Source organism: Streptococcus sp. 27098_8_186 (assembly GCF_041432055.1).
In the GTDB taxonomy this organism is placed as follows: domain Bacteria; phylum Bacillota; class Bacilli; order Lactobacillales; family Streptococcaceae; genus Streptococcus; species Streptococcus dentalis.
Genome location: NZ_JAPVYV010000012.1, coordinates 1 through 49328, shown reverse-complemented (window position 1 = coordinate 49328; position 49328 = coordinate 1). Strand labels below are relative to the sequence as shown.

At 44.0% G+C, this 49328-nt stretch carries 60 protein-coding genes and 1 pseudogene; 5 read left to right on the top strand and 56 right to left on the bottom strand.

Annotation, left to right across the window (positions count from 1 at the left end; all coding sequences use genetic code 11):
* A partial coding sequence (locus O3602_RS09470; RefSeq protein WP_371611581.1) for an accessory Sec-dependent serine-rich glycoprotein adhesin occupies positions 1–707 on the bottom strand: 707 nt, incomplete at its 3' end.
* 220 nt (positions 708–927) lie between these two features.
* On the opposite strand from O3602_RS09470, the pseudogene O3602_RS09465 reads away from it, so the two are divergent.
* Positions 928–1140: pseudogene (locus O3602_RS09465) on the top strand (IS3 family transposase); the annotation flags it as partial.
* 32 nt (positions 1141–1172) lie between these two features.
* On the opposite strand, the gene gltX reads toward O3602_RS09465, so the two are convergent.
* From gltX to O3602_RS09195, 54 genes are all read right to left on the bottom strand, one after another.
* On the bottom strand, positions 1173–2630 hold the full coding sequence (gene gltX / locus O3602_RS09460; RefSeq protein ID WP_003012457.1) for a glutamate--tRNA ligase: 1458 nt from the start codon (positions 2628–2630) through the stop codon (positions 1173–1175).
* Between the two features lie 171 nt (positions 2631–2801).
* Positions 2802–3584, bottom strand: a complete 783-nt coding sequence (locus tag O3602_RS09455) for an alpha/beta hydrolase family protein (RefSeq protein WP_003012423.1) — start codon at positions 3582–3584, stop codon at positions 2802–2804.
* A 70-nt stretch (positions 3585–3654) separates the two neighbouring features.
* Positions 3655–5316, bottom strand: coding sequence for a ribonuclease J (locus tag O3602_RS09450; protein WP_003012479.1), 1662 nt, complete (start codon positions 5314–5316; stop codon positions 3655–3657).
* 203 nt (positions 5317–5519) lie between these two features.
* The gene (locus O3602_RS09445) at positions 5520–6062 is read right to left on the bottom strand and encodes a hypothetical protein (protein WP_371611580.1); all 543 of its coding nucleotides are present in this window, start codon (positions 6060–6062) and stop codon (positions 5520–5522) included.
* Positions 6063–6722: 660 nt separating this feature from the next.
* Complete coding sequence (locus tag O3602_RS09440; RefSeq protein WP_003012490.1) at positions 6723–7487, bottom strand: ABC transporter ATP-binding protein; 765 nt, start codon at positions 7485–7487, stop codon at positions 6723–6725.
* Positions 7484–8350, bottom strand: a complete 867-nt coding sequence (locus O3602_RS09435) for an ABC transporter permease (RefSeq protein ID WP_003012448.1) — start codon at positions 8348–8350, stop codon at positions 7484–7486. The genes O3602_RS09440 and O3602_RS09435 overlap by 4 nt, the downstream gene beginning before the upstream one ends.
* Positions 8351–8786: 436 nt before the next feature.
* Positions 8787–9548, bottom strand: coding sequence for a hypothetical protein (locus tag O3602_RS09430; protein WP_371611579.1), 762 nt, complete (start codon positions 9546–9548; stop codon positions 8787–8789).
* Positions 9549–9551: 3 nt separating this feature from the next.
* The gene (locus O3602_RS09425; RefSeq protein ID WP_371611578.1) at positions 9552–9905 is read right to left on the bottom strand and encodes a hypothetical protein; all 354 of its coding nucleotides are present in this window, start codon (positions 9903–9905) and stop codon (positions 9552–9554) included.
* 9 nt (positions 9906–9914) lie between these two features.
* The gene (locus O3602_RS09420; RefSeq protein WP_371611577.1) at positions 9915–10379 is read right to left on the bottom strand and encodes a hypothetical protein; all 465 of its coding nucleotides are present in this window, start codon (positions 10377–10379) and stop codon (positions 9915–9917) included.
* A 12-nt stretch (positions 10380–10391) separates the two neighbouring features.
* The gene (locus O3602_RS09415; RefSeq protein WP_371611576.1) at positions 10392–11237 is read right to left on the bottom strand and encodes a lytic exoenzyme target recognition domain-containing protein; all 846 of its coding nucleotides are present in this window, start codon (positions 11235–11237) and stop codon (positions 10392–10394) included.
* A gap of 10 nt (positions 11238–11247) precedes the next feature.
* Positions 11248–11577, bottom strand: a complete 330-nt coding sequence (locus tag O3602_RS09410) for a phage holin (RefSeq protein WP_371611575.1) — start codon at positions 11575–11577, stop codon at positions 11248–11250.
* A gap of 1 nt (position 11578) precedes the next feature.
* On the bottom strand, positions 11579–11980 hold the full coding sequence (locus O3602_RS09405) for a hypothetical protein (protein ID WP_371611574.1): 402 nt from the start codon (positions 11978–11980) through the stop codon (positions 11579–11581).
* A gap of 30 nt (positions 11981–12010) precedes the next feature.
* Positions 12011–12622: a hypothetical protein gene (locus O3602_RS09400; RefSeq protein ID WP_371611573.1), complete on the bottom strand. Its 612-nt coding sequence runs from the start codon at positions 12620–12622 to the stop codon at positions 12011–12013.
* A gap of 6 nt (positions 12623–12628) precedes the next feature.
* Positions 12629–12841 (bottom strand): hypothetical protein, encoded by a 213-nt coding sequence (locus tag O3602_RS09395; RefSeq protein WP_371611572.1) that lies wholly within the window; start codon positions 12839–12841, stop codon positions 12629–12631.
* Between the two features lie 10 nt (positions 12842–12851).
* Entirely contained in the window at positions 12852–16154 is a 3303-nt protein-coding gene (locus O3602_RS09390) for a phage tail protein (RefSeq protein ID WP_371611571.1), read from the bottom strand.
* A 15-nt stretch (positions 16155–16169) separates the two neighbouring features.
* On the bottom strand, positions 16170–17033 hold the full coding sequence (locus O3602_RS09385) for a phage tail domain-containing protein (RefSeq protein ID WP_371611570.1): 864 nt from the start codon (positions 17031–17033) through the stop codon (positions 16170–16172).
* 9 nt (positions 17034–17042) lie between these two features.
* Positions 17043–21743, bottom strand: coding sequence for a phage tail tape measure protein (locus O3602_RS09380; RefSeq protein ID WP_371611569.1), 4701 nt, complete (start codon positions 21741–21743; stop codon positions 17043–17045).
* Between the two features lie 317 nt (positions 21744–22060).
* Positions 22061–22537 carry a tail assembly chaperone gene (locus O3602_RS09375; protein ID WP_371611568.1) on the bottom strand — a complete coding sequence of 159 codons (477 nt, stop codon included), beginning with the start codon at positions 22535–22537 and terminating at the stop codon, positions 22061–22063.
* 67 nt (positions 22538–22604) lie between these two features.
* Positions 22605–23186 (bottom strand): phage major tail protein, TP901-1 family, encoded by a 582-nt coding sequence (locus tag O3602_RS09370; protein WP_371611567.1) that lies wholly within the window; start codon positions 23184–23186, stop codon positions 22605–22607.
* 16 nt (positions 23187–23202) lie between these two features.
* A complete protein-coding gene (locus O3602_RS09365) occupies positions 23203–23568 on the bottom strand; it encodes a hypothetical protein (protein ID WP_049483494.1) in 366 nt (121 codons plus the stop codon).
* Between the two features lie 3 nt (positions 23569–23571).
* A complete protein-coding gene (locus O3602_RS09360) occupies positions 23572–23916 on the bottom strand; it encodes an HK97-gp10 family putative phage morphogenesis protein (RefSeq protein ID WP_371611566.1) in 345 nt (114 codons plus the stop codon).
* A complete protein-coding gene (locus O3602_RS09355; protein ID WP_371611565.1) occupies positions 23913–24191 on the bottom strand; it encodes a hypothetical protein in 279 nt (92 codons plus the stop codon). Before O3602_RS09355 ends, O3602_RS09360 begins: the two co-directional genes overlap by 4 nt.
* A gap of 13 nt (positions 24192–24204) precedes the next feature.
* Entirely contained in the window at positions 24205–24570 is a 366-nt protein-coding gene (locus tag O3602_RS09350) for a phage head-tail connector protein (protein WP_003017849.1), read from the bottom strand.
* Positions 24571–24588: 18 nt separating this feature from the next.
* A complete protein-coding gene (locus O3602_RS09345; protein ID WP_371611564.1) occupies positions 24589–25473 on the bottom strand; it encodes a phage capsid protein in 885 nt (294 codons plus the stop codon).
* Positions 25474–25489: 16 nt separating this feature from the next.
* Complete coding sequence (locus tag O3602_RS09340) at positions 25490–26083, bottom strand: DUF4355 domain-containing protein (protein WP_371611563.1); 594 nt, start codon at positions 26081–26083, stop codon at positions 25490–25492.
* Between the two features lie 341 nt (positions 26084–26424).
* A complete protein-coding gene (locus tag O3602_RS09335; RefSeq protein ID WP_371611562.1) occupies positions 26425–26838 on the bottom strand; it encodes a GTP pyrophosphokinase in 414 nt (137 codons plus the stop codon).
* Positions 26835–27044 carry a hypothetical protein gene (locus tag O3602_RS09330; RefSeq protein ID WP_371611561.1) on the bottom strand — a complete coding sequence of 70 codons (210 nt, stop codon included), beginning with the start codon at positions 27042–27044 and terminating at the stop codon, positions 26835–26837. The genes O3602_RS09335 and O3602_RS09330 overlap by 4 nt, the downstream gene beginning before the upstream one ends.
* A 1-nt stretch (position 27045) precedes the next feature.
* Entirely contained in the window at positions 27046–28575 is a 1530-nt protein-coding gene (locus O3602_RS09325) for a minor capsid protein (protein WP_371611560.1), read from the bottom strand.
* A complete protein-coding gene (locus O3602_RS09320; RefSeq protein ID WP_371611583.1) occupies positions 28547–30022 on the bottom strand; it encodes a phage portal protein in 1476 nt (491 codons plus the stop codon). Before O3602_RS09320 ends, O3602_RS09325 begins: the two co-directional genes overlap by 29 nt.
* Before the next feature lie 69 nt (positions 30023–30091).
* On the bottom strand, positions 30092–31327 hold the full coding sequence (locus O3602_RS09315) for a PBSX family phage terminase large subunit (RefSeq protein WP_371611559.1): 1236 nt from the start codon (positions 31325–31327) through the stop codon (positions 30092–30094).
* Positions 31317–31778: a stress-induced protein gene (locus O3602_RS09310; protein ID WP_371611558.1), complete on the bottom strand. Its 462-nt coding sequence runs from the start codon at positions 31776–31778 to the stop codon at positions 31317–31319. Before O3602_RS09310 ends, O3602_RS09315 begins: the two co-directional genes overlap by 11 nt.
* Before the next feature lie 372 nt (positions 31779–32150).
* Positions 32151–32576 (bottom strand): hypothetical protein, encoded by a 426-nt coding sequence (locus O3602_RS09305; protein ID WP_371611557.1) that lies wholly within the window; start codon positions 32574–32576, stop codon positions 32151–32153.
* 30 nt (positions 32577–32606) lie between these two features.
* Positions 32607–32768: a hypothetical protein gene (locus O3602_RS09300; RefSeq protein ID WP_160312955.1), complete on the bottom strand. Its 162-nt coding sequence runs from the start codon at positions 32766–32768 to the stop codon at positions 32607–32609.
* 1 nt (position 32769) lies between these two features.
* The gene (locus O3602_RS09295) at positions 32770–33027 is read right to left on the bottom strand and encodes a hypothetical protein (RefSeq protein WP_371611556.1); all 258 of its coding nucleotides are present in this window, start codon (positions 33025–33027) and stop codon (positions 32770–32772) included.
* A 348-nt stretch (positions 33028–33375) separates the two neighbouring features.
* A complete protein-coding gene (locus O3602_RS09290) occupies positions 33376–33714 on the bottom strand; it encodes a hypothetical protein (protein ID WP_371611555.1) in 339 nt (112 codons plus the stop codon).
* Positions 33711–34088, bottom strand: coding sequence for a YopX family protein (locus tag O3602_RS09285; protein ID WP_371611554.1), 378 nt, complete (start codon positions 34086–34088; stop codon positions 33711–33713). The genes O3602_RS09290 and O3602_RS09285 overlap by 4 nt, the downstream gene beginning before the upstream one ends.
* A complete protein-coding gene (locus O3602_RS09280) occupies positions 34085–34594 on the bottom strand; it encodes a DUF1642 domain-containing protein (RefSeq protein WP_371611553.1) in 510 nt (169 codons plus the stop codon). Before O3602_RS09280 ends, O3602_RS09285 begins: the two co-directional genes overlap by 4 nt.
* Entirely contained in the window at positions 34587–34817 is a 231-nt protein-coding gene (locus O3602_RS09275) for a hypothetical protein (RefSeq protein WP_371611552.1), read from the bottom strand. The genes O3602_RS09280 and O3602_RS09275 overlap by 8 nt, the downstream gene beginning before the upstream one ends.
* Before the next feature lie 260 nt (positions 34818–35077).
* Complete coding sequence (locus O3602_RS09270; protein WP_371611551.1) at positions 35078–35389, bottom strand: hypothetical protein; 312 nt, start codon at positions 35387–35389, stop codon at positions 35078–35080.
* On the bottom strand, positions 35386–35901 hold the full coding sequence (locus O3602_RS09265; RefSeq protein WP_371611550.1) for a helix-turn-helix domain-containing protein: 516 nt from the start codon (positions 35899–35901) through the stop codon (positions 35386–35388). Before O3602_RS09265 ends, O3602_RS09270 begins: the two co-directional genes overlap by 4 nt.
* Complete coding sequence (locus tag O3602_RS09260; RefSeq protein ID WP_371611549.1) at positions 35882–36112, bottom strand: hypothetical protein; 231 nt, start codon at positions 36110–36112, stop codon at positions 35882–35884. The genes O3602_RS09265 and O3602_RS09260 overlap by 20 nt, the downstream gene beginning before the upstream one ends.
* Positions 36109–36330 carry a hypothetical protein gene (locus O3602_RS09255; protein WP_150905586.1) on the bottom strand — a complete coding sequence of 74 codons (222 nt, stop codon included), beginning with the start codon at positions 36328–36330 and terminating at the stop codon, positions 36109–36111. Before O3602_RS09255 ends, O3602_RS09260 begins: the two co-directional genes overlap by 4 nt.
* The gene (locus tag O3602_RS09250) at positions 36308–36727 is read right to left on the bottom strand and encodes a RusA family crossover junction endodeoxyribonuclease (protein WP_371611548.1); all 420 of its coding nucleotides are present in this window, start codon (positions 36725–36727) and stop codon (positions 36308–36310) included. The genes O3602_RS09255 and O3602_RS09250 overlap by 23 nt, the downstream gene beginning before the upstream one ends.
* Complete coding sequence (locus O3602_RS09245) at positions 36724–36921, bottom strand: hypothetical protein (RefSeq protein ID WP_371611547.1); 198 nt, start codon at positions 36919–36921, stop codon at positions 36724–36726. Before O3602_RS09245 ends, O3602_RS09250 begins: the two co-directional genes overlap by 4 nt.
* A gap of 253 nt (positions 36922–37174) precedes the next feature.
* Positions 37175–39451 carry an AAA family ATPase gene (locus O3602_RS09240; protein ID WP_371611546.1) on the bottom strand — a complete coding sequence of 759 codons (2277 nt, stop codon included), beginning with the start codon at positions 39449–39451 and terminating at the stop codon, positions 37175–37177.
* An 11-nt stretch (positions 39452–39462) separates the two neighbouring features.
* Positions 39463–41046 (bottom strand): DEAD/DEAH box helicase, encoded by a 1584-nt coding sequence (locus O3602_RS09235; protein ID WP_371611545.1) that lies wholly within the window; start codon positions 41044–41046, stop codon positions 39463–39465.
* 17 nt (positions 41047–41063) lie between these two features.
* Positions 41064–41615 (bottom strand): hypothetical protein, encoded by a 552-nt coding sequence (locus O3602_RS09230; protein WP_371611543.1) that lies wholly within the window; start codon positions 41613–41615, stop codon positions 41064–41066.
* A 20-nt stretch (positions 41616–41635) separates the two neighbouring features.
* A complete protein-coding gene (locus tag O3602_RS09225) occupies positions 41636–42733 on the bottom strand; it encodes an ATP-binding protein (RefSeq protein WP_371611542.1) in 1098 nt (365 codons plus the stop codon).
* 4 nt (positions 42734–42737) lie between these two features.
* Complete coding sequence (locus O3602_RS09220) at positions 42738–43085, bottom strand: hypothetical protein (protein WP_371611541.1); 348 nt, start codon at positions 43083–43085, stop codon at positions 42738–42740.
* Between the two features lie 18 nt (positions 43086–43103).
* Positions 43104–44426 (bottom strand): AAA family ATPase, encoded by a 1323-nt coding sequence (locus O3602_RS09215; RefSeq protein WP_371611540.1) that lies wholly within the window; start codon positions 44424–44426, stop codon positions 43104–43106.
* Entirely contained in the window at positions 44410–44583 is a 174-nt protein-coding gene (locus O3602_RS09210; protein WP_371611539.1) for a hypothetical protein, read from the bottom strand. Before O3602_RS09210 ends, O3602_RS09215 begins: the two co-directional genes overlap by 17 nt.
* On the bottom strand, positions 44573–44836 hold the full coding sequence (locus tag O3602_RS09205; RefSeq protein ID WP_371611538.1) for a hypothetical protein: 264 nt from the start codon (positions 44834–44836) through the stop codon (positions 44573–44575). The genes O3602_RS09210 and O3602_RS09205 overlap by 11 nt, the downstream gene beginning before the upstream one ends.
* A complete protein-coding gene (locus O3602_RS09200; RefSeq protein ID WP_371611537.1) occupies positions 44833–45114 on the bottom strand; it encodes a hypothetical protein in 282 nt (93 codons plus the stop codon). Before O3602_RS09200 ends, O3602_RS09205 begins: the two co-directional genes overlap by 4 nt.
* Before the next feature lie 94 nt (positions 45115–45208).
* Positions 45209–45400, bottom strand: coding sequence for a hypothetical protein (locus tag O3602_RS09195; RefSeq protein WP_371611536.1), 192 nt, complete (start codon positions 45398–45400; stop codon positions 45209–45211).
* A gap of 704 nt (positions 45401–46104) precedes the next feature.
* On the opposite strand from O3602_RS09195, the gene O3602_RS09190 reads away from it, so the two are divergent.
* The 4 genes from O3602_RS09190 (at position 46105) to O3602_RS09175 (ending at position 48605) form a co-directional block, all read left to right on the top strand.
* Entirely contained in the window at positions 46105–46458 is a 354-nt protein-coding gene (locus O3602_RS09190; RefSeq protein WP_371611535.1) for a helix-turn-helix domain-containing protein, read from the top strand.
* 3 nt (positions 46459–46461) lie between these two features.
* Positions 46462–46839: an ImmA/IrrE family metallo-endopeptidase gene (locus tag O3602_RS09185; protein WP_371611534.1), complete on the top strand. Its 378-nt coding sequence runs from the start codon at positions 46462–46464 to the stop codon at positions 46837–46839.
* A gap of 14 nt (positions 46840–46853) precedes the next feature.
* On the top strand, positions 46854–47375 hold the full coding sequence (locus O3602_RS09180) for a hypothetical protein (RefSeq protein WP_371611533.1): 522 nt from the start codon (positions 46854–46856) through the stop codon (positions 47373–47375).
* 105 nt (positions 47376–47480) lie between these two features.
* The gene (locus O3602_RS09175; protein ID WP_371611532.1) at positions 47481–48605 is read left to right on the top strand and encodes a tyrosine-type recombinase/integrase; all 1125 of its coding nucleotides are present in this window, start codon (positions 47481–47483) and stop codon (positions 48603–48605) included.
* A 594-nt stretch (positions 48606–49199) separates the two neighbouring features.
* Here O3602_RS09175 and O3602_RS09170 read toward each other — a convergent pair.
* The coding region (locus tag O3602_RS09170) for an LPXTG cell wall anchor domain-containing protein (RefSeq protein WP_371611582.1) at positions 49200–49328 on the bottom strand (129 nt) is incomplete at its 5' end.

Below are 49328 nucleotides of genomic sequence, written 5' to 3'. Positions count from 1 at the left end.
CTCAATGAAATAGATGCTTCTTCCGACTCTGAGGTGCTCACGGATTGGGATTCTGAAACCGACTCACTCAAAGATGTAGAAGCCTCTTCCGACTCTGAGGTGCTCACGGATTGGGATTCTGAAACGGACTCTGAGGCGGACTCACTGAGTGAAGTCGATGCTTCTTCTGATTCTGAGGCGCTCATAGATTGGGAGTCAGATACTGAAACCGACTCACTCAAAGATGTAGAAGCTTCTTCAGACTCTGATGTGCTCACTGATTGGGTTTCTGACACAGACTCTGAGGCGGACTCACTGAGTGAAATAGATGCTTCTTCCGACTCTGATGCGCTCATAGATTGGGAGTCAGATACTGAAATCGTCCCAAGAACTACGCTATCTGCTTCAGCAAGAGCATCTTTGCCGAGTTCAGATGTTGTTGCCGTTTTAGCATCTGCTTCATCAGCTTGTGCTGCTGTCGTCACTACTGCACCCCCAAGAATAGCACCAGTTGCTAAGATCCCCTTCAACAAAGTCCGACTTGGAGTTGCTGTCGTTTCCTCAGAGACTTCTGCTACAACCAGTTCTTCAACCTGACCACGGACAACTTTAAAGAGGCCCAAATTGGAAGTTGCTGCACGAAGCCAGTTTTTTCCAGATTTGATTAATTTAAATCGAGTCACACGATCGGTTTCACGAAATGACCCATTAGAACGTTTAAAAAACATTTGTTCTCCTTATTATTCAGTTTAACATTAACATTATACATCATTATACCCTAGTTTTAAAATAATTTAATTTTAAAAATTCGAATTTATTAGTCAATTAGTTTTCATCTTTGATATGATTTATATTGATATTCTTATACTTGATGATTTTTCCATTAAAAAGATAAAATGGAACACCTGCTTGAACCACACTGTAAAAGTTAATTAATATGTCTCATGTAACTGCATGATTAGATCTTTCTTTTGTATTTTGAAAACAGAAATATTTTATGACTATGAAAAGACAGTCTATTACCTTAACCACTTGCTAAAAGCCGTTATGGGCTTTATTGGCTATTACGACAAAAAACAAATTAAGGTCAAGCTAAAAGGACTTAGTCCTGTACAACACAGAACTAAATCCTTTCCTAAAATTATTTGTCTAACTGTTTGAGCCCAGTACATTATTATGGAATTTTCTGATAATTATCTGATTTTTTCCAACATACTTTCAATATGTTGGATGGATTTTTCGCGTCCAAGCAAGTAGATGGTATCTGGCAATTCAGGACCATGCATTTCACCTGAAACGGCAATACGGATTGGCATAAAGAGGTTCTTACCTTTGATACCAGTTTCTTTTTGAACCGCTTTGATTTGTGGGAAGATATTTTCAGCCACAAACTCATCGTCTGACATGGCTTCAAGTTTTGCCTTGAAGGCTTCAAGAACAGTTGGAACGGTTTCACCAGCCATGACTTCTCGCTCAGCTTCCGTCAATTCTGGGAAGTCTGAGAAGAAGAGGTCCGTCAATGGAACGATTTCATCCACTGACTTCATTTGTGGTTTGTAGAGTTCCACCAATTTCTCAGCCTTGTCTGTCAAACGTCCTGCTGCTTCGAGGAATGGTTTTGCCATTTCAAAAATGGTCTCAAGATCTGCATTCTTGATATACTCATTGCTCATCCAGTCCATTTTCTTTTGGTCGAAGGCTGCTGGAGACTTGCTGAGACGGTTTTCATCAAAGAGTTTAATCAGTTCTTCGCGAGAGAAGATTTCGTCTTCCCCACCAGGGTTCCAACCAAGAAGAGCGATAAAGTTAAAGACTGCTTCTGGAAGGTAGCCTTTCTTCCGGTAATCTTCAATAAATTGAAGGGTATTAGTGTCGCGTTTAGACAACTTCTTACCAGTTTCAGAGTTGATGATTAAGGTCATGTGACCAAACTCTGGCGCTTCCCAACCAAGAGCTTCATAGACCATGAGCTGTTTTGGGGTGTTAGCAATGTGGTCGTCTCCACGGATGACGTGAGAGATTTGCATATCGTGGTCATCAATTACAACGGCAAAGTTGTAAGTTGGGTAACCATCTTTCTTTTGGATGACCCAATCCCCACCGATATTACCACCTTCAAACTCGATATCGCCTTTGACCATATCATGCCATTTGTAAATACCAGACTCATTGACTGCCAAACGAACCGTTGGAATCACACCTGCTGCTTCACGTTCTGCGATATAAGCTGCTTTTTCTTCTTCGCTCATGCCGAGGTATTCGTTGATGTAGCGAGGTGTTTCACCAGCTGCTTCTTGACGTTCACGCTCTGCTGCCAACTCTTCTTCTGTAACATAAGATTTGTAGGCTTTTCCTTCGGCTAGCAATTGGTCAATGTATTTTTGATAGAGTTCCAAGCGCTCTGATTGGCGGTAGTTTTCATGCGTCTCTGGACTTTCGTCCCAGTCCATGCCCAACCAACGAAGGTTTTCAAGCTGTGAACGTTCTCCGTCTTCGACGTGACGCTTGCGGTCAGTATCTTCGATACGGATAATAAAAGTTCCACCATGGTGGCGTGCATACAAGTAGTTAAACAATGCTGTACGGGCATTTCCGATGTGTAGTAGTCCTGTTGGACTTGGTGCATAACGCACACGAATATCTTTTGCCATATTTCTCTCCTCTTATCTTGTTCGCTATTTCTAGCTCATTTTTCAATCGTTCCTATTATACCACAAAGAGAGCAGGACTGAAATGAATAAGTGACCTTTCTAGTTTTTCTTCCTATATACATGAAAAAAGCCAGAACAAATACTCTGACTGATATCCAATCTATTTGTATCTTAGCTTAATCTTTCTTCTAATTCAAAGTCGATTGGCAGAGTTTGTAAAAAGTGCTCCAACTCACGTTCCCAGTAGAACCATTCGTGCTTGCCTGGGCTGTGGGTATAGGTGACATCCAAACCTAACTTTTCTAGTTCCTTGACTTCAAAATTATTGGCCTCATAGAGGAAATCCTGCTCCCCACACCAGATCCAGAGTTTGGTCTTCTTATCTGAGAACTTCTTGGAAACAGTCTCTAGCGAATAGGGACTGGTTGTCCAATCCTCAATCTCTCCAAAGATCCCCTTCCAAAAAGCTGGTTGTTCCAAGTCATTGTTTTCAAAGTCCCGATCGTGGAAACTCAGAGCACCGGAAAAACTAGCCGCATGGGAGAAACGATTTGTCTTGAGAGCCAAGAGCATTGATCCATAGCCGCCCATGGATAGACCCGCAATAAAGGTCTTCTCCCGTTTCTTGGTCATATTAGGGAAGAAGCGAGAAAGAGTCTCTGGCAATTCCTCCGCAATGGCCGTGTAGTAGTTGTAGCCATACTGGGTATCTGTGTAAAAGCCATTATTGGTATTTGGTAGGACCACGATCAGATTGGTATTGCGCAAAATGCGCTCCACATTAGTCCGCTTCAACCAGGAGTGGTGGTTGCCATTCATCCCGTGTAAGAGATAAAGGACTGGAATATCCGTATCCGCTGGATCTTCCACGCGCGATGCATCGGGATAAAGGACGGACACGCCCCACTCCATCTTCAAGGCTTCTGAATAATACTCAATCTGCATAACTGCCATTTGCTTCCCTCTTTCTACTGTTAAAAACACTCGGCAAGCCTCGGGCCGCCAAGCGTTTCCATTTCTTCTATTATTTCACTTCCATCACGACTGGTAAGATAGCTGGACGACGTTTGGTTTGTTCAAATAAGAACTTAGACAAGTTGTCGCGTACCAAACCTTTTAACTCACCCCAGTCAAAGCTGTCTTGTGTCAAATAGTCTTCAACGCTTTGGTTGACCAATTCGCAACTTTCACGAAGAATATCCCGACTCTTCTTGACATAGACAAAACCACGGGTGTGCACGCGCGCTTTGGAAATAATCTTCTTCTCTTTGCGATTCACCGTGATCGCCACGATAAAGATCCCGTCTTCTGACAAGACCTTGCGGTCACGAAGGACGATATTGCCCACATCACCAATGGCATTCCCATCGATCATGACATCTCCAGCTGAGACGCTACCGGCAGGGACGAAGTCCCCCTTTTCGTATTCCATCACAGTCCCGCGTTTTGGAATAAAGATATTTTCAGGCAAGATACCAACTTCCATCGCTACCCGCGCATGGGCATCCAATTCGCGGTATTCCCCTTGGATCGGGAAGAGATATTTAGGACGAAGAAGGTTGATCATCAACTGCAAGTCCCGTGCGTTTCCGTGCCCAGACACGCGCAAGCTTGACGTGATCAATTTGACAATGCCACCTGCTTGGTAGACCATGTTTTCCACACGAGCCACCACAGCTTCTTTGGCAATAGATGGCGTTGTGACAATATAGACCAAGTCCCCATCTTTGATTTCCACATAGCGGTGACGGCCAATAGACATCTTGCGCAAACCGTTGATCGGCTCACCCATCCGGCCTGTTTCCAAGATGATCAATTCATGATCCTCGAAACGGCTCATTTCTTTGGGCTTGATCAAGAGTTTTTCGTTGGCAAGAGACAATTTGTTCAAGCGAATAGCTGTGCGGACGATGTTTTCCACATCAAACCCTGTCAAGACCACTCGACGGCCAGTCTCAGCCGCAGCATCAAAGACCTGCTGGATCCGAGAGAGGTTGCTGGCTACCGCCGCTACGATGACACGACCATCCCAGTCTGCGATCGTATCTAAGATGGCATCGCCTACTTCTTGCTCACTGGCAACTTGAATATTACTATCCGCATTAGCCGAATCACTCAAGAGAGCAAGCACACCTTCACGTCCAATCTCAGCTAGACGAGCAAAGTCTGTCGCGTAGGACTCGCTGGCAGTTTGGTCAAATTTAAAGTCTCCTGTGTAGACGATATTGCCCTCAGGAGTGCCAATCACAATCCCGATACTTTCAGGGATGGAGTGGGTTGTTTGAAAGAAAGAGACGACGGCATCCCCAAAATCAATCTCAGAATTCTGATCGATGACATGAAAGTCGTTGAATTTCTTCACACTGTCATTGCTTTTTACAAAGAGTTTAGCCAACTCAATGGTCAACTCTGTCCCGAATACAGGGACTTTCGCTTCCGCCAAAAGATAAGGCAAGGCCCCAATCGCATCTGCGTGACCGTGGGTCAAGAAAACACCCGCAATGCGGTCCTTGTTTTCAAATAGATAATCCATGTTGGGGATAACGACATCCACCCCAAGTTGCTCATTTTCTGGATACTTCAAACCTGCATCCAAGACAAAAATTGAATCGTTCACTTCGGCAACGTAGAGATTTTTCCCATTTTCTCGAACACCGCCAAGAGTGACTAATTTAATACTACTCACTGTTGTCTCCTTTAGTGTGATTATTTTAATACTTACGGTCCTTGGTCGCCCAAGTCGAATTACAGTTTTGCAAATACTTGCATATCCACTCTATTATACAATTTTTTTCTCTTTTTTTCAAAAAGCTTTCCACAGCAAAAAAGTCCTCTCATCTGAAGTAGATGAGAGGACTTCTAGGCGCCTGTTTTTAGGGGGAAAAGCCCCTAAAGATGGTAATCTCCCCGTTTATTTTCAATGATCCGCATGGCTGCCTTGATCACATGAAACTTGCCTAACAATTCCTCTAGGCGCTTACTATTTCGCTCGCTCAATTGGCCGTTCTTGACCGCTTGGGACAGGCTATAAAAGTCATCCAAGTCCTCCCCAATGTTTTCAAACAGCTCTTTAGCTTCCTTGAGTCGGTAGCGATTGACTAGGTGGTTCACATCTTTTTTGAAGGAAGCGACATTGTTTTCGTGAATGTCCGTATAAGCTTCCTCTTCTTCCCTAGACTCTTGATAATTAACCGCCTTAAAGCAAGTGATGAACTCCCGACTTTTGATATTGCAGACAAAGATGACGCCATCACTAGCTACATAGGCTTCTGTGTTGGCGGGTTGAACCACATTACTATCATAAGGAGAGAGGGAGGGGAGGTGTTGGTTGATCCACCTGTTCAGGTGCTGATCATCTACGCCAAAGCGCTCAAAAGCTCTTTGCCGGAAATGGTCCCGACAACTATATTCTTGCGCATACGACAATCCCATACTCTCACCTCCTCCTGAGTATCTTATAAAAATGGCCTCCAGTCTTACGGGACTAGAGGCCTGGTCTGCTTCACTGACTTGGTGCAATTAACCTTTTGGCTAACAAAACAATGTTTATGATGTTGATTTCATTTAATAGTATTTGTGTAAAATACCAGAGGTTTTCTTTGCTATCCCAAATCCAAATGATTAGTTTTCGACTGGACGCATTGAAGTTTGAAAACCTTTACAAAAAGCTTCTACCTACTATTTCCACGTTTTCTTATGTCTCCGGACAAACTAAGCAGGTTTGCCCGACCGTCCAACCGATCCGACACACACGACATGACTGCTCTTTTACGATAAGAGCATGAACAGATATCAGCAAAACAGGCCTAAAACGAAGTAACCTAAATTTTAACTCGATAAGGCATTGGTATCAATCCCTTCTTCATCTTTCTAACTATATTATACTCAGCTACCTAAGTAATTGCAAGCGATTTCAGCTGAAACTAGTTCCTATTTTTATGCGGTTTTATAGATGATTTAAGGAAAAGAAAAAGCTAGAGAGCAAGTCTCTAGCTTAGCATGCAGACAAACTACTTCTACATCAAACAACCTAAGTGATGTCGCTTCTGTCCTACTCCCTATTTTCACTTTGCATTTTACGGGCTTTGTATCTTAGTCTTTCTCAAACAATTGATAATAGTCTGCGATGGTCATTTGGGCTTTTTCTTCTTGATTGAGGTCTTGGACGATGTGTCCGTCTTTCATGACAATCAAACGATTTCCATATTTCAAAGCATCTTCCATATGGTGGGTGATCATAAGAGCTGTGAGGGCATCTTGTTTCACAAACTCATCCGTTAAGGTCATGAGCGCCTGACTGGTTTTTGGATCCAAGGCAGCAGTGTGTTCATCTAAAAGCAAGAGTTCTGGACGTTTCAGTGTCGCCATCAACAGGCTCAAGGCTTGTCGTTGCCCCCCTGATAGAAACTCAACTGCTGTATCGATATGATTTTCCAAGCCATTGCCGATCTTAGCAAGAACTGTCTGAAACTCTTCTTTATAGCTTGCCAAGTGACGCGGAATCAAACCACGTTTTTCTCCGCGAAACTTCGCTACCAAGAGGTTTTCCGCTACTGTCATGCGAGGCGCTGTTCCCATTTTAGGATCTTGAAAGACACGAGATAGGTACTTGGCTCTCTTCTCAGGAGAGTAGTTGGTCACATCTTCACCTAGAATATAGATCTTCCCGCTACTAACTGGAAGTGTCCCAGCAATGGTATTAAAGAGGGTTGATTTCCCAGCTCCATTGCCCCCTAAAATCGTGATAAAATCATGCTCTCGAATTTCCAAGGAGACATCATCCAGAATGACTTTTTCTTCATTCATCCCATTGCTCACAGCTTTGGTTACATTTTTTAATTCTACAATTGCTGTCATTTACTGAGTTTCGCTCCTTTCATGATTTTTCCCTTAAAGGTTGGAATCATCAGACAGATAGCCAAGATCAAGGCACTGAAGATTCGGATATAGCTGGTATTGATACCAAGCGCAATCACGGCCCAAATCAAAAATTGGTAGGCGATTGAACCGATTGCAATACTGAGCAAGCGCTCTGTCAAGGTGACATTTGAAAAGAGAACCTCTCCAATAATGAGGCTGGCAAGCCCGATAACGATGACACCAATCCCACGTGAAGCGTCTGCATAGCCTTCTTGTTGGGCCATCAGTGCACCAGAAAGAGCAATAATCCCATTTGAAATGACCAAACCCATCAATTCCATCCGGTCGGTGTTGATCCCAAAACTTTTTGCCATGTCTGGATTATCCCCTGTCGCAATATAGGCTTGACCCAAGCGTGTATCCAAGAAGAAGATCAAACCAAGGATCACAAGCGTTACGAAAATTAAACCAATCAGGATCTCATTGAACCCACTGGCGAAAGGAAGAAATTCCTGAATTTTTTTATAGCCCAAAAGTCCCAGATTAGCCCGCTGCATCACAAAAAGAATGACTGAGTTACAGGACGTCATCACAAGAATTCCTGACAAGAGCGTCGGAATTTTCCCTTTTGTGTAGAGAAGGCCCGTCGCGAGTCCTGCTAAGCATCCTGCACCAATAGCAGCCAGGGTCGCTATAAGCGGATTGACCCCTTTTGTGATCAAGGTCACCGCCACCGCTCCTCCAAGCGGGAAGGACCCTTCTGTCGTCATATCTGGAAAATCTAGAATTCGGAAGGTCATAAAGATTCCTAACCCTAAAATGGCCCAAATTAAACCTTGTGAAACAATTGAATTAATCATAGTTTCTCCCTTCGATAATAGTAATTTAATTGTAACATAAATCAAAAATGACTTCTATCAATTTTTGTCAATAGCTGAAACGTTGAGAAATAGCCACTATTGATCTAAAATAATTTCAGTTGATTAACATCAATTTAAAAAAATCGTATTCAAAATCGTATTCATTGCCCGCATAATTGAGAGAACGAGCCCGAGGGCTTTTTTATTTTGTCCGTTATAATAGACAATCTCGATAATTGCCGTTATAACATAAAACCACTCTGTATTGAGTGGTTTTAAAATATACTGCTATCTCGTTTCATTTATTCGAACGATCGTCACGCGAAAAAGATCCTTGATTTCATCGTATTTCTATGGCTTTATCTTAAACAATCACGCGAAAATCACGCGAAAGGCAACAAAAAAGCCCTCCCGATTGGGGAGGGTGTGTGTCTTATTATAGATTCTCTGGCCACGGATCGTCTGTGGTGTACGTCATGTTAGTAAATCTGATATCTGTGATATCTTGATCGGTTGGTACTGGATCATCGAACTGTAAGCGAACATGATTCTTATCACTACTGCCACCCACGTACCACGTACCATAGCGCTTCCCTTTATCGTCCATCATGATCCCGATCTTCGACCCTGTGGGACGGAAACCAAGCGGTAGAGCGCCTATCGGTAGAATTGTGACGTTTCTCTCTTTGTCTGAGCTTTGAGGGAAAAATCCTTCAGATCCTCTACGTTCGATCCCAAACCAGCCCCATTTTAGCCCACCGAAAGTAATCTCCACGGTAGAGTTAATTCGTCTAAGCTCGATATATGCGTTATCCAAATTTGATTGAATATTATTGGGTCGTACTGAGCCTGTATCACCAGCTAAAATCGACCATGTCCGCCACCCAGTGCCAGGACTTTTCTTGATCCACTTATAAGCTCCGTTTTTAGCTGTGGTATCGACATAAGTTGTACCAATATCAGCTTTTAAATCATATGGAAAGCCTTCACCTTTTAGGTCAGTGTCGTTCGCTTCAACATTGCGTTTCAACTCCTCAAGATCGTTTTTGCTTGCAAGACGGCTTATTTGGTTTTGGAGACCAGAGAAAGTCGGAAATAAGCTGTATGCTTTGTTCAATGACAAAAAGTTTTTTTGACTGTTGTTGAGATTATAAATATCTTTCCCGATTAGTTTGATAGTTTCTTTTAATTTATCCATGTGTCACCCCTTAGAGGCTATTTTTTGGCCGAAGTAAATCTGTACAAAGTCAGTATTTTCAAGGTCAGTGAATTTCTGACCAAGCTCGGTCATTTTAGACACGATCGCGCTGTCTGGGTTTTCGCCAGCCTTGATCTTATCTGCGATCTCTTTAAGAGTGTCCAGCTCTTCTGGTACACCTTCACCTAAAATTGCCGTCTTGACACCTTGGATAGCTGTATCCAGTTGTTGCTGTGTGATTCCACCTTGGCCAATTTCAGATTTATCAGCCTTGCTTGCAAGCGTGGTCTTGATCTCTTTGATATCTGTACCTACTGCTTGTGCAAATCGAGTTAGTTTTTCGGTATTTAAAGTCATATTTTTCTCCTAAATTTTAGCTAGATTGTATAGTACGGTAAGGTCTGGAAGTTCTTCAGCCTGTGGCCCGTTTGGGTGCGCTGAGATATACTTGTCGATTTCTGTCTTGACATCATTTTTCACCAAATCTAAAACCTGCTCGCTTGTGTATTCGTCTGCAGACTGAACCACGTCAACTCGGACGTTTTGATCACTTGGAAATACGTATCCACCGCAAACTACTTCGACCAGATAACTTTCGACTGGGAGGACTTTAGGAATTTTAAACGTCACTTTTGACCCTTGGACGGTCGTACTAAACGACGCTTTGCCCTGTCTACTAGTAAAGTGAACTGTAGCTTCCTGCCCGTCAAGATCGATCGGAGTCCATCTCTCATCGTATAATTCAAACCCAAAAAGGGAAGCCGAGTCGCCTTGCTTGACAACTCGACCGCCCTCAAACTGCTTTAAATTGGTACAGTTTGAGCGATTCATTCAATCACCCCTTTACTCGTAATAGTTCACTAGGTCGTCTTTGTCCCAGCAAGATAACCAGATAGGGCCGAATTGCCCGAACTCAAACAAACGCCAGTAATAACCGCCGTAGTAGCCACCTTTGCCCGTATCTGTGATATTAACTTCATCGAGCTCAAAACTAAAGTACATTCCAGCTTTAAAGTCTTGATCCGCACCGTCTGGCAAGTTGTTTCCGTCCTTATCAACCCAGTTTACCAAAGAAACAGGAATACCGTTCTCAGTCCAATCAAAACCGACGGGTGCGAGATAGTCGCACTTGATTTGATAGATACCGTTAACGTATTTGACCTCATTCGCTTGATAAAAGGCCTTATCTTTTGGTTGTACTGCCGTGTTAGCTTGGTTGTTGGTCTGAGGTGCCGTGTTAGCGTATCGCCAAACTTCGATATAAGCTGGTTTATTCCAGCCATAATAATCATTCCAAGGATAGGTATTAATAGCTTGTCCGGGTGCTCCCTGCGTTGAATAGTCGCACGAAATGAAGTATGTATCGTCGATCATAACTCCGACGTGGCCACCAGCACCACCAGATGAGGACATATCAGCGCCCCATGACATAAGAATAATATCGGCCGGTTGTGCGTCCCAGCTTTGGTTAATGCTTACGCGGTAGAAGCCATTGTTTGCGAGTTGCTGGCCAAGCGTAACTGTTGACGGCAAGCCGATGATATTGATACCGGCTTCTTTTAGCACTTGCGACATGATACCGGAGCAATCCCCGGTACCATCTGCACCGTTACGGCTTCCGAGCATTGAATAGGTAATCAGTCCACGACGACTAATAAAACCGTTAACAATAGATTGTTGTACACTCATTGTCTATCTCCTATTTCTTCCATTCATCGTTGGCTGTTTTTACTGCTGATTCAATGAATGTATTTAACTGATCATTGGTTAAATAGATATTGTGTGCTTCAAGCACTTCGATAAGGCTTGTTTTTGCGTGTTCTCGCTTAGCAGAACCGTGAATATCCAACTTGTCCGCAACTTGTTCTGTAGCGTTGACTGCGTTCTTAGCCAAGATCTCAACGATCTCGATTGTTTTCTTTCCACCGCGCATAAGCAAGTATTTTTTGATTGCTTGAACCACGATACCAGTCAATACTACTAAAATGCTCATCGCTGATGATGTAATAATGCTTGTAATTTGATCCATGTTATTTTTCCTCTTTAATTTCTAGCTCTAAGAAGCGCTCAAAGAGCACTCTTATAGCACCGTTACCGCCTAGTTCGACGTAACTTTCATATAGTTTAGACAACTCCTCTAGCTCGTGCTGGTTCGTGTGTCCACGCTTGAGCGCGTTCTTCAAATTCTCCTGCAATCGAAAACGTTGAAGTCGTTGTAAGCCTTTCCCAATGATAGTCAGATTCTTCTGGTTATCTTTTCCGATTTCTTCCACGGTTGATACTGACTTCTCGAGGGTGTCTATCTTATTAGATAGACCCTCAAGACGTTTGTCAGCTTCTTTCGTTGTTTTGGTACTCTTAAAGGAAAAGTAACTTGGGATAATCACGACTAAAACGGGTGTCAGCTTGTCCACTAGTGCCAATAGGTCCAATTAAACCACCCCCTATTAAAAGTCACTAGCTTACTGGACGGGTTGAGTTTCTAAATCAGTATTAGATGGTTTTGGTTCTGTCCACTTCCAAACTGCCAGCTTGCCGTTTTGTGAGAGTGATCCCTCAAGATCAGTCACGGTCTCGTTGTTGTAAGTAAAATCTTGATTTACTTGGACTAACACACGTTGGCCCTCGCCATATTTTGGAGTATAGTTCGGGTTATTAACCGTGAAGATTTCGTAAGGTTTGTAAGTCTTACCAGCTTGACCAGCTTCGACCAATTCCAAACCACGCGCATAAAGTGTTGGATCAAGTGGGCTTTCCGTGTTGGTTACCGCTGCCAAAACTGCCCAGTCTGCTACTGACTTAACTTCTGAGATTTTAGTATCTTTCTCAGCGAGTTTAGTCTCGTACTCTTGCGCTTGTGTATGCAAGTCCTCTTGCAATTTCTTCACACCATCGGCTGGGTTTAATTCGGTCGCTACTTGACCGAGTACGGCTTGGATCAGCACTTCATCTGATTCGTTCGTGCGGTCACCAATCAAAACACGCTCAAAGGCTGTGTAAGGGTTAGCCGAACGGATTGAAACGAAAGTGCGTCCTTCTTCTTGCATGTATTTGTTAATAAGTTTAAATTCCATGTTTTATTATTCCTTTTCTAGTTTTTGAGAGGCCTCATCAAAGAGGTCTTTGAGTGCTGTGTCGCTGTCTAAAACGCTGTTAACACGCGCTATTTGTTTCTGTGCTTGTTCGAGTTGCGCTTGAGCTTCTTCAAAATACGCTTTGTAATTCGCATTTTCGATAGCTTCGTTAGCAAATTTAATAGCGAGATTGTTGATGATTTTATCTGTTGTGTTCATGGTGTCCTTTCTATCTCCAATATTTATAATACCCACCTCTTGTATAATTTCTGCCATCGTCCAAATTTCGGAAGTTATCAAAGATGTTATCTAGTATTTTCACAAGATTTTTATTTTTAATGATAATATCCTCGATATTATGGATTGTATTATCGACTGTGTTTATTGCAATTGATTTTGGGTCATTTGCGTTGTACATAAACTCAACTAAGTCGCCGTAGATATTGACTGCTGTTGTATTGTCGTTCGCATTCCAGATCTGGATCCCAGCCGACCCGTCGTCCATTTTGATGTGTTTCCGTGAGTTAGACATGAGCGCTGTGTACGATCCATCTTTTCCTGAGATTCTACCAGATCCAAAAACCAAGTATTGTAATGGACGGTTTGCGAATTGATTTTTAATTCCTACGCCTTCCTTGTTCATTTCAATCCAACCAGTCTGTAAGTTGAAGTCGGTAATACCATTCAATGATGATAACGTGCCACCCTTGATAATGTTTGCGGTCAGCCCGTCTGCTACGATATTCTTTGCCGATACATTGATAAGCCTTGCTTGACTAGCGTCGATCTCGGAGATATGTGCTGTCCCGATCTGAGCATTGCCAATCATGGATTTTTTAATCACACCATTTTTGATAATGGTTTTTTCACCAACCGAAAGCAAGCCCTCGTTGATCCTGATTGAGCCGTCTGGGTTGAGGTTTAACTGTCCCAGCACGTCCCCCGCGCTGTTTAGGTTACGGACCGACCAAGACCCCGCAAGCTGTGTGACTTGAGTCCGTGTAGCTTCCGCCGTTTCTTTGGCCTGTTTGGCCTGTTCTGCAACTTGGATTGCTTTTGCTTGTGCGTCGCTAGCAAGTTCTTTCGCTCTATTGCTAGCCTTATAAGCATCATCAAACTGACTTGGCTTGTATGGTCCGGTATTCGATCCGCGGACCAAAATAGGTTCCTTAAATTCTACCCAGCCATTCTTGGCCAAATAGATATAAAATGGGTAGTTCACGTCTTCTCCGAAGGCAAAGTCTTCTTGAACTGTGAAAGTTTTTTGGAACTCTTGCCACTCGTTTAGAGGGGGTCTATTTTTTCCAATGTCAGACGATAAAAGGATTTTATTTAATCCGTGGTTCTTGACATTAAAAGCAAAAGAACTGTCTGGATATTCCCTAATACGGTACTTAAACCCTAACGTGTAAGTTTCACCGTGGTATATTTTTTTAACGTAAATTGGAAGAGAGAACCCTGTCCAGTTATAGCCTGTTAAACCTTGCGCCTTAATTGTAAAAATACCATCACTCACAGATACGTTTGCATTTGGATTGTTGTTTCCGACAAGCGTATTAGTGGACATGGTCATTGAGTTTACAATCAGATTATTATCATCTGTGACATATTTTCCAACCTCGGTCTGGAAAATCTCACTACTCATTACAAGCCGTGATAGCTTATCGGGTGCGTCTGTTTCGGACGTACCGATAATACGCTCATAGAGTAGAGATGTTTCTTTAACTTTTTGGAAGTCTGTTTCATTGACTTTTCCAGCAATCTGACTAGATAATGTGGTCAACTGGCCATCAATACCTTGTTTAAACTCAGCTAGTTTAGCTTCGTTATCTCTAGTTAGAGCTTCAAAACGTTGTCTTGTACCTTCAGCATTTTCTGTAAAGGTACTCTTTGCGACATAATCTCGCGATAAGGTCTCGCGAATAGTGGTCGATAAACTAGCTGTTTCCTCTCGAGCGTATCGCTTCAATTCTTCTTGACGTTGGTCGTCTTTATCAATAAATGATGTTATTTCTCCGATTTTGGTTTTAATGCCTGCTGTCGTTTGATCGACTTCTAGCATTTTAGAGCCATATTCATTTCTAAAGGTCGTAACATCTTGACTTAATCGTGTTTGAGCCTGTTCTGCCGTCACCTTGAACGTGTTTAAATTCTTAACGTTCTCGTTTGCGATTGCTTTCGCTTCTTTGGCTAAATCAGCACTTGTTCCAGCTTTTTTTAAGGATTCGTCAGCTTTTGCGTTCGCTTGCGCGATAGCTTGATTTGCTGAGGTTTGAGCGTCGGAGACTATTTTTTCAATCTTTGACGTATCGACTTTGAGGATCTTTGGAAGCCATTCCGTACCTGACCAATAATAGAGCTCTGTTTCCTCTCCTACGGTTAAATATAAGAGATCGCCTTCGTGGAGCGTACCTCTTGGCTCGTCTTTTGGCTTCGTTGTGCCGTAATAGTTGGTATTCTTACTATTTGCGGAAACAAGCGCCCGTGTAGCCACCTCAAGAGCCCCTTCAGCGTACTCTCTCGATTCAGAAACGCTTCGCATGATCGAGCCTTCCGACGTGATCGCTTTCTGTACAGTCCCAATATCGTTACACGTTACCTTGTGAGACAAGAGCCGGCCTGTGACGTCGTAAGAGCTTTCGTAAGATACGATACGAATCTTTTCACGAAACCCGATCGTCTCATTAATAGCCATGATATAGTCACCAGCGCGTGGCCGTGTGTACTTATATCCGGCTTGCGTGAGATCTTCCATATCAAGTTGAATCGAGATCGAATAGGACTCGTCGACTTCTTTCTTTAGCCGTTCTAAGAGCTTGCCTGTGTCTTTGTAACGCTCATCTGTTACGGGCTCGCCCTCAATACGGCCATAAATTCGAGCGAGTGGGCTTTCATACTCTGAAGTATATCGGCCTGCGTCATGGTTGTTTTCGTCTTTCCACGCACCAAGGCCTTTCTTGTAAGTGATAAACGCTCCGATATTCTTTTCGAGTGTGAGCTCGTTCATGTTGAAATTTTTCCGGACCACGGTCGAAAGATCCGTCCCGACCTTCTTCACGATCCGGACAACTTTCCCAGTCACCGAGAACTCAAGCCCCGCTGCCTTGATGATATCTTTAAACATGGAAAGACGTTTCGTGTTCCCGAAATTCTCTTTTCGAATCGCCCCCGCTTGTGCCTCGATGACGTAACGATACCCGCTATTCTTGAAAATCGCTTCGATATAAACTTCAAAGCGATTTGAACCATTAAACTCTTGATAACAATTTGAGTGCTCGAAATCGTAAAAGAACTGGTGGACCGCGTCAAAAGATAGCGAAATATTTTTTCCTTCGTCTTTTGGCTTGGCGTAAATGATCTTATAGAGCTCGCCATCGAAAGTAAAGCTCCACCCCCGATCTAATCGCGAAAGAACTTGCTTGTTAGATACAATCGTTCCCGAGATTGATCGCTCGCCATTTACTGCATTTTTTGTTGTCAATTCGACTTGGGCTCCGTATCCGTTGCCCCTTTCGTCGTAAAAAGTAATCAATGATCCACCTCCTCTCTAGCGATACAGCTCTTTAAATCCGAGGATCTTGACGGTCCCCTTGAAATTAGTAAACCAATTAATCGACCGGTTAGGCTTTGGCCTAATAACGAAATATTCGTAATTCGTCCGGTTATTGACGTTTAGATCTTGCGTGGCCGGTCCTTGATAGATTGCTGTCTCAACGCCTTTTAAAAGGAGCTTCTGGCCCGATCTTAAAGGCGTTTCTGTGTGTCGATAAGTAAACCGACGGCCGTCAATCTCAAGGAAAAAATCAGTATTATCAGCGTTTGCGGTCAATTCCACAACAAACGGAACCTCTAGCTGACTAAGTGGGGCCGTGCCGTTATATGGGAAGCTGTTCGCTGAAAGTGCGAGATCCCTTGGAACTGTCTCGCCATACGGAAGCGTAGCCGTTACAAACGAAAACGAAACATTGTACTTGATACCAGCTTCAGAATTGCCGATAAAGTCAAACTCGATTTGACCATCGCCCACAACGTTATAACGATACTTCCAGTTTGCGTGTGGCAACTGGGCGATATTGAGATCGCCCGTCGTCTGCCCCGGAGTCTGGAAGTCGTAAATATTGTTTACGTTTTGGTATAGCTTGGTAATATAAAAGCTATCGTCACCCAAGACCCAGCGAGAAATTTCGTCCTTTTTGTTTAGAAAGTCCTCCATAGAACCCGCTGAAAGCCTTGCTGTGACGGAGATTTTCTTTTCGGTATAAGTCAAGCCGTCGAAAATATAACCATTGCGCCCCTTAACGGTTCGCCTTGATAGTTCCACGGCCGGGGGCGAATCTTCGACCGTGATATTGTAAAGACCAAGGCCAGAAAGTTTCTGGCTTTGGCCGTCTTTTTCAATTAATAAGTCCATCGTTCCCCCTTACGCGAAATAAGCGTCCAGCGCCTTTTCTCTCGCGTCTTTTTCTTTAATCGTGGTATAGATCTTATCTCCCACAATCTCGTTATGTACTTCGAATTTTTGGTTCGAAAGTTGCGAATTTTTAACCTCATCGCTCAAGTCCTCAAGAGATGAACGGACGCCCGAGCTTGTCACGCTCGCGCTTGTGGTCAATACGCTATTAGTCTGATAGTCTTGATCTGTGATAGCTTGCGCGTATTGTTTGGACATTGCCTTAATATCACCGACCCAGTCTTTCATACCGATATAGAGACCTTCACCCGTGAAGCCCCCGATCGTTTTCATGACGCGGGACGGCGAGTGAATACTCAACGCCGAACGCATAACCGAAGCGATATTTGAAGCGATACTAGAAGCGAGCGCATAGAGCGACCCAGCCATTGAAGCAAGACCATTGTATAGACCAATGCCAGCATTAAAACCGACCATTTGAAGCATAGCCGGAAGCAAGCCGAACGAAGCGGAAATCTGAGCACAAGTTGACCTAGTAAGCGAAACGGCTTGCGTCATGCTTGATTGCATGGTACTAGTAAACGCGTGCATACCGCTTTTAGCGCTATTTGTCACGCTTTGGAACGTTGACTTATACGCGCTTTCTAGCTGTTTACCAGCCGAAGAACTCACTTGTGAGATCTTGTTAAGCCCAGCTTGTACCGCTTGAGCTGTCGCGTTCATCTCGCTTGTAACAGTCTTCTGCATATTTTGGTAATTCGTGGTAACTGCTTGTGAGAGTTGCGCGCTCGATTGTTGGGCTTGTTGCGTTACTTTGGCAAAGTCAGCTTGTGCATTATTCGCCATCGTATTTGTAGCCGTCGTTGCGCCTGCTTGCATTTGTTGAAAGTTGCTCACTACTCCAGAATTCGCAAGTTGGGCGTTCGTGTTAGCTGCTGTATTCACGCCCGCTGTGCTCGCGTTGGCGTTATTAAGGAGCTGATCCATCTGATAGCTTGCATTAGCATTTAACTGGCTGATATTGCTTACTACGCCCGTGTTCATTTGGCCCGTTTGAGCTGTCGCGTTCGCGTTCATTTGGTTGAACGACGTATCGGTATTCATTGCGAGCTGTTGCATATTCATGGTGCCGTCAGCGTTCATCATACCGAAATTCGTTGATACACCTTGTTGCATAGTCGTTGTGCTTGTCATCGTACTATTCGCAAGGTTCATCATGTTGTTCGATACGTCCGCGGTCATCGTATTCGTTGACGTGCTGACATTCGATTGCATTTGCTGATAATTTGTACTGACGTTAGTATTCGCGGTCGTTGCGTCAGAGCTTACTTTCGCGGTCGTTTCCGAGCTCTTAGCTGAAATATGATCCGCTGTTGCTCCGATTGTCGCTTCAACCTTCGCCCCGCCTTTTTCTGACTTACCGGAGATCCAATCCCAGATCCCACCAAAGAAGTTACCGACCGCGTCCGCAACGCCTTTCAGAGCGTTCGGAATGAAGTTAAGCAATGCACCACCGAAGCCCTTGATGATATCCCATGCAGCGCCTACAATCTTAGGAATACCAGTAATCAATGACGTTGCAAGTTGGACGATCAATTGCAAGCCGGCCATAGCTAGTTGAGGCAAGGCTTTAGCAAGTCCCATGATAAGTTGACCGATAATCTGCGCGCCGGACTGTGCAATCTTCGGCAAGGCGTTAATAAGCCCTTGGACAAGCGCCACGATAAGCTGAATACCACCTTGCAAGATCGTTGGTAAGTTTGACAAGATCGTTTGAATAAATCCGACAATGACTTGTGTCGCAATATCGATGATCGTTGGTAAGGCTTGAATGATCCCTTGGACGACATTCATCAAAATTTGAATACCTTGTTGAAGGATCTGCGGGAATTGCGCTTGCATATTAGTAATAAAGTTAGTTACGATCTGTTGCGCCGTTGTAAGGATCTGCGGTAAGTTTTGCAAGATCCCTTCCGTAATGCTAAGAAGTAACTGCATACCAATAGCGAGCAATTGTGGTAATGCTGAAAGTAAGCTATTGACCAAGGTCCCGATAACAGTTACCGCGGACGAGATCAATGATCCTGCATTTTGGCCCACACCTTGAACGAGGCTACCGATCAACTGGATCCCAGCGTTAACGATAACCGGGAACATTGTCGCAAAACCTTGCGCGAGTTTAGCCACTAGATCAGCACCCGAAGCGATTAGGCTCGGTAATTGACTAGTGATCCCGTTTACAAGGTTTTGAATAATCATCGGCCCTTTAGTCGTTACTGTGGTAATCAACTGATCGATCTGTTTCCCGAATTGTTGGTTAATCAGGCCAAGACCAGCAAGAACAAGCCCCAAGATAGCAGCCGGACCAATTGACGCGAGGGCAATTCCCATAACGTTTGCGATCCCACTTGACATCATGGACAAAATTCCTAATCCTTCTCCGGAAACACGGCCTAGAACTCTAGGAACCCCTCCCAATTTTCTACCAAAACCGAGAACAGATTCACCAGCTGTCACAAACGCATTAGAAGCAATTGTTCCGAATCCAAGAATTGAGCTTGCAACTGGACCAATAGCACCAGATAACATTTTTATACCGCGCACCGCTGGACCAAACGCGAACGCACCCACAAGGGCCGTCACGGCTGGGGTCACTGCTTGCATGGTGCCTTTAAACTTGTTTGCCTGCTCGTCGGTCATTTTAGTTCCGTTAAGGAATTGATTCAATGCCGGGTTTAACGAGTTTAGAGCGTCTAAGAATTTTTGTAGTCCTTGTGAGTTGGATAGCTTATCAACTAGCTTGTCAATCCATTTGACGAGTGTCGTAAGGACTGGAAGGACTGCCGTTCCGACTTTAATTTGAAGTGTTTCCCAAGATCCACTCAAAGCCTCGACGGCCCCTTTTAAGTTGTTGAGTTTTTCAGCCGCAACTTGTGCCGCCGTGACTTTATCGATAGCTGCTTGCATATTGTTTGCGCCATCTGCTCCCTCGTTCATCGCGATAGTTGCAGCACGCACTGCGTCGGTACCGAACATGGTTTTCAAGGCCATTTGTTTTTCTGCGTCGGTAAGGCCACCCAAGTGATCTTTCAATACTTGCGAGATCTCAGCGAATGACTTGATTTTACCTTCAGCCGTAAAGAACTGGTTCGAGCCATCGGCCGTAATGATACCAAGTTCTTTCATCATGTTCGTTTGTGCTTTCGTCTGCGGTTGCAGATTCATAAGCATAGTTTTAAGAGACGTTCCGGCGTCGGACCCTTTAAGTCCGTTTTGAGCGAATACTGCGAGGGCGTTCGTGGTATCGCGGAACGATAAGCCAAGCCCAGACGCTACCGGAGCGACCATTGAAAGACCATATTTCAACTCGTGAACGTCTGTCGCTGACGCGTTAGCAGCTCCCGCGAGTTGGTTTGCTGCTTGTGTGGCCGTCATGCCGTCGCGTTTAAACGCGTTTAATGCTGTCGACGTGATTTCAGCGGCTTCTTTTAAGTCCAATTCCCCAGCTGTGGCCAAGTTAAGGGACGCGGTAAGACCACCGTTTAAGATATCTTTCGTCGATACCCCGGCTTTTGCAAGTTCGCCGATCGCGTCCGCTGCTTCTGCGGCGCTGAAGGCTGTATCTGCCCCAGCTTTGATTGCAGCGTCGTTGAATTTCTTCATCGTCGCTTCACTCTCACCAGTAACGGCCTTGATATTGCTCATTTTGGCTTCGAACTCAGCGGCCTTTGAAACAGTGCTCTTGATTGCTTGTTTACTAAGGTCAAAGAGTTTGTAAGCAGCAGCCACCCCGAGAACTTGTTTCAACAAGTTTGTTGACGCGCTCGTTGCTCTGTCTGTGTGGCTTACGATACCCGTCAACGCTCCGACTGCCTTCTGTCCGGCCGTCTGGAACGCGTTCCCGAGTCGTCCACTTACAGTACTAGCAAGATTGCTGACGGAAGAAAGGATCCGACCACCGAACGAGTTTTTGACCCGATCCGCGAAGCTGTTCGCTTTGCTGGTCAAGTTCAAAAACATACTGGACCATGAAGAGTTGATCGGGTTCAATACCTTTTGACCAAGCGCACTCGTAATGTTTCCAGCCACCGACTGAATACGAGCTTCGAGCCGGGCCATAGAGTCCCCAATCGCACCGAAAGCCGTCTTATACGATCCGGACATATTGTTTGCCGAATTAGTAAAGACCGAGCCGATACTGTGGACTTTGGAACTGATCCGGCTTGCCATAGAGTCGACGCTGTTTGCCATCTCAGCAAACGCGCTCTTTGGCGATTTGATCGCGTTTGAAATATTAAAGTCAAACGCTTTTTTGATTTTAGAATTAATGCTGGCCCCAATAGTTGAGACGTCATTTTTCATCGTGCTTAAGACTGACTTAATGTCACTTGAAACACGAGTAAATGCCTTCCGTATGGGGTCAGGTAATTTTGCGCCGATGTTTGAAGAGATACGCTGTAGCTCTCCGAGGGCGATTTTGAACCCGCCGGTCAATCCTTGGCCGATCTTGGATCCGATATTCTGGTTACTGTTTGCGAGCCGGTTCATTAATTCCCCGACTTCACGAATCATTTGATTTGCGCTCTTTGACGCTTCCTGTGCCGCGTTTTGAAATGCTTTACGCGTCGAACTCACGACGTCGCTCATCGCTTTTTCATACCCGGTTAAGTCCGCGCCGATTAACGCTTCGATCGATCCATCAAAAGCCATCGCCCCACCTCCTATCTATCTATTTCTGAAATGTTCATTAAGACGCTCGATCTTCTCAAGCATACCTTTTGAGTCTCCGCGCTCTTCGCGTTGTCTGAATAGGCGTCGGACCTTTTCACGATCTTTTTTCTTGCTCAACTTGCCAAAGTCCGCTTTTTTAGCGTTTAGCGTATAACGTAAGTTAAAAGCAAGCTCGACGAGGTTTTCCCTCTCTTCGATCGCTCGATAGTAAAGGCCCTCGCGAATTGCGTCGAGCTCATTTTTCGTACATGAAAAAATAATATTCGGGTCAGTCAGACCCAAACGCGCACATTCTATTAAGAGATTGCGTTTCTCAAGCGCCCAATTTGCGCCTCCGTCTGCTCGATCTGAAGTTCCGCTTGCGCCTTGTCTTCCGCTGTTTCTGCTTTGGCTTTGAGATACTTCAATCCCAGCTCGAGATTTTCTAAGTATTTCGAAACTTTCTCTTTGAAAAAACCAGATTCCACCATTTCTTCTTCTAGTGCTTCAAAAAGTGGCTCTGCGCTTTCTGCTCCGAGTTCTTCCATCTTGTCCGCGATTGCTTTGATCGCTTCTTCATCGCTTACGGCTTTCGCTTTCTTGCTTGCGCATAGCTTGATAAGATCCACTAGAGCCGAATCGTTGCGATCCACAACGCGAAGGAATAGAGCACCGACACCGTCTTCATTGCGTGATCCGTCTGGGCCTTGAGATCCCAAGTCACGATTGACCTTGTACATGGTCATATAATCAAATTTGATCTCGATTGCGCGACTGCCTACTGTAAATTCCATTGAATAACTCCTTTTTTGTCAAAAAAATAAAAGCAAAAGGGCTTCTGAGGCCCCTTTGCTTGAAAAATTAGCGTGTGATATTGTTGTAATCGCCTGTTGTTTCGCCCGGGTTTTGATACTCGTAAACGTCGTTTAACATTGCAATTTCGTCTGCTGACAATGGGAACTTACCATCGCGCAAGCGTCCAACGATACCGACTGTATAGTTCAATTCAACGAATCCATCGATCGCGTCAGTAAATTCAACGTCTTCTGTGATCTTACCATAACCAAATTGAGCTGGGTAAGTGTCTTTGCCGGTTGAAGTCTCTTTGACGCTATCGTCAACGATAACACGCCAGATCTTCAAAGATTCACCGGTTTTTTGTGCGTCCAATACAGTTTGAACTGAAGGGTCTTTAGGCGCGAAATATTGAGTTAACTCGATAGAGTGTTCATCGGTTGCTTTTTCCAACAAACGCCCTTGTTGAGTTTGTTCGTCAATGTATTCGCCACCCATTGTCGTGGTCCCGTCTGTACGGTAAGCCGGAAGCATTGCTCCGTTACCCTTTTCGGCGTGGATTGATTGAATAAAGTAAAATACTTTTTTACCTACGATCGGTTTTGCGATCGTAATTTTAATTTTTGCTTTGTCTTCTGCTTCACCCATTTAATAAGTGCTCCTTTTAAAAAATTGTGTCTGTTAATGCAATGACAATATGATAGACTTCCCGGCCTACCGTATCGTCTAAGAGTACGCTCGCGTTTACATTGCGATTGTGGCCGATTCTGCGAAGGGCCTCAGACTTGACTTTCTCGACCCCGGCCCGGCTTTCCGTGCCCGGTAAGAAAATATCAATTTGAACGCTCATATCCTCGATTATAAGCCCCGTTTGAGCTGTTTTGGACGTGTCCGAGCTAGATTGCCCGATCACAAGAAACGGCTCGAGTGTGTCTTGTTTTGGTAGCTTAAATTTGATCGGAATATTGAGTGGTTTTAGTTTTTCGCGTAAATCTGCGAGCATTTTAACTGAAGGCGTTTCGTTTGCCATGAATCACCTCCTAAACATTTTACGAAGGTTTTTAAATAACACTTCGCTTTCTTCCTTAACGGCTGGACCAAGGAACGGCTGGGCCTTCATCTTCCGAGTTCCAAGCTCCACATAGACCGAATAGCCCGCGGGCGACGTTACCTTATAACGTAACATACCCACCCGAGCGACAAAGATCCCGTTTCGCATGAAGCCGGTATCGACTGCCGCTTTCATCTTGGCTTTTCGTTCCACACGCAAGGCCGATCGCTTCAATTCTGCCGATACAGCCCGACGCGCTTCCCGTGGCTTGTTTTGGACCTTTCGCATGAACTTGTCCAGCCCTTTTACTGTATATGAAAAGCTCATAAGTAAATAACCGTGCTATTATGATGATATTTCTTGCCCTTGATCTTGAGTCTTTGACCGTTGTAAATCACTTCCGAGAAGCCCTTATAAGTGCCCTGTAAGTGCAATTTAAACGAATTAAAATCGTACTTACCATAGAGTCCCATCATCTCATAGTTAGACAATGAATTTCGCATACAAGGGACCGGGAAACTCTTTTTCGTTTCCGTGCTCTCGAGCAATTCGTCCTCTGGTTCTTCTTCAAAGATCAAAGTCACGCGTTCGTTATAGATCATACACGCGCCCCCTTTAAATGAATCGAGCGATTCCGCGGGCGTTGTGTTTGACCGCAAGGCCTTTCAATACGGCCTTATGTTCATCTGTTAGATAGCTAGACTCCCAAGTGAAGCTCCGGCCTTCCTCGCTGTCCGCTGTCGCGCCTTCCGAGTTTAGACGGTTGAAGCGACTGACGGCAACGTCTCGAAGGATATAAGCCACGCTTCCGGGCAATTCCTCAAGTGCTGTGTCCGAGAATTGATTGACGTAAGCGATCATACGCTCGAAGCTATCCCGTACAATAAGGGTCAAAAGATCGTCTTGTTCTTGGTCAGCTTTGGGAATACCTTTCAGCAAGCGAAGCTCTTCCGTTACTTGATCGATATTGATTGCTGTCATCGCTCAAGCCTCCTAAAACTAGGCTGCTACCGCTGAAGTTGGAGCTTCGATTGTAGCTTCCACGACACCGTCCGGAATTTCAGCAAAGAGAACGTTAGCGCCAAAGAATACAGACTCGAAAGTCAAGTTATTCAAGTGACGATCACGCGCCACACCGATAAGACCTGTTTCGTCGGTAAAATCCGCAAACAATCCGCCAAGATCACCACCAGCAACGTTTAGGTAAGCGAAAACAAGGTTTTCAACGGCTGTTGTATAGATCTTGCCTTGTGGGCATGACGGCATAACGATAACGTTTTGCATACCGAGGAAGTTTTGCAAGAGTGTGAACCCGAAAACATTTGAAGCGTCAGACGCAACGGCTGTTGATCCAAGGTATTCAGCCACGTCAAGCGGGTTAACGAAAGAAACAAGCGGAGAGCCTTCGAACTCGTTGAAAGTAGTCAATTTGCCCCAGCTATTTGCAAGAGCTTGTTGAAGTCCTTTCCCTTTAACTTTCGTTTTAGTCTTTTTAAGGTAAGCTAGGAAGTCGTCCTTGATTCCGTTTTGAATTTCGCGAAGCAAGCGTGTATCTGCTTCTGTGATAGCGCGTGACGCACCATGACGTGCGATCGCTTCCGCTGATACAGCACGGCGTTTTTTGAACCATTCTACTGTGTATTCTTGGTCTTTCGCGCGTGTCATTTTAGAAAGCGGAATTGTTTCACCTTCAGCGGTTTTAGTTGTGTCAACGTCCGCTGTCCATTTGTAAGTTTGGATCTTGAGGTCATTTGTCAACTCTTGGCGACGTGTAACGCCCAAAAGTCGAAGCAAGTCGTTGATATTTTTAGAAAATTTGTTGACAAAATCAATGGACTTAATTTCGCCAAGATCTGTCATGGTTGTTAGTTTTGTTTCAGCCATATTTTAATAGCCCTTTCTAATTTTTAAATAGTCCAATGTTTGCAGCGATCATTGCTTGACGCTCTTCGTCGTTCTCAATAGCCATGATCTCCGCTTTCGTCATAGATACTGGGCCCGTACCCTTGCGAGGTGCTTTCTGTGTCAAACGTTCATCGACGCGGGCTTCTACTGCTTTATCAAAGATTTGTCGCAAAGTGCCGATCTTCTCTTTTGTGCTTTCCGCTGTCTCATCGATCACAAAATCGATAAACTCGCCCGGAAGTCCTTCTTCGCTCAATAGCGTTTGAGTGGCCACGCGCATTTCTTTGATCGCAAGAGCTCGCTCGCGTTCTTCGATCGCTTGGATCCGTTTCGCTTCCTCTTCTTTTGCGCGTTCGTCTTTGGTCAGCTTTGCGAGGCGTTCGCCTTCGCTTTTGGCCTTTTCGATTGCTTCAGCTTGCTCTGCTTCCCAGCTTGCGCGGGCTTTGGCAACTTCGGCTGCGATTGCTTTTCCAAACTCTGCGCGTGTAAAGGTACGTTCTGCCTTTTCCTGCTTGGTTTCGACTTGTTCTTCTTGAGTGACGTCTTGCTCAATAGCTTCAGTCTCAACTGCTTGTGTATTTTCTGACATATTTTTCCTCCGACGGTTACGCCGTCAATCGATTGTTCTCGCTTTACGTCCGGCGACGAAACAATGCAGCTTTTAACGTCTTCCGCATAGTCTGGACAACAAAAAAAGCGGTCTATTCCCGCTTGCCAAGATACCGGATCACCTCCGATCACTTATCCTTGTCACCTCGTGACTGTTTAATGCTCTTTATGATACCTTCGATCATTCCAGCGATCACGGCCCAGCCTGCTATCACCAAGAAAGCAAAGCAGAAAAGGCCCGCTGTGTACGATACCATATCCCAGATATTAATCATTATCACCCTTTCTTGTTTTGAGCATAAAAAAAGCACCTAGATGATTCTAAGTGCTTAAGTAATGAATTGCGTTTTTGTATTTTTTAACACGCTCATAATCTGTATCAGTAACAGATTTCAAACGCGATAAATCTGAGTTGTGTTTCAAATCAGCAAGTTTTACAACTCTTGCTAAGTTATTAGATTTTACCTTTTCAAGATATTCTTGATAACTTTGACCTTTTTCCTTTGTCAAAATTTGTACTGCTGTAACAACTTCATTTGATAAACCCGAAACCAGTAAATCATTAACAGTTATATCACTATCCTCAATTACATCATGCAAAAGAGCAACAGCTTTTTCTTGTTCAGTTTTGACTTGACTAGCCACATAGAGGGGGTGCTGTATGTAATCAACGCCAGCTTTATCTACTTGCCCTGCATGGGCTTTTTTAGCGATAGCTAAGGCAATATCAATCATGCTGCTACCAACTTATCAATATAAGTAAACGCGTCCTTTTCTGAAATTTCTTCAAAATCCGTGAAGTCGTTGAAAAAGATTTTATTAAACCAATCAATGCTATCAACCCACTTTTTTTCGATGTCAAAGACTTGCATGACACCATCAATTAAACGAAGCACTTGAGCATTGTTCGTCGTTGTGTGGTAGTATCTAATATCTTTCATATCACTTCACCCTCTCTATATTTTTAGGAATCTTAAGCCCATTGCTTAAACCAAGCATTTCTTTAAATAATTTCATGCGTTCTCGATCAGATGTATTCGTATCACGATACTTCTCATATAGCTTATGTAAGGGACCATTTTTCAAGTCAAAACTTTCCCGAGTATGATATTGTATTTCAAAGTTGATTCCGTCTTTTTCAACGACTGTATTCACGCCTTTATACGGCCCGTCTATTAACCAAGTGTTTTTTACCTTTACAACTTTATACCCCTCTGTAATAAGATCTTGTTTCATCTTCGAATACTCTTTTTCAAAAGTATCTGAATTGAAAATAGTCGTATACCGCAAAGCGTCGTTAATTTCACTTGCAGCTTTTGATAAACTTATATTTTCAGTTTGGCTATCTGTTATAATTTTACGAGTTAAAGACTCTACCGTTTTCTTTCGAAATTCAAGCCCAGCAAGTTTGCCCTTGCCGGCAATGCGTTGCATATCGCTTGTGATTTTCGGCTCTACCTTTGAAATATGATCGAAAAGTTGTTTACTGTGGTATTCAGCCGTTCCTTCCCTCATACTTAAATTATACACTTCGTTTGAATTATTTTCAACACTTTCATTCAGTTCTTCTTCAACCGGCATGATCGTAGACCGGCAATTATAATGGAACGGGGGCATATTCACCCCGACTTGCGCGTCCTCTAGCTTATAGAGTTTGTCTTCTTGCGCGATTCGCCGGCAAATTTGAGTTGTCCGATCATCTAGCACGACCAAGATCCGATAGTATTCAAGCCCGGCTTTTTGGTAACGCTTGATAGTGGCCCGATTTATGACAGCCGTCGCGTCGGTCCTTACTAGCGTTTCAGCTCGCGAGCGTGCCACGTTGAATTCTTTTCGAATTTCGCGGGCCATCTCTTGCGGACTGTCTCCACGTATGAAACCTTGTTTGAATACTTCTTTCAGTTTTTGCGCGAGGCTGTCAGTATTGCCCCAAAGTTGCTCAGAATAATTCCGACCATTAAAGGGCGTCTTGATAATCTCTTCAAACGCTGGACGATTGACCGCGCCTGTACGGCCTCCCATTGCCTTTCTATACGCGTATTCCGCGACGTTGAATAAATACCTTTCGAAGCTCTTGTGAAGCGCTCCTGTGAGCACTCCGAGCCTGTGGATAGCTTCCAACTGCAAAGCCTCAATTCTGATCGCTCGAGCTGACGCGTATTGTTGATTCAATCGCTTCAATAGCTCTGGATCCTTTTCGGCTTGCTCACGGTATAGCGTCGCATTATCCACATAGTCGCTAAGATCCTCACCTCGAAGGCGCTTCGTTGCGTCTTGGTAAGTGAGTTCGTGATCTTCAGCGTACTTTGTGTAAAAGTCAAACAACGACTTTTGAAGCCTTACCGCCTCATTGCGGTAAGTTTTTTCTAACTCAGCGAAAAAGTCTATGTCTTTCCGGTCAACGTATTCGAATATCTCCCGGGCGCGTGCTTCCCAGTATTCATCATGGGCGCTTATCTTCAATTTCTTCATCTGTCGCTACCTCGCCGGCTTGTGGCTCGATTCGTGGGAGCATTTCAAGCGCTTTTTCCGTCTCTTCTTTCATACGCTTCAATTCAGCTTCAGCATTGACCCCAGTCACTTGCTCAAGGATCTCGACGATCGTTTGTTCGCTTACCACGCCATAGAGATTTTTCGCAATAGCGACCATTTCAGCGTCATTTTGTGGCAAGTTTGGCGTGAATACAACGTCCGTCTCATTGATAAGATTGTAATTGTCGGAGTCGTTGCCCTTGATCTTCCAGATATTGACCGCGAGACGCAAACGACGCATGAGGCCTTTTTCAAACAAAAGCTCTTGTTTGCCTCGGTAATTATCCGCTGCCATCATCTTATATTTCATAGCTTCGCCCGATTGCGTTCCTGCGAAATTGTTATCTGTCGTGTCTGGCGTGAAGGTAAAGCGTAAGATATCATTTACTAGCCGTTCCTTGTATGCTTCCGCCCCGGCTGTGTCGTATGTTTTAACGAGATAATTCGCGTTTGGACTCGATCCACCCGGGATCGGGTTATCATCGAGAATCAAGATCTTCGCTTTCTTAAAGGCTTGAGATACCGCAAGCCGTCCGTTTGGATTGACGCGACCGTCTTCCATGAAGTCCTTGTCTTCTACGCCCGTGAACGGATTCCCGGAGATAACCAAAAGAGCCTCGTTACTGTCTTGCTGGAAGTTTGCAAGCTCTGACTGTGATAAGTCGTAAGCGTCAATAGAGTCGAGCACGGCTTCGAACGCCCCTGTCCGGTCCGTGTTATTGCTAAACTCATTTACTGGTACGCCATTAAAGAAATGCTCGCTCGTATCCTTGAGATGAAGCGTGTCCGTGTCTTGGTTATCGTCCACATACTCATAAATAGCGTTACTGGTATAGACTTTTACAAAATCGCGTTTGTGTCCGTTACCATAACTGATAGAGTAGTAGTTGATAGCCATCAAAGAACGTTGCTCGTAGCTATCATCGTAAATGACAAACGTCTGTTCTGGATCCATACGATAGAGCTTGACCCAGACCGAACCGTCTTTGTCTCGGTACGCGTTCAAAAGCTCGTAAGCACGGCCATAGATCGCGAGATCTGTCTTGATCGCGACGTTGTGGTCCTTTTCGTTGTTTTGCTTCGAAAACTGGTCAATCTGTTTTTGAATCTCCGCATTTTCGTTCTTATATTCGACCGGGTTCCCCAGCATATAGCCTTGTTCAAAAATAGCAATGTACTTCGCCCAGTCGCTCGCAATCCGATTATCTGCGCTGTATGGATCGCTTTTGTCTTCGCGGTACTTGATATTATTATCGGCGAGATAATAACGCTTGAGCTCTTTCAGTCGGTCCAATTGCTCGGATCTGTGCGTCCCGATATAGTTTTTAAGGCGTTCGATCCATTTCTGGCCTTCGTATTCGATCGTTTCAAAATCTTCGGCCGTCATGATAAATTGACGATTCGCGTTCTCGTCAAAACGCCGTCCTTTTAAGAATTTCAATTTCTTTTATTCCTCCTAGAAATAATATTGCGCGCTTGCCATACGCTCTTTTACTGTGCTGCTTGTGTCGTAGACGTGCTGTGAATAGATCGCGTATCTCACCGCGTCTAATACGTCGTCATGCTCTTTTACTGGTTCGCCCAATCGCTCATTCCAGACGTATTGATAGATCTCATCTTTGAATTTTGTGACCTTGTTTGAAACGACAAAAAAGCGACCAGCTTTCATCAGCTTGGCCACCTCTTCAATTCCAGATAATACCGACTTATACGCATTGAAGCATTTGAGCCTTTCGCGGTTGAATCGTCCAACGTGCTCGGGCCGTGCGCTATCAGCCCAAAAGAATATATCGCCATAGCGCGCCTTAATATCTTTTGCGATCTCTACCCAAAAATCAATTTCTTTATACTGGTGCGCGTGTTCCTCGAGTATATACACATCGCCGGCCTCAGTTTGGCCCACGACCACAATAGAACCCCAGTGTTCATATCCCCAGTCAACCCCCGCGTAAATTTTCGCGAAATGCTCGGGCAATTCGTTTATATACATATCTTCTTTAAAGTCACGATATACCGCGCCTTCACCAATCACCCAACGCCCGTATATACCGCGCTCAGTAAACATACCAGAAGGCGTTGTCGCAATCAAATTATCAACGTATCGTTGATTTAAGAACGTGTTATCAAAGATTGTAAAATGATTCGCGATGATCTTCTCATCATCGGCCTTGTCGATATAATCGACCTTGAGCCAATGTTTTGGGTGATCCGGGTTGGTATCGCATATAATACGCGCGCCATACCCCGAGCAACGCTTTAGAATTTCGTCGAAAACCTCCTTATTCGCGAGCGTGACCTCATTGACGTATGCTCCGAAGGCTGTCATACCCCGGATAGCTTTTAGGCCCGCTATGGACCCCGTAAACGTCGTTACAACGTATACGCCAAAAAGAGTAAAATTCCCGTGTCGGTCAAACTGGAATTCGTGGCCGTAAGCGTCAGTTATCTCGCGTAATATGTTTGTTTGAAGCGTTCCGGACGATACCGCCCCCAGAATATACATCGGAGTTTGAACCCCGACTTTTAACGCGTTCTTCTTTACGCGCTTCAGCTCCATTAAAAAAAGATCATTGTCGAGCTTGGTCTTTCCAGCCCGTACTGCGCCATGGTTTATCATCATGTACCAATCACGAGAAATAGAGCGTCGCAAGATCCCGATCTGCTTATCTGTGTACAGTCGATCAAGTGCCATCTTGTATCACTCCTTCCAGCTTTTCGAAATAATCGGCCATGATATCCTCGGACGCGACATTTCCTTCAAGAGCTTGTTCGCGTTTCTTATTCTCGAGTTGCATTGCCTTAACACGCTCTTTTTGCTCTTTCTTATCAAGGGCGTCTTTCGTGCCTTCGTTGCCGTTCATTTTGGCTAGAAGCTCGATTGCTCGTATATCGCCTTTTAGTGCCTTTTGTAAAAGCACCGTCGCAATTGCTGTCTGATTCGTTGCGCTCAAACCTTTCTCTTCGAGCATTCCTTTTAACTGCGGACTGAAAACGTCCATTTCCAAAATTTGATTGACTTTCTTTTTTAAGTCCGCTTTTTCCCTTCGCGCCTTACCGGAGGCGATACCAGCTTTTCTTGCATTCGCTCGGCGTTCCTCGGGTGTTCGTTGCTCATTTGGTATTAGATTGTCTGCACCAGCCATCGCCTCACTTCCTTACTGTTTATTTTTGTTAGATTGAGAATTTCTCGCCGTTCTTTTTTCTTTTACAAAAAAACAGACTCCCCAGAAAGGAATAGGGGGAGTCTGAAAAGAAAAGTATAGAGTATAGAAATGTCTGGCAAGGGGAAGAACTAAAAGAACCTTACCAAAAGCGGACGGGCGGAATCGAACCGCCGAAACGAAAAAATTTTAAAAAATATAAGGAGATCCCATAACCGAGGAAAGTTTTACGAAAGTAAAAACGTGCTGCTGTTACTGTTGGCTTGGCCCTGTCGTCCGCTGGAAGATCTCCGTTTCTTTCGATCTCCCGATAATACAATTTTACCACCTTTTTTTGAACACTTTTCCCAAATTTTAGCGACTTTTTAAAAAAATACTTGTCACTTTCTTTTCGAGCCCTTCGAAGAACGGTTTGATAACGTTTCGATAGACTGAGTTTTTTGACATAAAGAGCTCGAGGGCCACACCTTCGACGTTCTTTGATCGTGTCACATATAAGCATTTGATCGCCTCCCAGATTGTAAGCTCGCACTCGTTCGTGTACTCTTCTATCGCTTCGGCGAACGTGTACAGCCGAATTAGTTCCGGGTCATTTTCTTTAAGGATCACGTTTTTAAGAGCTTCTGGCGTGTTACTTGTTGACTTGCTTTTAATAAACCAATTCTCATCGAAATTTTGATAAGGGAAGCTGATCTCTTCGATTCGCTCTTTTATCTCTTTATCGAACGGATAGCGTCGAAGCGCGTCTATAAGATAGCCATATCTTGTCTCAATTCGCAAGCGTTCCTCCTTTCTAGCCTCAAGTGGGCTCTAAAATTCTCTTTCGTACACGTCAAAGACTCCGACTTTCTGACTATCACGATAGGCCAGCGCCTCTTCTTTAGTCTGAAATTCAATCTCTTCAAACTTAGTTGAATGATTACAATCCCAGCGGGTACGTTTTAGATATTTTCTAACGACATAAACTTTCATATTATCCCCCGACGCCGTTTTGATCGGCTATTTCTTGTAACTCTTGAGCCATACGTGAATTATAATCATTGTTCAATTTGTTAATAATCACGTCTTGCATGGTATTTTTTTCTTCGATCTTCTCGAGTTCGTCCTTTTGTGTTCTGATTGTCTGTTGTAGCTCGCTATTGCTTGTTTCGAGCACCCGGACCCGTGAGTTAAGGTTGACACATACGGCAATTAGGATAAAAAGGATAAACGCAAAATTCGCACGTATCATCTTATCATTATTCGTCATTGCTTGCCCTTTCTAATATCAGTAGTTGTCAGTTTACTCGCGTTCATCTTGCCGACATTTATATTTAGGTTTTCGTTAATTTTTAACGTTGTTTTATCGTTGGTTTTTCTGCTTCTAAAAGCTATCACACTGGCCCAGATCAAACCAGATAGCCAGACCAGTGCGAGCAGTAGGTATATAAAGTTTTGTAGGGTCATTGTTTCGTTTCCCCCGTCATTCTATTTCTTTCAACTCTTAATTTAAAACTAGTATCATCACCGAAACATACTAGAGCTGTTTCTTCTTCCCACTGACTTCTCGTGTATGGGTATCTGTTTGGTCGTGTCATGTTTACTCCTCATTCATTTCTTTAAGGGTACCCCACATACCTTTATGTAGGTTTGTGATATTCTTCATGTACTGCTTTCTTGCTGGAATACTCTTAAAATCCCACCACTCAGCACCATCATACTCATAACGCTCAATCCACCAGTCTTCACCAACTAACACAAGGTCTTTTGGTACACGTTGAGCACCATAGCCAGAATCATAATTTGTATCCCTTGCCACTGTTTCAAAGTTTTTTCTTGTGATCTCAAAATCATCACCTTGGATATACAAAACATCATCCAGTGTTTTACCATATTTTTCTAAAAATTCTACTGTTTCATCTAATAAATTTGTACTCATTTTGTTACCTCCAACAATTCCGGATTTTCGTAGATATTGCCGATGATTTTCTCATCACCAGTCCAAGCATACCCCTCTCTTATACCTTTTAGATATATAGCAGGCATACCTCCAATGTAAGTACCACCATATTCTTTTTCTATATATACTTCATGAAGGCAACCTCTTGTACATTTAATAATATCTCCGACAAAAACTTCCTTCCCGTTCTTATCAAATAGACCTGTGGATTGCATGAGTTCCACTTCTTCAGCCCCGCGGTAGAAGGTTATAGCGTCCCCAATAAAATCAAATTCACCACAAGCCCAATGAATCTCGTCCACTTCATACATTTTTTTGTAGGTCTTATCCCACGCTCTAAACTTTGGAATCATTCTGTTACCTCCTCAACTTCAAACAGCGGGCTATCAAATACTTCTCCAAACCCAGCTTCTTCTAGCTCTTTGCGAGTGTGTTTGATAACAATACTTTTCCCCCCACTAGCCATAAGACTCCAATAACCTTCATCTGGAATATATGCCAAATAACAAAACAGAGCTCTCAAATTTTTCATCTTCACCAAATACCGCTTCTCTTTTTCGACCTCGTAGCCGTCAAGCCATGCACGGGCGAAGGTTTCTTGGTTTTTATCTTTATAAAACCATTTTAGAAGATCATCACAATCCTCATAACCAATGCCTTTCATGGCATCAATCAAATCCCAATCACAATCTTTAGCATATTCAATATAGTCAGCTACGATCTGCGGTACTGTGACTTTCTGCGGTTCGTCTAGTTCCCGTAAATCATCTAGAAAAATTAGACGAGCGATTTCTGCTCCTGGATCCGTACATACACCTTCAAGCTTTTCGTATTTCTTAATTAACTCCTGATTATTCATATTTAGATTCCTCACATTCTTCAAAATCATCAATGATAATATAGTTAACATTTTTTGGGTTTGCGTAAAAATTTCGAATTATCATCAATCTTCCATCGACAAACTGAGTAACGATTTCTGTCAGTTCATCTTGAGTAAAATCTTCAACCAAGAATTCAGATTTTTGTGAGTTTGAAAAACCAATTGTGATTTTTTTGTACTTTTTCATCTCTTGTTTATTCATCTTCTTGCTCCCTCTAGTTCGTCCTATTCAAAATTTTTAGAGTGTCCTCGTAGCTCAGATTTATCTTGGCTCTTTGTGTCTCGTATACAAAACCTTTAGGGATCCTAAAATTAATGATAGTGCTGTCATGTTCTCTTACAACCGTGTAGATGTATTTAAAAAGCTCTTTTCTGATAGCGATATTTGGAAATACTACAAGTTCCGACTTATTTCCACTATCCGACTTTTTTGAGTTTTCAAATCCCGAATATGGGTATTTTTTAGGCTTCATCTTCTTGCTCCTCACTATATTTTTCTACCAATTCGTCCAACCAAGACCACTCATTAACATCATCAATCGGCTCGACATCTCTTGCTTGCAACCAAGCCGAGAAATTAACCACATTATCAATATAGATTGTGTCAAAATCACCCCAATCCCAAACAGTCAGGTTAATATTTGTTTGGTTTCCGTTTTCGTCTTCAACCGTGATCGAACCATTTTCAACCCAAGCAGTCCCAAAACATAATTCACAAGTACCTGTCTGTTCTTCCTGCACGTCTGATACATAATCAATAACTTTATACTTCATTCTTCCACCTCTTCCACTTCTACGAGTGGGCTTTCTAATAGCCACCCGATCCCTTTTAGATTCAACTCGTCGATCGTAAACGACTGCTTAAATTTTAATTTGTAACGTCGATCATCATCGAGCTCGATCATGTATGTTTTCGTTGTCTTATTGAATCGCTTCGAATTGCAAAGCAGGCTCCGCAATGACTCAATCTTTCGGCCAGTTTGATCTGCGATCTCTTCCATCGTGCCAAACGCGATCAGCGTATCATTTTTATAATACGCGAACGTGCGGACTTTCATTTCTGATCCCAATAATTCCACTTCGTCGATTCCGAAATAATCGCATATAGCCTCGATTCCTGTCCGATCGGGTACGCGATCCCCGCGTAACCAATAATCGATTGTGTTATAGGACCAGCCCAGTTTTCTTGATAGTTGGGTTTTCGTAACTCCCTTTTCGTTCATCAAGCACCTAAGGTTCTTTCTTAACTCCTCGCGCTGCTTTGGACTATATTTCACGTATTCCATTATTCGGCCTTCTTCCCCATTCAAAGATTTGCACGTCGTATTTTTTGCCATCGACCGTAATCAATTCACTAGCTCCACGCACATCTTCTCTGCCTTCGATTTGTTTTATGAGTTTGACGCAAGTTTCACCAAGAGATAATTGACTTTCTATTTCGTCGTATCTCTTATTTTCCATCACCCCAATAACTTCATAGTACGTTTTCTCTTTCATTGTGCCACTCCTTCCGCTTGCTTTTCTAACCATTCAAACAAGAGCCCGAATTGCTTGACGACTAATTCGTCGTCATGGTACTTTTTGCAGATTTCAGCGATCGCGTCCACGGTCCAGAACCAATAACGCTCGGAACCGAATCCCAAAGTCTGGGCCACTTGGTTATTTCGTGCCATAAAGTCCGGAAGCTCGACGCTAAAGAAATGTATATAATTCATCGTCCCACTCCTCAACTCTGACATAGATCCCCACGACCTCGGACCAAAACTTCTCAGCGATCTCGCTTGCGACCTGTGCGTCATTTTTCCAAAACCCCACCTCACTCATGCAATCCTTGAATAATTTTTGAAGATTGTCCGTGTCTGGTGCGGTCGTCTTGTATTGTCCGTTGCGTACTCCCTCAATCATCGGAAAGCACCATTTGACCGTGAGCCGGATCGGCCCTTTCATTTTGTCTGGTGGTACATGACGCGCAAGTAAACTCTCAAATTTTGCTCGAGCGTTTTTCAGCTCCACCGGTTCGTAAAAAATCGGCTTGCCATTTCTGACGTTTACTTTTTTTTGCTGGTGCGTTGTTGTTGGAATTTTTTTCATCGGCAAAAAGAACTCAATCATAGACAATCCTTTCTACTTTCTTCTAATATTCCAAGAGCTCTGCTTATTTTGCCTAAAATACTTGCATAAGATAAAGCAACTTCGATAGGTTCGTTTTGCTTACTCAAGAAAATCTTAGCAGAACTTGTGTCTATCTTTTCAACCATAATTATATGATTGACATTTATATATTTTCCTTGTACTGCAATAAACATTTTTATTTTACCTTTCTTTTTTTTTTTATTTTTCGCGCTTAGTCCATGACCCTTGTATATGACAGGGTGCGTTTTAAGCAACCCTGTCTATACAGGTATGGACATGATGGACGACAGGACATTATCTATATATATAATATATAGTTGTCTGTCTCTGGACACGACCACGTTTTTATGGTGTTGTCTGTCCTTTTTGAGACAAAGACACGACCATAATTTTATGGTGTTGTCTTATTCGGACACGACCACGTTTTTATGGTTCTGTCGCATTTTCTTTATTTAAAATAGTGAGCGTATTTTTATCGAACCAGTATTTTTTTGATGTTTTTAACCGTCTTTCAACAGTTTTTATAGACGTTCCTAAATATTCAGCTACCTCTTCTTTCGATGGCGGCTCGCCAAAATTCGCGTTTTCAATAGCTTCGTCGAACTCTATGAGTTTTTGTTTTTTGTCTTCCTTTGCATTCTTTTTGCGAGTTTCTTTAGCTTTTATCCACCCGGGCTTGTTTTCTTCAAGCTCGATATCCGCCAAAACTCCCGAATCGTCCAGAAAATGTACTGGATAGCTAAACCACATATTGATAGGTTTAAACTTGGCAAACTCCCGAAGAGTGCCTTCCACGCGCCACGCTGTCGAAATTTCGATCGCTCGACGGGCTTGTTCGATCTTATCCGTCCAAGGCTTACGATCGAGCACGTTTGGAATCGCTTGTTCAAAGTGTGTCCGCATGATCGCGGGGCTTTGGAGGTCGTCAAGGCTCACTTCATCTTGATAATATCCAAGGTTGCACGTTTGCAAGGCCTCTTTGTATATCCGAGTGGCCGTGTGGTTGATCCGTTGAGTAAATAGTTCCCCTGTGACGTCCAATTCTACTAAGTCGATAAGAGCGTCCGGATCTCGAGCGAATACGCCCGACCCGCTGGCCCGATCCATTGATTTCTTGCCCCCTTGAGCACCTTTTGAATGATGGTGGCAATAGATCACCGAGCAGCCAAGCTCTGTCGCTACTTTGTCGAATTGATTCGTAAAGTGCGCCATCTGGTCCGCGCTGTTTTCATCACCCGTCAGAACCTTATAGATCGGGTCAATGATAACCGCGATATAGTTCTTTTTGAGTGATCGGCGGATCAATTTCGGAGCGAGCTTGTCCATCGGTACAGTCTTCCCGCGTAAGTTCCAGATATCAATATTTTGGAGATTGTTCGGCTGAAGCCCCATTGCTTCGTACACGTCGCGGAATCTGTGAAGACATGACGCACGGTCTAACTCAAGATTGACGTATAGGACCTTACCTTGTGTACAATTCCATTCAAGCCATTTCTTGCCTTCTGCGATTGCGATTGACATTTCAATTAGGCTGAAAGACTTCCCGGCCTTGGACGGCCCAGCGATCAGCATTTTGTGCCCTTGGCGGAGCACACCTTCGATCAGCTCGGGCGCGAGCTCTGGGAGGTTGTCCCAACTATCGCCCAGCCCTTCCGGATCTGGAAGATCGTCGTTAAGATCTTCGATGTACTGATACCATTCTTCCCAATTTCTTTTTCCGATATTGGTATCAACTAAAAATTGCTTTTGTCCGTTTCGCTCGAAGCCCGGCATACGGGACAAGCGCGACGGGTTGCGGTTTTGCGTATCGACTGATATTCCGTTCTTTTGGCATATCTTATATAAGTAGTCAACGCGCTTTCTGTATTCGTCGTAATTGCCCGCGTCCACTTTCACGATAGCGTGTAAGGACTTGTTCCCGCTGTACACAAGGGCCACGATCGGCAATTCAAGCTCTTTATAGATCGCATTTTGTTTCTCTACGCTCATGCTGTCCGATTCAACGAGGGCGTACCGATAATCGGTCACGTTCTCGTTTTTGGCTCCTTTGCCGTCGAGCGGATTGAAGCGAATCCACGCGCCCGCTTCCTTGTGATAGTCTCCGAGGACCGCCCCGATATCGCCGTTACACTTGGAAAGCTGCTCAATCAGTTGCCCCGCTGTCCGGTCGTAGGCTCCCTTCGTTGGAAGCCATTTCTCGATCTCGCCCGTCTCGTCGTTTACTTTTGGATAAGATTCAGTAACGTAACCGACATTTTCGGACGATTCAAACAAGGCCTCAAGGTATTTAATAATCTCTTGTACTGGGTTCCAGTTTGTAGGCTCATGAATCTCTTTCCCCTCGATCCAGTTCTTATCAATGACGCGATAGTCCCGATCGATTGTATCGTTCCAGTCGAGCTCGTGAGCTCCCTCGCTATCGCTTGAGTACGGGTTTACCCAGCCGTGATCTTTTGCGAGTTGGACAATTGTCCCACCCGTAACAATCGAGCCCGCTTCCTCGTTGAAGGTGTCCCATTTTTTGAAACACTCAAATTTACGATACCGCGCCGGATCTCGTAAGGACCATTCGTCCCAGTCAAAAGCTGTGTATCCTTCATGTTTTAAGGCCATTCCGACGTTTATCCATTCTTGATAAGATAGAATCGAGGGGTCTATATGGTCTAATAGTGGTAATAGGTCAAATTCTCGTTCGTTATTCATGCCCTTCCTTTCTAATTTGGTACATATTCGCTCGCTCTGATCCCGTGCGGTATTCTCCACCCGTTAGCGGCGATACGATCGATCATATTTCTTGCACTTTCAAAGTTCCACATTCCAACATTTCGGAAGCCTCGACTTTCGAGGAAGCGGATCTGTTTCGGTGTCGAAAGCCCTTCGTTTCTGCGCTTGTTCAAGCGATCAAGCAAGAGATTTGCTTTTCCTGCATTGCCCACTTCGTCGGTAAATATCCCGTACTTCTCGAGGGCTTTGAGTTGCTTTTCAGACGGCGGGGCCATCTCCCAGCCAAAATTCGGAACATAGCTCGAAAGATCTTCGGCATGAATTGACATTTCGAATTGAAGCGGATCGACGAGCTTTCTCTTGCGTTTCCGCATTTCTGCGAGTTGTTTCGCGAGGGCTTCTTCGCGTTCTGCGACGACGTCTTCCGCGCTCTTAACTTCCATCTGCTCAAGGTCAATCACGACGCCCGTTTCTTCTTCCATGTTCTCGACCATCTTCTTTGTGACTTCCGGGCTCTCGCTTATCAAGTGAGCCGGGCGACAAAGTTCGTGCCGTTCCGTGTGCCATAAGAAATCAAGAAGAAGGAGCTCTTCTTTTCCGGGGAAAAGACGCGTCCCACGTCCCACCATTTGAGAATAGAGCGCCCGGACTTTCGTCGGTCTTAACACGACCACGCAATCAACCGACGGGCAATCCCAGCCTTCCGTGAGTAACATTGAATTGCATAGGACGTTATAACGACCCTTTTCGAAGTCTTCGAGCACTTCGGCCCGGTCTTTCGATTCGCCGTTTACTTCGGCTGCTTTAAATCCTCGCTCGTTTAAGATATCGCGGAATTTTTGGCTTGTTTTGACAAGCGGAAGAAAGACGACTGTCTTCTTATCCTTGCAATACTTGGCCATTTCGTCCGCGATCTGTACGAGGTACGGATCGAGGGCCGTACCGACGTCGCTCGCTTTAAAATCACCCGCGGACATTGAAACACTTGATAGATCGAGATCGATCGGAATCGTTAAGGCTTTAATTTTGGAAAGATATCCTTCTTTTATCGCCTGTACGAGCGAATACTCATAAGCCAAACTATCAAAGTAAGAACCGAGATTTTTCATATCACCACGGTCTGGGGTGGCCGTGACTCCCAAAACTTCCGAGTCTTTGAAATGGCCCAGCACTTTTTGATACCCGTCAGATATTGCATGGTGCGCCTCGTCGACCACGATCACGTCGAACCAATCGGGCGGGAATTGACTTAAACGTTTCTCCCGTTGCATAGTCTGGACCGACCCGACAACGACGCGATACCATGAACCTATAGACGTGCTTTCAGCCTTTTCTAATGCCGTACCAAGGCCCGTCGCGGTCTTGAGCTTGTCGCTTGCTTGATCTAACAATTCGGATCTGTGAGCGAGCACTAAAACGCGCTTACCCTCTCGGACTTGATCTTCAATGATCTTTGAAAATACGACGGTTTTCCCCGTTCCAGTCGGGAGGACTAGAAGAGTGCGTTTCCGACCTTCTAGCCACTCACGCTGAACGGCTTCCCTCGCTTCTTGCTGATAGGGTCTTAACTCCATACTTTAGAACCTCCTTATTAGAACGGCCCTCCTGTGAAGCCTCCCTGTGGTTGTGCTGGTTGTTCTGGTTGATACTGTGGCGCTGGTTGTTGTTGGTATTGTCCCGGTTGCGCGTTCAAGACTTTCGTATAGTCCACATCTTCGGCGTAAATCATACCTTTCACTTCGTTGTACTTGTTGTCGTTGTATTCGCGAGAACCAACCTTACAAACTCCGACTTTTCCAATAATCGCGTTCCAATCCATACGAAGGGGCTCACCTTTGCGTTTTTGCCCGATAGCTCCAAAGAACGCTGAAAGCATACCTTCTGTTGAACTGTGTAAGAAGAGATTGTGGCGCAATTCCGTTTCGCCTTCGTTCGCTACGATAGTAAGGTGTACTGTTGCTTTATTACAAGCTGGCAACTTGCCGGGATTTTGAGGGTTCGGCGTGTGACGTCCGCGGTCGTACTCTTTAACTGTGAACCAGTATAGACCATCTGGTAGAAAGACAAATTCGGAGTCTTTTTGTAAAGTGTCGTTCCAGTCAAGCTCGCGTTCGAAGTTGTTGTTAAATTGTTGTTGTGTCATGGTAATTTCTCCTTTAATTCTTATAATTCGTTAGTGTTAAATGGTAATTCCGGATCTTTCCGGACTTGATTCTGAATGACGTCCAGTGTAGCGTCCCAATTCGCAACGATCATATCCCAGTAATTGCTTGGGAAGTTTTCAATCGGTGTCCCCATCGGGAAGTGTCCGCGTATATACGCGACCTCTTGCAATTCGTTTTCGGTCACGTTGTTCGGAGCCATTAAGTCGATCAACGCTTGTGGCAAGAGTCCAGATTGTGGAGCTCGTCCCATTTCTTGGGCCACCTCTTGAGCAGCCTCTTGTAATTGCTCGTTAATGTTTTGCTTTTGTGGCTCTGGTGCGGGCTGTGGCTCTGGTTGTGGAGCTGGTGCCGGTTGTTCGGTTGGTACGGGAGCCGGTGCGTTGAAGATATGGGCCACGCTCTCAAACGTAAACGGGAGCTGATCTGGCAAGCCGTGACGATTTTTCGCGTCCCACGCTGGCCGGTGGTTCGTGTACATGACACGTTCGCCCCCTTGGGCTTTCTTTTTGCCGGTGTCTGTGGTCATGACGATTGTCTTATAATTCGCAAAGAGCACCATATCGGCCCATTCCTTGACCAGTGGGGCCGTCTTTGAGCTGGTCTTTTGCCCGAGCTTTAATTCGTATCGGTCATAAGACCCCATTTCGTCCGGCTGTTCAAATTTCTTGATTTGTGCGTGGGCTGTCAGAATGACATTGATCCCGTTGTCCACAAGCTCTGACAAACTATTTAATAGACGCCCGATCTCTTCTTGGACGTATGTATAACCCTTGCCCCAGCCGAAATCTTCGATCCCGTTTTTTTGGTGCTGTGCGCATACATAATCGACCGCGAGCTGTTCGGCCCAATCGATCGTATCAATGACTAGTGTCTTACACGCGTCCGGGTTCGCCTTGATAAACGCGATCTCGTTTTTAAGCATTGCCCAGCTTGTGGGCTTGTCCATACGGGCCACGTCCATATTATCCGTTGATCCTTCCGTATCGATGAATACTGGATCCGGGAATTGACTCGCAAAGCTAGACTTTCCGATCCCTTCCGGGCCGTAGATCACGACTTTCTGAGCCCGTGCCTTCCTTCCTCTTGTAATTTGCATTTTTTTAGTCCTCCTCGTCGTTATCTGCTAAAAGGCCACGAAGAAAGTTTTCAAAATGTTTGCGTTTTGCTTCTTCGATCTCATCTGTCAGATCTTTTGGCTCTTTGCCGTCGAGCGTTTTGAGCTCATACGTTGCTGTAACTTCGAGCAGTTCACCTTCGAACGCTTCAGCGACTTTATACATACGGTCACCCTGCTTTTCAATAGATTCTACGCTATTGTTTGCAGCGTCTCGCAAGTCGTCGGTCCACTTTGAACTATAGGCCAAAGCTCGATTATTGTTTTCATACTCCTGTAAAAAATGTCCATTTTCTTTGTTACGAATAACGATAAATTTTTCTGTTTTTTTCATGATTTTTCCTTCTTTCTGTTAAAAGCCACTTTGCCAAGTTGGCGCGACTGTTTCTTGTGCGCCGTTTGTTGCCCCGTTTAGAAGCCCATTTTCAAAGCTCTCGGGTTTGATACTGTAACCGTCCTCGATGATAACGGAGCACTCCCCGCCCGTTGAAACGCGTGTCGCGATAGCTTGCAAGCCTTCTTGCTCTAGCCATGCGCCGAATTCTGCGAGTGTGATCTGGTCCATCTGTTCTAACTTGTCAATTAAGACGAAGCCACAATCCGGCTTGAGCTTGCGGACGATAGCCGTTGCCACTTGTAATTGTTGCGAGCCGGACATATTATCCCAGCGTTGACCCAAGTATAAGAGCTCGCCATCGTCCACGGATAAGCCCGGAAGCGGTAAGTCTGCATTTGTGAGCAAGTCTGTTTTTTGCTTGCGAATTCCTTCGATAACAAGATCTAACTCGCGATACTGTTCGCGGTAAACCTTCGCGTCCTCTTCTGCCTTGTCTTTGTCAAGGTTTGCTCGGACTTTGAGGTTGATCTGCTCAATATTCGCGATACTTTCTTCTATCTCTTGCGTCGATTCGTCGATCAGATCTTGCGCGTCTTTACGAGCAATGTCCAAGTCTTGAGCGAGTCCTTGCTCTTTTTCTCGAGCTTCCTTGAGCATATCTTCCAGACGCTCAACGTTTGCGAGTGCCCCTTGATAGTCGTTTTCAATTCTCGCTAGATTCTGACGCTTGCGAGCATTTTCGCCATTTCGTCCAAGGATCTCTTGTTGTTGCTGAATTAAGTCCGCGATTGAGACGAGTTCTTTCGGTGCGTCTGGATAATACGGCTGCTCTTTGGCAAACTTTTCTTTTTGATCCGCAATAACGCCGATCGCGTGCCGTTCTTGGTACTTGGTCTTCTCTTCCATTTCAAGCTGAACGAGTTGATCACCTACCCCGATAATTTGCAAGAGCGTTGTCGCTTTCTCCTTGCTCGTCATTTCCATAAACTTTGGAAGATCAAGAGCGAGCTCTTCAACAAAGCTATCAAGCAATTTCTGACCGGCCTTGTTTCCGCTTGGATCAATGACTTTTAGATCGCTATTTTTGCCCTTGCGCTCAACAATAAGGCCATTTGATAGCGTGATTTTTAGACTTGGGGGAATCGTTGATCCCTCGCGTTGAGGTTGCGAAGGTTTGTACTTGTTACCACCCAAGGCCCACGCTATCGCGTCGAGTACACTTGTTTTGCCTTGGTTGTTGTTCCCCCCGACGATTGTCAGCCCTTTTGCTGACGGCTCGATTTTGACCGCTTTAACGCGTTTGACGTTTTCGATCTCGAGCTTATTGATTGTTACCATTTCTAACCTCTCCTTTCAGACGAGCGAGTTCGTCAAGTAGTCGTTCTTCCCGCTCAAGTGTGGCTTTTAAAATTTCGGTTTGTTGTAGATTGATAAACCACAAGCGGTCGAGTGCTTCCGTTTGTTGCTCAATTTTTCGGGCTTTCTTACCAAACATGAAACGGTACCTCCGGCGATTCAGTATAGAGCTTCATAGTTTTTCGACGGTTTGCGAGTTCGTCTTCGTATTGCTCAATGACTTGCGCGTTATGCTCTGGAAGCCCTTCTTCGATAGCTTTTAATGTTTCAGTTTTTGCGATCTTCATTCGTTTCTTGTGGTCCTTCCACGATACGATAAGGCCAGCGATGAAGCACACGCCCCCGATCGCGACTGTTCCGGCAACTTGCCCAGAAATAATAATTTCATTCATTTTAAATACTCCTTTTCTTTTTCTAAAATTTCGTAAACGTCCCGGACGTCGTACATTTTCTTTTTTCCTTGTTTTCGAAACGCGAGCCCTCGACGTTCTAGCTTTTTAATGTAACCATGATCGAAGCCGAATTTTTTCATCAAGGCTTTTTGATCTAGTGGCATTTGTTTTTCTTCTATTTCTTTTTTCAACTCGTCTCTCACGATATCCACGATCGATCTGAGATAGACTTTCGCGATCTCGTCTGAGATCAAGGGTGGCAAGTATAGCTCCTCCATTTCTTCGTTCCTCCAATTGTGCGGGCAAGCACTTTCTGATATAATTAAGGTAGATATTTTTTCAAGCGTCGGATTCTTTGTCCGGCGTTTTTTGTTACCGAATTTTAAAATCTTCAATCACTCGGGCGACAAATCGATGTGCTTGAGGATTTTTCAGTTTTCCGTTCAAAATGTTCGTCACATCTTGGCGTGCCATGCTGTACTGAACAGCAAGAGTTGCAATTGTTAGATTATTTTCTTTTAGGTAATCCAAAATTTTTTGACGACCGTTGTCCATATTTGGCATGTACTCCCCTCCTTTCTTTGTAAGTGAAAATAATGAATATTTTTTACGGAAACTGTTGTCTGCCCTAGCTTTTAACAAATAACACCTTTACAAACCTTCTTACTTTTCATATAATGAAACTACCTTTGTTAACAGAAAGGAGCTGATCCATATTGGCAGAATTTTTGAAAGGTACTGTGTCTCAGTAGTTAAACTCTATTTCTGGTCTGGTTGCCAGCAACGACAAGCAAGAGTCGTAAAAATAGGTGCGAGTTCAGTCGTGGGAGGTAGCCACGTTAAAAAGCGCAACTTCTCGTAGACCAAAGTCCCTAACTATTTCAACTGCAGTGCTGGGGGCGATACCAGCGAAGTGTTGGCGGTTACCGCTATTAGCTTGAGCAGAACAATTTCCGTAACGTATTCCAGATAGCGGCTGGGGTACGTTTTTTATTTTTGTAAGAAAATGAGTTAGAATTTTATAAAACGCTTGACAACTTTCACCCAAAAGGTTAAAATGAAAGCACGGTTAAAAACTTGATAAAACCTTATATCTATCAACTTATTCGCTCGCCAAAGCTATTTATTTTAGATAAGTTTTACTTCGTTTTTTACTAACTCACTAACTTACAAAAACTATTTTACACCCAATTAGGTGTCTTGTCAACAGTTTTACACCTAAAAAGTTGAAATATTTTTTGTTATGCTTCTGAAAGGTTGATTTGACAATGTTTCCGACATACGAAAAAATTAAAGAACTTGCCGATAAAAGGGGAATTTCTCTCACGAAACTAGAAGAGGATTTAGGTTACAGCAGAAATACACTCTATAAGTTGAAATCTCAAAGACCTAACGCTGAGAGAATATCGGAAATCGCTGACTACTTCCAAGTCAGCACCGACTATCTGCTAGGTAGAACAGACAATCCACGGATCGCATCGGACGAAACCATCGGTGGGTATACCTCTGAGGATCTGCGCAAGATGGCTGAAAACGCCAAAACATTTGACGGCAAGCCACTTACAGAAGAAGATATTGACGCGATTCAAAACATCATAGAAATATACTTGAGAGGTAGATAGCCTATGACTATTGAAGAGTTAGTTGACTCACACGGTGCTATACTAGCTTACTTTGATAATGACTTGTGGCCACGGCCCGGAATGATCTTATCTGATATGAAGATCATTTTCGTTAATAAATCACTAACTAGGGAGGCCCAGAAACGCGTTATTTTGCACGAATTAGGCCATTTAGAGCACACGACGGCCGAATATACCATAAACCCGATCAAGTGCGAAAATGAAGCCAATAGGGCCATGATTCACGCGCTATTAAAGGAAGAGTTAGAAGCTGGGGACGCGAGCGAGTTTAACTATGTGCATTTTATGGAACGCCATAAACTAAAAACTACGGCCGATGAATTAATGGTAATAGATGAATACTATCGATTAGTTGGATAGAAGGAGAAAAAAACATGGACTTTAACAAAATCAAAGATTTCGCAAAAAAAGCAACTGAAAAAACAGCGGACGGAATTTCTTCGATGAATGAAATGAGAAAAAAAGCTGCTCAAGAAACAAAGATTTCATTCGGAAACACAACGATTCGAAAGACAATCGACGGACAATATTATATCGGTTTTTATTCAGACGCTCCGGAGCTATTTGAATTTGAAGGCTTTCAATTTGAGGGCTCTACTATCATAGAACGCACAAAAACGACCGGGACGACCAAACAAAAGGGTAAAAAAGGGAGCGCGCTTTTAGGAGCTGCAATTGGTTCAGCATTTAACCCAGTTGGTACAATTGTAGGTGGCGTGATCGGTGCGTCTGGAAAACGTAAAGGTAAAATAGATTCGACCTCTGTCACTACTACAGAAGAAAAACCCGGACTTGCTAAGTTGTACTTGCGGAATACCAAAACAAACGAAGTTAAGACAATTAAAGCCAAGATCACCAACGCGCAAGCAGATAATATTAAACTGTTTTTCGAATAAACAAAAAAGCCCCGAGGCAAGCCACGGGGAAAACATGATATAAGTTAAGTATAGCAAAATCATTTCGTTCTTTCAATTGTGCGGGCAAGCCAACGGAGGAAAGACATGATAAAAAAATATACAACTAAAAACGGGGAGACTCGTTACTTATTTCAGACCTATCTTGGAATTGATCCCTTGACTGGCAAAGAACGGCGAACCACGCGCCGGGGCTTTAAAACCATGAAAGAAGCTAAACAAGCCGAAAGGAATTTGCTGCTTGACGTGGAAGAGAACGGCTTTTGTAACGTCTCCGAGAAACAAACATTCGAGGCCGTGGCCCGATTGTGGCTTGAAAGCTATCAGACGACCGTCAAACCCACCACATACCAAAACACAAAAAGCTATCTCGACATTTTGATAAAAGATTATTTTAATAATATCTTGATCGAGAATCTAACTGTTTTAAGGCTTCAAAAGATCACAATCGAATTAAGTAAGCGGTACTTGAATTATACGGTCCATCTATCAGTTATTAATCGCGTCTTAAAATATGCTGTATTGCTTGATATTATAAAAGCAAACCCACTTGATAAAGTGATAAGACCAAAACAACAAGAAAAGAGAGAAAAAAAGAAGGCTTTAACTAAAGAAGAGCTGACCGAATTTCTTGATCTGGCCGAGAAATACGCCTCCCACATCTTATTTGTAGCGTGGTGGACTCTCGCTTATACTGGTTTGCGTCGTGGGGAGCTCTTGGCCCTCGAGTGGTCAGATATTGACTTCGAAAATCGAACCTTACGCGTCGAGCGGACTCTTGTCAGAATATCTGGTCAACTATCCACCCAATCACCAAAAACGAAAAAGAGCCGGCGCATGATAACGCTGGACCCGCGCACGATCGAAATTTTGAAGAATTGGCGACTAAAACAGAAAAAAATCTTATTTAAAAACGGGGCTGGAAAGAGTGAACTCGTATTTTCAAATTCTTCGGGTGGCTATCTTACGGAATCACGCTTACGGGACGAGCTCCGAAAGTTTTTGAGAAAGCACGGCTTACCAATTATTACGGTCCACGGCTTACGACACACACACGCAAGCATACTCTTTGAAGCTGGAATCGAAGCAAAACAGATCGCGGACCGCTTGGGCCACTCGCGAATACAAACGACGCTCGATATGTACACGCATATAAACGATAACCAACGTTACGCGGTTGCTGACCGCTTGCTCGATTTTCTGGAAGCGTGAATCGTATTCAATCTCGTATTCACTCGCTAGTTGATCGCCGAAAATCCCTATAATAAAGGCTTTGAGCGTGTATAATGCTTTTGTAACATAAATATGGAAGAGAACCTATAGGAAATTCACAATATTTCTTGAATCACCAGCTTTTTAAAAATAAAACGGAACCCTCCTGATTATATGGAGCAGGAGGGTTCTATAAACTTTTATAATTATGCAAAAAAGAAACCTGTGTTTGTTTCACAAGTCTGGTCTTAATAGGGTAACTGACGACAATAAGGGTGTGAAGTTCTACCGCTCCAAACCCTACTATATTCCAATTTAAAGTGGATTCATTCCCCTTGTTGCCGGCAGTTTGAAAGATCAAATTGCTTTACTAGTATACTGTTTTCTCTACTTCAAGTCAATGGAATTTTACTGAAACTAGTAACCGAATGAAATGAGTAATCAAATAATTCCTGAAACATTTCACAATATATATACAATTTTTTCTAAGCTTTTAACACCAAACAAAGAGGCCTTGCTCTTTCGAGCAAAGCCTCTTCCTGTTGGATCTAAAATTGTCACCTCATCAACAAGTTTGTCGATGTCACCTCAATTTTAGTCTTCGCGTTTTTTGCGTTTTGCAAGTCCCGCAAGGCCAACCATACCAAGTGCAGCACCTAACAATGCAGCAGATGCTGATTGTTCTTCACCAGTTTCAGGAAGTGCTGGAGCTGGTGGAGTTGT

Coding starts and splice junctions, on each gene's coding strand:
- O3602_RS09290 (WP_371611555.1), bottom strand. CDS start 33,714: ATGAGTACAAATTTATTAGATGAAACAGTAGAATTTTTAGAAAAATAT.
- O3602_RS09220 (WP_371611541.1), bottom strand. CDS start 43,085: ATGAAAAAAACAGAAAAATTTATCGTTATTCGTAACAAAGAAAATGGA.
- O3602_RS09240 (WP_371611546.1), bottom strand. CDS start 39,451: ATGAATAACGAACGAGAATTTGACCTATTACCACTATTAGACCATATA.
- O3602_RS09340 (WP_371611563.1), bottom strand. CDS start 26,083: ATGTCAGAAAATACACAAGCAGTTGAGACTGAAGCTATTGAGCAAGAC.
- O3602_RS09310 (WP_371611558.1), bottom strand. CDS start 31,778: ATGGCTGGTGCAGACAATCTAATACCAAATGAGCAACGAACACCCGAG.
- O3602_RS09315 (WP_371611559.1), bottom strand. CDS start 31,327: ATGGCACTTGATCGACTGTACACAGATAAGCAGATCGGGATCTTGCGA.
- O3602_RS09270 (WP_371611551.1), bottom strand. CDS start 35,389: ATGAAGTATAAAGTTATTGATTATGTATCAGACGTGCAGGAAGAACAG.
- O3602_RS09275 (WP_371611552.1), bottom strand. CDS start 34,817: ATGAATAAACAAGAGATGAAAAAGTACAAAAAAATCACAATTGGTTTT.
- O3602_RS09185 (WP_371611534.1), top strand. CDS start 46,462: ATGACTATTGAAGAGTTAGTTGACTCACACGGTGCTATACTAGCTTAC.
- O3602_RS09200 (WP_371611537.1), bottom strand. CDS start 45,114: ATGGAGGAGCTATACTTGCCACCCTTGATCTCAGACGAGATCGCGAAA.
- O3602_RS09320 (WP_371611583.1), bottom strand. CDS start 30,022: ATGACGGCCGAAGATTTTGAAACGATCGAATACGAAGGCCAGAAATGG.
- O3602_RS09255 (WP_150905586.1), bottom strand. CDS start 36,330: ATGAATTATATACATTTCTTTAGCGTCGAGCTTCCGGACTTTATGGCA.
- O3602_RS09420 (WP_371611577.1), bottom strand. CDS start 10,379: ATGAATCGCTCAAACTGTACCAATTTAAAGCAGTTTGAGGGCGGTCGA.
- O3602_RS09365 (WP_049483494.1), bottom strand. CDS start 23,568: ATGGCAAACGAAACGCCTTCAGTTAAAATGCTCGCAGATTTACGCGAA.
- O3602_RS09375 (WP_371611568.1), bottom strand. CDS start 22,537: ATGGAATTTACAGTAGGCAGTCGCGCAATCGAGATCAAATTTGATTAT.
- O3602_RS09335 (WP_371611562.1), bottom strand. CDS start 26,838: ATGATTGATATTGCCTTAGCTATCGCTAAAAAAGCCCATGCAGGGCAA.
- O3602_RS09235 (WP_371611545.1), bottom strand. CDS start 41,046: ATGGAGTTAAGACCCTATCAGCAAGAAGCGAGGGAAGCCGTTCAGCGT.
- O3602_RS09380 (WP_371611569.1), bottom strand. CDS start 21,743: ATGGCTTTTGATGGATCGATCGAAGCGTTAATCGGCGCGGACTTAACC.
- O3602_RS09400 (WP_371611573.1), bottom strand. CDS start 12,622: ATGGAATTTAAACTTATTAACAAATACATGCAAGAAGAAGGACGCACT.
- O3602_RS09225 (WP_371611542.1), bottom strand. CDS start 42,733: ATGCAAATTACAAGAGGAAGGAAGGCACGGGCTCAGAAAGTCGTGATC.
- O3602_RS09245 (WP_371611547.1), bottom strand. CDS start 36,921: ATGTTTATTGCAGTACAAGGAAAATATATAAATGTCAATCATATAATT.
- O3602_RS09215 (WP_371611540.1), bottom strand. CDS start 44,426: ATGGTAACAATCAATAAGCTCGAGATCGAAAACGTCAAACGCGTTAAA.
- O3602_RS09345 (WP_371611564.1), bottom strand. CDS start 25,473: ATGGCTGAAACAAAACTAACAACCATGACAGATCTTGGCGAAATTAAG.
- O3602_RS09260 (WP_371611549.1), bottom strand. CDS start 36,112: ATGAAAGAGAAAACGTACTATGAAGTTATTGGGGTGATGGAAAATAAG.
- O3602_RS09250 (WP_371611548.1), bottom strand. CDS start 36,727: ATGATTGAGTTCTTTTTGCCGATGAAAAAAATTCCAACAACAACGCAC.
- O3602_RS09360 (WP_371611566.1), bottom strand. CDS start 23,916: ATGAGCTTTTCATATACAGTAAAAGGGCTGGACAAGTTCATGCGAAAG.
- O3602_RS09210 (WP_371611539.1), bottom strand. CDS start 44,583: ATGTTTGGTAAGAAAGCCCGAAAAATTGAGCAACAAACGGAAGCACTC.
- O3602_RS09440 (WP_003012490.1), bottom strand. CDS start 7,487: ATGACAGCAATTGTAGAATTAAAAAATGTAACCAAAGCTGTGAGCAAT.
- O3602_RS09280 (WP_371611553.1), bottom strand. CDS start 34,594: ATGAATAATCAGGAGTTAATTAAGAAATACGAAAAGCTTGAAGGTGTA.
- O3602_RS09430 (WP_371611579.1), bottom strand. CDS start 9,548: ATGGATAAATTAAAAGAAACTATCAAACTAATCGGGAAAGATATTTAT.
- O3602_RS09230 (WP_371611543.1), bottom strand. CDS start 41,615: ATGACACAACAACAATTTAACAACAACTTCGAACGCGAGCTTGACTGG.
- O3602_RS09325 (WP_371611560.1), bottom strand. CDS start 28,575: ATGAAGAAATTGAAGATAAGCGCCCATGATGAATACTGGGAAGCACGC.
- O3602_RS09455 (WP_003012423.1), bottom strand. CDS start 3,584: ATGGCAGTTATGCAGATTGAGTATTATTCAGAAGCCTTGAAGATGGAG.
- O3602_RS09285 (WP_371611554.1), bottom strand. CDS start 34,088: ATGATTCCAAAGTTTAGAGCGTGGGATAAGACCTACAAAAAAATGTAT.
- O3602_RS09355 (WP_371611565.1), bottom strand. CDS start 24,191: ATGATCTATAACGAACGCGTGACTTTGATCTTTGAAGAAGAACCAGAG.
- O3602_RS09195 (WP_371611536.1), bottom strand. CDS start 45,400: ATGCCAAATATGGACAACGGTCGTCAAAAAATTTTGGATTACCTAAAA.
- O3602_RS09265 (WP_371611550.1), bottom strand. CDS start 35,901: ATGGAATACGTGAAATATAGTCCAAAGCAGCGCGAGGAGTTAAGAAAG.
- O3602_RS09205 (WP_371611538.1), bottom strand. CDS start 44,836: ATGAATGAAATTATTATTTCTGGGCAAGTTGCCGGAACAGTCGCGATC.
- O3602_RS09330 (WP_371611561.1), bottom strand. CDS start 27,044: ATGAAAGATATTAGATACTACCACACAACGACGAACAATGCTCAAGTG.
- O3602_RS09175 (WP_371611532.1), top strand. CDS start 47,481: ATGATAAAAAAATATACAACTAAAAACGGGGAGACTCGTTACTTATTT.
- O3602_RS09350 (WP_003017849.1), bottom strand. CDS start 24,570: ATGACAGCAATCAATATCGATCAAGTAACGGAAGAGCTTCGCTTGCTG.
- O3602_RS09385 (WP_371611570.1), bottom strand. CDS start 17,033: ATGGACTTATTAATTGAAAAAGACGGCCAAAGCCAGAAACTTTCTGGC.
- O3602_RS09415 (WP_371611576.1), bottom strand. CDS start 11,237: ATGAGTGTACAACAATCTATTGTTAACGGTTTTATTAGTCGTCGTGGA.
- O3602_RS09370 (WP_371611567.1), bottom strand. CDS start 23,186: ATGGGTGAAGCAGAAGACAAAGCAAAAATTAAAATTACGATCGCAAAA.
- O3602_RS09435 (WP_003012448.1), bottom strand. CDS start 8,350: ATGATTAATTCAATTGTTTCACAAGGTTTAATTTGGGCCATTTTAGGG.
- O3602_RS09445 (WP_371611580.1), bottom strand. CDS start 6,062: ATGGGATTGTCGTATGCGCAAGAATATAGTTGTCGGGACCATTTCCGG.
- O3602_RS09190 (WP_371611535.1), top strand. CDS start 46,105: ATGTTTCCGACATACGAAAAAATTAAAGAACTTGCCGATAAAAGGGGA.
- O3602_RS09410 (WP_371611575.1), bottom strand. CDS start 11,577: ATGGATCAAATTACAAGCATTATTACATCATCAGCGATGAGCATTTTA.
- O3602_RS09395 (WP_371611572.1), bottom strand. CDS start 12,841: ATGAACACAACAGATAAAATCATCAACAATCTCGCTATTAAATTTGCT.
- O3602_RS09295 (WP_371611556.1), bottom strand. CDS start 33,027: ATGATACGTGCGAATTTTGCGTTTATCCTTTTTATCCTAATTGCCGTA.
- O3602_RS09180 (WP_371611533.1), top strand. CDS start 46,854: ATGGACTTTAACAAAATCAAAGATTTCGCAAAAAAAGCAACTGAAAAA.
- O3602_RS09425 (WP_371611578.1), bottom strand. CDS start 9,905: ATGACTTTAAATACCGAAAAACTAACTCGATTTGCACAAGCAGTAGGT.
- gltX (WP_003012457.1), bottom strand. CDS start 2,630: ATGGCAAAAGATATTCGTGTGCGTTATGCACCAAGTCCAACAGGACTA.
- O3602_RS09300 (WP_160312955.1), bottom strand. CDS start 32,768: ATGAAAGTTTATGTCGTTAGAAAATATCTAAAACGTACCCGCTGGGAT.